General features: G+C 46.3%; 52 protein-coding genes and 1 pseudogene (1 of these 53 running past the window's edge). 24 read left to right on the top strand and 29 right to left on the bottom strand.

Annotated features, from left to right (window positions below; translation table 11 throughout):
* The 7 genes from acsF to QUA90_RS22550 form a co-directional block, all read left to right on the top strand.
* On the top strand, positions 1-155 hold the 3' portion of the coding sequence (gene acsF / locus QUA90_RS22580; protein WP_333447835.1) for a magnesium-protoporphyrin IX monomethyl ester (oxidative) cyclase. Its footprint begins 922 nt before the window's first position; the window shows 155 of its 1,077 coding nt (coding positions 923-1,077); the start codon falls outside the window, past its left edge; the stop codon is at positions 153-155.
* Between the two features lie 11 nt (positions 156-166).
* The gene (locus QUA90_RS22575; RefSeq protein WP_333447833.1) at positions 167-913 is read left to right on the top strand and encodes a heme oxygenase (biliverdin-producing); all 747 of its coding nucleotides are present in this window, start codon (positions 167-169) and stop codon (positions 911-913) included.
* A gap of 86 nt (positions 914-999) precedes the next feature.
* Positions 1,000-2,397, top strand: a complete 1,398-nt coding sequence (gene hemN, locus QUA90_RS22570; RefSeq protein ID WP_333447831.1) for an oxygen-independent coproporphyrinogen III oxidase — start codon at positions 1,000-1,002, stop codon at positions 2,395-2,397.
* A gap of 110 nt (positions 2,398-2,507) precedes the next feature.
* On the top strand, positions 2,508-4,157 hold the full coding sequence (gene hcp, locus QUA90_RS22565; protein ID WP_333447829.1) for a hydroxylamine reductase: 1,650 nt from the start codon (positions 2,508-2,510) through the stop codon (positions 4,155-4,157).
* 281 nt (positions 4,158-4,438) lie between these two features.
* The gene (locus QUA90_RS22560; protein ID WP_333447827.1) at positions 4,439-5,287 is read left to right on the top strand and encodes a fatty acid desaturase; all 849 of its coding nucleotides are present in this window, start codon (positions 4,439-4,441) and stop codon (positions 5,285-5,287) included.
* A 22-nt stretch (positions 5,288-5,309) separates the two neighbouring features.
* Positions 5,310-6,125: a radical SAM protein gene (locus tag QUA90_RS22555; protein WP_333447825.1), complete on the top strand. Its 816-nt coding sequence runs from the start codon at positions 5,310-5,312 to the stop codon at positions 6,123-6,125.
* Positions 6,122-6,757 (top strand): 4Fe-4S single cluster domain-containing protein, encoded by a 636-nt coding sequence (locus tag QUA90_RS22550; RefSeq protein ID WP_333447823.1) that lies wholly within the window; start codon positions 6,122-6,124, stop codon positions 6,755-6,757. The genes QUA90_RS22555 and QUA90_RS22550 overlap by 4 nt, the downstream gene beginning before the upstream one ends.
* Before the next feature lie 11 nt (positions 6,758-6,768).
* On the opposite strand, the gene QUA90_RS22545 is transcribed toward QUA90_RS22550, so the two are convergent.
* The 13 genes from QUA90_RS22545 to nfi form a co-directional block, all read right to left on the bottom strand.
* A complete protein-coding gene (locus QUA90_RS22545) occupies positions 6,769-7,641 on the bottom strand; it encodes an MBL fold metallo-hydrolase (RefSeq protein WP_333447821.1) in 873 nt (290 codons plus the stop codon).
* Between the two features lie 243 nt (positions 7,642-7,884).
* The gene (locus QUA90_RS22540) at positions 7,885-9,123 is read right to left on the bottom strand and encodes an HhoA/HhoB/HtrA family serine endopeptidase (RefSeq protein WP_445300134.1); all 1,239 of its coding nucleotides are present in this window, start codon (positions 9,121-9,123) and stop codon (positions 7,885-7,887) included.
* Positions 9,124-9,225: 102 nt separating this feature from the next.
* Positions 9,226-9,399: a hypothetical protein gene (locus QUA90_RS22535; RefSeq protein WP_333447817.1), complete on the bottom strand. Its 174-nt coding sequence runs from the start codon at positions 9,397-9,399 to the stop codon at positions 9,226-9,228.
* A 299-nt stretch (positions 9,400-9,698) separates the two neighbouring features.
* On the bottom strand, positions 9,699-10,781 hold the full coding sequence (locus tag QUA90_RS22530; protein ID WP_333329717.1) for an AI-2E family transporter: 1,083 nt from the start codon (positions 10,779-10,781) through the stop codon (positions 9,699-9,701).
* Between the two features lie 258 nt (positions 10,782-11,039).
* On the bottom strand, positions 11,040-12,110 hold the full coding sequence (locus tag QUA90_RS22525; RefSeq protein ID WP_333447815.1) for a D-alanine--D-alanine ligase family protein: 1,071 nt from the start codon (positions 12,108-12,110) through the stop codon (positions 11,040-11,042).
* A 539-nt stretch (positions 12,111-12,649) separates the two neighbouring features.
* Positions 12,650-13,993: a tRNA (N6-isopentenyl adenosine(37)-C2)-methylthiotransferase MiaB gene (gene miaB, locus QUA90_RS22520; RefSeq protein WP_333447813.1), complete on the bottom strand. Its 1,344-nt coding sequence runs from the start codon at positions 13,991-13,993 to the stop codon at positions 12,650-12,652.
* Between the two features lie 257 nt (positions 13,994-14,250).
* Positions 14,251-15,384: a DNA cytosine methyltransferase gene (locus tag QUA90_RS22515; protein ID WP_333447811.1), complete on the bottom strand. Its 1,134-nt coding sequence runs from the start codon at positions 15,382-15,384 to the stop codon at positions 14,251-14,253.
* A 71-nt stretch (positions 15,385-15,455) separates the two neighbouring features.
* Positions 15,456-17,147 (bottom strand): ankyrin repeat domain-containing protein, encoded by a 1,692-nt coding sequence (locus QUA90_RS22510; protein WP_333447809.1) that lies wholly within the window; start codon positions 17,145-17,147, stop codon positions 15,456-15,458.
* Between the two features lie 321 nt (positions 17,148-17,468).
* Positions 17,469-17,897: a hypothetical protein gene (locus QUA90_RS22505; protein WP_333135209.1), complete on the bottom strand. Its 429-nt coding sequence runs from the start codon at positions 17,895-17,897 to the stop codon at positions 17,469-17,471.
* A 66-nt stretch (positions 17,898-17,963) separates the two neighbouring features.
* On the bottom strand, positions 17,964-19,967 hold the full coding sequence (locus QUA90_RS22500) for an FHA domain-containing protein (protein WP_333447807.1): 2,004 nt from the start codon (positions 19,965-19,967) through the stop codon (positions 17,964-17,966).
* A gap of 237 nt (positions 19,968-20,204) precedes the next feature.
* Positions 20,205-20,732, bottom strand: a complete 528-nt coding sequence (locus tag QUA90_RS22495) for an FHA domain-containing protein (RefSeq protein ID WP_333387463.1) — start codon at positions 20,730-20,732, stop codon at positions 20,205-20,207.
* A gap of 478 nt (positions 20,733-21,210) precedes the next feature.
* A complete protein-coding gene (locus QUA90_RS22490; RefSeq protein WP_333083789.1) occupies positions 21,211-21,441 on the bottom strand; it encodes a KGG domain-containing protein in 231 nt (76 codons plus the stop codon).
* 458 nt (positions 21,442-21,899) lie between these two features.
* Complete coding sequence (gene nfi / locus QUA90_RS22485; protein ID WP_333387460.1) at positions 21,900-22,547, bottom strand: deoxyribonuclease V; 648 nt, start codon at positions 22,545-22,547, stop codon at positions 21,900-21,902.
* Positions 22,548-23,274: 727 nt separating this feature from the next.
* Here nfi and QUA90_RS22480 point away from each other — a divergent pair.
* From QUA90_RS22480 to QUA90_RS22470, 3 genes are all read left to right on the top strand, one after another.
* The gene (locus tag QUA90_RS22480) at positions 23,275-24,108 is read left to right on the top strand and encodes a prohibitin family protein (protein ID WP_333387457.1); all 834 of its coding nucleotides are present in this window, start codon (positions 23,275-23,277) and stop codon (positions 24,106-24,108) included.
* Positions 24,109-24,381: 273 nt separating this feature from the next.
* Positions 24,382-27,393, top strand: coding sequence for an EAL domain-containing protein (locus QUA90_RS22475; RefSeq protein WP_333447805.1), 3,012 nt, complete (start codon positions 24,382-24,384; stop codon positions 27,391-27,393).
* Positions 27,394-27,526: 133 nt separating this feature from the next.
* Positions 27,527-28,243, top strand: coding sequence for a Uma2 family endonuclease (locus tag QUA90_RS22470; RefSeq protein ID WP_333447803.1), 717 nt, complete (start codon positions 27,527-27,529; stop codon positions 28,241-28,243).
* A gap of 59 nt (positions 28,244-28,302) precedes the next feature.
* On the opposite strand, the gene QUA90_RS22465 is transcribed toward QUA90_RS22470, so the two are convergent.
* Genes QUA90_RS22465 through QUA90_RS22455 form a run of 3 tightly spaced genes read right to left on the bottom strand, consistent with a single transcriptional unit; the run spans position 28,303 to position 32,342 of the window.
* Positions 28,303-29,784: a DUF1802 family protein gene (locus QUA90_RS22465; RefSeq protein ID WP_333447801.1), complete on the bottom strand. Its 1,482-nt coding sequence runs from the start codon at positions 29,782-29,784 to the stop codon at positions 28,303-28,305.
* Between the two features lies 1 nt (position 29,785).
* Positions 29,786-31,606 carry a hypothetical protein gene (locus tag QUA90_RS22460; RefSeq protein WP_333447799.1) on the bottom strand — a complete coding sequence of 607 codons (1,821 nt, stop codon included), beginning with the start codon at positions 31,604-31,606 and terminating at the stop codon, positions 29,786-29,788.
* A 16-nt stretch (positions 31,607-31,622) separates the two neighbouring features.
* Complete coding sequence (locus QUA90_RS22455; protein WP_333447797.1) at positions 31,623-32,342, bottom strand: hypothetical protein; 720 nt, start codon at positions 32,340-32,342, stop codon at positions 31,623-31,625.
* 145 nt (positions 32,343-32,487) lie between these two features.
* Between QUA90_RS22455 and QUA90_RS22450 the strand changes: the two genes are divergently transcribed.
* Both QUA90_RS22450 and QUA90_RS22445 read left to right on the top strand, forming a co-directional pair.
* Positions 32,488-32,628 (top strand): hypothetical protein, encoded by a 141-nt coding sequence (locus QUA90_RS22450; RefSeq protein ID WP_333447796.1) that lies wholly within the window; start codon positions 32,488-32,490, stop codon positions 32,626-32,628.
* A 93-nt stretch (positions 32,629-32,721) separates the two neighbouring features.
* On the top strand, positions 32,722-33,234 hold the full coding sequence (locus QUA90_RS22445; RefSeq protein ID WP_333447794.1) for a rhodanese-like domain-containing protein: 513 nt from the start codon (positions 32,722-32,724) through the stop codon (positions 33,232-33,234).
* A gap of 323 nt (positions 33,235-33,557) precedes the next feature.
* Here QUA90_RS22445 and QUA90_RS22440 read toward each other — a convergent pair whose 3' ends face one another.
* The 5 genes from QUA90_RS22440 to QUA90_RS22420 all read right to left on the bottom strand — a co-directional run bounded on the left by QUA90_RS22440 (position 33,558) and on the right by QUA90_RS22420 (position 38,181).
* Positions 33,558-33,992 (bottom strand): NUDIX domain-containing protein, encoded by a 435-nt coding sequence (locus QUA90_RS22440; protein ID WP_333447792.1) that lies wholly within the window; start codon positions 33,990-33,992, stop codon positions 33,558-33,560.
* A 74-nt stretch (positions 33,993-34,066) separates the two neighbouring features.
* Complete coding sequence (locus QUA90_RS22435) at positions 34,067-34,813, bottom strand: peptidase (RefSeq protein ID WP_333447791.1); 747 nt, start codon at positions 34,811-34,813, stop codon at positions 34,067-34,069.
* Positions 34,814-34,904: 91 nt separating this feature from the next.
* On the bottom strand, positions 34,905-35,144 hold the full coding sequence (gene secG / locus QUA90_RS22430) for a preprotein translocase subunit SecG (protein WP_333057626.1): 240 nt from the start codon (positions 35,142-35,144) through the stop codon (positions 34,905-34,907).
* Between the two features lie 337 nt (positions 35,145-35,481).
* Positions 35,482-37,080, bottom strand: a complete 1,599-nt coding sequence (gene gpmI, locus QUA90_RS22425) for a 2,3-bisphosphoglycerate-independent phosphoglycerate mutase (RefSeq protein WP_333447789.1) — start codon at positions 37,078-37,080, stop codon at positions 35,482-35,484.
* A gap of 429 nt (positions 37,081-37,509) precedes the next feature.
* Positions 37,510-38,181 (bottom strand): retropepsin-like aspartic protease, encoded by a 672-nt coding sequence (locus QUA90_RS22420; RefSeq protein WP_333447787.1) that lies wholly within the window; start codon positions 38,179-38,181, stop codon positions 37,510-37,512.
* 201 nt (positions 38,182-38,382) lie between these two features.
* Here QUA90_RS22420 and QUA90_RS22415 point away from each other — a divergent pair, with 201 nt between their 5' ends.
* The 4 genes from QUA90_RS22415 to QUA90_RS22400 all read left to right on the top strand — a co-directional run bounded on the left by QUA90_RS22415 (position 38,383) and on the right by QUA90_RS22400 (position 42,378).
* The gene (locus QUA90_RS22415) at positions 38,383-39,825 is read left to right on the top strand and encodes a hypothetical protein (RefSeq protein WP_333447785.1); all 1,443 of its coding nucleotides are present in this window, start codon (positions 38,383-38,385) and stop codon (positions 39,823-39,825) included.
* A gap of 183 nt (positions 39,826-40,008) precedes the next feature.
* Positions 40,009-40,761 (top strand): MORN motif-containing protein, encoded by a 753-nt coding sequence (locus QUA90_RS22410; RefSeq protein WP_333329763.1) that lies wholly within the window; start codon positions 40,009-40,011, stop codon positions 40,759-40,761.
* A gap of 105 nt (positions 40,762-40,866) precedes the next feature.
* Positions 40,867-41,580: an MORN motif-containing protein gene (locus QUA90_RS22405; RefSeq protein ID WP_333329766.1), complete on the top strand. Its 714-nt coding sequence runs from the start codon at positions 40,867-40,869 to the stop codon at positions 41,578-41,580.
* Between the two features lie 177 nt (positions 41,581-41,757).
* A complete protein-coding gene (locus QUA90_RS22400) occupies positions 41,758-42,378 on the top strand; it encodes a DUF6391 domain-containing protein (RefSeq protein WP_333329768.1) in 621 nt (206 codons plus the stop codon).
* Between the two features lie 225 nt (positions 42,379-42,603).
* On the opposite strand, the gene QUA90_RS22395 is transcribed toward QUA90_RS22400, so the two are convergent.
* Entirely contained in the window at positions 42,604-43,374 is a 771-nt protein-coding gene (locus QUA90_RS22395) for a Uma2 family endonuclease (protein ID WP_333447783.1), read from the bottom strand.
* Between the two features lie 194 nt (positions 43,375-43,568).
* Here QUA90_RS22395 and cax point away from each other — a divergent pair, with 194 nt between their 5' ends.
* The gene (gene cax / locus QUA90_RS22390) at positions 43,569-44,669 is read left to right on the top strand and encodes a calcium/proton exchanger (protein ID WP_333447781.1); all 1,101 of its coding nucleotides are present in this window, start codon (positions 43,569-43,571) and stop codon (positions 44,667-44,669) included.
* A gap of 253 nt (positions 44,670-44,922) precedes the next feature.
* Here the strand turns inward: cax and QUA90_RS22385 are convergent, their stop codons facing one another.
* Both QUA90_RS22385 and QUA90_RS22380 read right to left on the bottom strand, forming a co-directional pair.
* Positions 44,923-45,567, bottom strand: coding sequence for a hypothetical protein (locus QUA90_RS22385; RefSeq protein ID WP_333329774.1), 645 nt, complete (start codon positions 45,565-45,567; stop codon positions 44,923-44,925).
* Positions 45,568-45,769: 202 nt separating this feature from the next.
* Entirely contained in the window at positions 45,770-47,434 is a 1,665-nt protein-coding gene (locus tag QUA90_RS22380; protein WP_333447779.1) for a DUF655 domain-containing protein, read from the bottom strand.
* 191 nt (positions 47,435-47,625) lie between these two features.
* Between QUA90_RS22380 and QUA90_RS22375 the strand changes: the two genes are divergently transcribed.
* From QUA90_RS22375 to QUA90_RS22360, 4 genes are all read left to right on the top strand, one after another.
* Positions 47,626-48,030 carry a DUF7682 family zinc-binding protein gene (locus QUA90_RS22375; protein WP_333083813.1) on the top strand — a complete coding sequence of 135 codons (405 nt, stop codon included), beginning with the start codon at positions 47,626-47,628 and terminating at the stop codon, positions 48,028-48,030.
* A gap of 276 nt (positions 48,031-48,306) precedes the next feature.
* Positions 48,307-49,497 carry a cysteine desulfurase family protein gene (locus QUA90_RS22370; RefSeq protein ID WP_333447777.1) on the top strand — a complete coding sequence of 397 codons (1,191 nt, stop codon included), beginning with the start codon at positions 48,307-48,309 and terminating at the stop codon, positions 49,495-49,497.
* Between the two features lie 96 nt (positions 49,498-49,593).
* Complete coding sequence (locus QUA90_RS22365; protein ID WP_333387415.1) at positions 49,594-50,373, top strand: Uma2 family endonuclease; 780 nt, start codon at positions 49,594-49,596, stop codon at positions 50,371-50,373.
* 172 nt (positions 50,374-50,545) lie between these two features.
* Entirely contained in the window at positions 50,546-51,202 is a 657-nt protein-coding gene (locus tag QUA90_RS22360; RefSeq protein ID WP_333387412.1) for a hypothetical protein, read from the top strand.
* Positions 51,203-51,273: 71 nt separating this feature from the next.
* On the opposite strand, the gene thiL is transcribed toward QUA90_RS22360, so the two are convergent.
* The 3 genes from thiL to QUA90_RS22345 all read right to left on the bottom strand — a co-directional run bounded on the left by thiL (position 51,274) and on the right by QUA90_RS22345 (position 54,124).
* Entirely contained in the window at positions 51,274-52,269 is a 996-nt protein-coding gene (thiL, locus tag QUA90_RS22355) for a thiamine-phosphate kinase (RefSeq protein ID WP_333447775.1), read from the bottom strand.
* A 173-nt stretch (positions 52,270-52,442) separates the two neighbouring features.
* Entirely contained in the window at positions 52,443-52,757 is a 315-nt protein-coding gene (locus QUA90_RS22350) for a hypothetical protein (RefSeq protein WP_333083817.1), read from the bottom strand.
* Positions 52,758-52,999: 242 nt separating this feature from the next.
* Positions 53,000-54,124, bottom strand: coding sequence for a peptidylprolyl isomerase (locus tag QUA90_RS22345; protein ID WP_333447773.1), 1,125 nt, complete (start codon positions 54,122-54,124; stop codon positions 53,000-53,002).
* Positions 54,125-54,554: 430 nt separating this feature from the next.
* On the opposite strand from QUA90_RS22345, the gene efp reads away from it, so the two are divergent.
* The 3 genes from efp (at position 54,555) to QUA90_RS22330 (ending at position 56,292) form a co-directional block, all read left to right on the top strand.
* Complete coding sequence (gene efp, locus QUA90_RS22340; RefSeq protein ID WP_041622404.1) at positions 54,555-55,112, top strand: elongation factor P; 558 nt, start codon at positions 54,555-54,557, stop codon at positions 55,110-55,112.
* A 199-nt stretch (positions 55,113-55,311) separates the two neighbouring features.
* Positions 55,312-55,869 carry an acetyl-CoA carboxylase biotin carboxyl carrier protein gene (gene accB / locus QUA90_RS22335; protein ID WP_333329797.1) on the top strand — a complete coding sequence of 186 codons (558 nt, stop codon included), beginning with the start codon at positions 55,312-55,314 and terminating at the stop codon, positions 55,867-55,869.
* Between the two features lie 30 nt (positions 55,870-55,899).
* Positions 55,900-56,292: an ArsR/SmtB family transcription factor gene (locus QUA90_RS22330; protein ID WP_006631662.1), complete on the top strand. Its 393-nt coding sequence runs from the start codon at positions 55,900-55,902 to the stop codon at positions 56,290-56,292.
* A 115-nt stretch (positions 56,293-56,407) separates the two neighbouring features.
* Here QUA90_RS22330 and QUA90_RS22325 read toward each other — a convergent pair whose 3' ends face one another.
* Together QUA90_RS22325 and QUA90_RS22320 are read right to left on the bottom strand one after the other, a co-directional pair.
* Positions 56,408-57,163 carry a GerMN domain-containing protein gene (locus QUA90_RS22325; RefSeq protein WP_333329799.1) on the bottom strand — a complete coding sequence of 252 codons (756 nt, stop codon included), beginning with the start codon at positions 57,161-57,163 and terminating at the stop codon, positions 56,408-56,410.
* Between the two features lie 438 nt (positions 57,164-57,601).
* Positions 57,602-57,671: pseudogene (locus tag QUA90_RS22320) on the bottom strand (photosystem II protein D1); the annotation flags it as partial.

The raw sequence follows: 57,671 nt of genomic DNA, 5'->3' as shown, positions 1-57,671 counted from the left end.
ATCAGAAGCTAGCAGAAATCTCAACTAACCAGCGCCCTGTCGCCATCCAATTTTGCCAAAAATTACCCTGGATTGCTGTGATTGTCTGGCAGTTGTTGCGCCTTTATTTACTGCCTTCGATTAATGCTGAATCGTCCAGAACCGCTATTAATTAGGAGATATTGCCATGACTAATCTATCGACACGCCTCCGAGAAGGCACGATGCAATCCCACACCACAGCCGAAAATACAGCATTTATGAAATGCTTTATGAAAGGCATTGTGGAACGGGAACCTTTGCGTAAACTATTTGCCGATTTGTACTTTGTTTACAGCGCCCTAGAAACGGCTTTGCAGAACCATGTCAACCACCCGATTATCGGGACTCTCTATTTCCCTGAGTTAAATCGCACTGAGAATTTGGCTTGCGATCTAGCTTTTTATTACGGTGAAAATTGGCGGGAGGAAATTACAGCTTCTCCAGCGGGTTGTGTGTATCGCGATCGCATTCAAACCCTCTCAGAAACCGATCCAGTCCTGCTGATTGCCCATGCCTACACCCGCTACATGGGTGATTTATCCGGCGGACAAAGCTTGAAAAACGTGATTCGATCGGCGTTGTCTCTGCCGCCGGATCAAGGAACAAATTTCTATGAATTTTCCCAAATCTCGACACCAGAAGCAAGGCGAGTATTTAAGGAACGCTATCGCCAAACCTTTGATGAGTTTCCGGTGGATGCTGACACGATCGAGCGAATTGTCGCCGAAGCAAATACGGCATTTACCCTTAACCAGGATGTAATGCACGAACTCGAAGCCGATGTGAAAGCGGCGATTGGAGAACATACCTTTGATTTGCTGACTCGGCAAGATCGCCCCGGTAGCACAGAAGGCCGCAGCCCTCATGCCAAGCGAGAATCTGTCGCGAAATAACTCGCCCCACGAAAACAAGATCGATCGTATCTCTAAAATATGCCGGGGTTCTGAATCTACAAAACAAAAGAAGGACACATCAGTTAATGAAACAGTTATCACAAACGGTTGAATTTGATGCTGCATTGTTGAATAAATACAACCAGCCTTTACCTCGCTATACCAGCTATCCACCCGCCACAGAATTAAGCACTGATTTTGATCGCAAAGCATTTAAAACTGCGATCGCCGTCGGCAATTACAAACAAACTCCCTTATCGCTTTACTGCCACATCCCCTTTTGCGAAACGCCCTGTTATTTCTGCGGCTGCAATACCATCATTACCCAGCGCAAGGAGGTGGTAGAACCCTATTTAGGCTATCTCGATCGCCAAATTCGCCAAGTTGCCAGTTTGGTGGATGCCGATCGGCTGGTGCATCAGTTGCACTGGGGCGGAGGCACTCCCAACTATCTCGATCGCAGTCAGGTAGAGTTTCTCTGGAACCAGTTAAATCGATATTTTCGGTTCGATGACGCGGCAGAAATATCGATCGAAGTCAATCCTAGCTATATCGATCGCGAATATATTCTATTTTTGCGACAATTAGGATTCAATCGGATTAGCTTTGGTATTCAGGATTTTAATCCCACCGTGCAGGAAGCTATCAATCGGGTGCAGCCCGAAGCGATGTTGTTTGATGTGATGGATTGGATGCGGGAAGCAGGGTTTGAAAGTGTCAATGTGGATTTGATTTACGGCTTACCTTTCCAGACACAAGCAACATTCCAGGAAACGGTACAGAAGACCTTGCAATTAAATCCCGATCGCATTGCCGTCTTTAATTTTGCCTATGTTCCCTGGCTCAAACCGGTTCAGAAACGAATGCCGGAATCTGCTTTGCCGACTGCGGGCGAAAAGCTGAAAATTCTGCAAAGTACGATCGCCCAACTGACGCAAAATGGCTATGTGTTTATTGGTATGGATCACTTTGCTAAGCCCAATGATGAACTAGCGATCGCGCAACAAGCTGGGCAACTACATCGTAATTTTCAGGGTTATACCACTAAGCCCGAATCGGATCTGTTGGGCTTTGGCATGACTTCCATCAGTATGTTGCAGGATGTGTATACCCAAAACCACAAGCGATTGAAAGACTTTTATCAGGCGATCGATAGGAATGAATTGCCGATCGAAAAAGGTGTTATACTTAATCAGAACGATCTGATTAGGCGCACAGTAATCATGGAATTGATGTGTCAATTCCAACTGTCGGTGCAAGATTTGGGAGAAAAATACCATCTCGGCTTCGATCTCGATTTTAATGACTATTTCGCTCAGGTTTTGCCACAACTTGATGCCTTAGAAGCCGATGGGTTAATCAAACGTTGGGGCGATGGCATTGAAGTAACGGCGATCGGCCGCTTGCTAATTCGCAATATTGCATCGGTGTTTGATAGCTATCTCATCCCCCACTCAAGCAAACGGTTTTCCAAGTCCCTATGAATCGTCGTCATATTTGTTAACTCAGATTAGTTAACATAGTTAGGGACGGATAAATACTTTCATAACCGAGTTGTTGCGTAAATTACAACCAATTCAACAAGGAAAAATCAATGTTCTGTGAACAATGCGAACAAACAGCAAGCGGACAAGGATGCCATCAGTTTGGTGCTTGTGGGAAAAGTCCCCAGGTGAATGCTATCCAAGATCTGCTGATTTATTATCTGCGCGGGTTGGCTCCGATTGCCCTCAAAGCAAAAGAGTTAGGCCTTGATACTCATGCAGTGGATGTCTTCACCTGCGAAGCGATCTTTGCCACGATGACGAATGTCAACTTTTCCGAAAAGCGGTTTGTTGAGTATCTCCAGGAAGCGATCGCCCATCGCGCCAATCTCAAGGCTCAAGTGCAGCAAGCAACAGACACTCCACCTACTTGGTCGGAAATTTCCAACTGGGAACCCAACTTTGAGGATAGCCTGGTTGAGCAGGGTGAGCTGATTCCCATCCAGTTCATGAGTCAGTCTGCCTCGAATGTGGATATTTTCTCGCTCAAACTCACGGTGCTATATGGGGTTAAGGGTCTTGCCTCCTACACCTTCCACGCCTACGAAGTGGGACAGGAAGACGAGCGGGTGTATCGTTTCATTTACGAGGCACTTGTCGCCCTCGATAACCAGACCTTGAGCTTGCAGGAGTGGGTGAATCTTGCTCTTGAGGTGGGAGCCATTAATCTGCGATCGATGGAACTATTGGATGCCGGACATACCGGTACCTATGGGCACCCAATTCCCACGCCTGTTCCCCTCAATCCACGGCAAGGGAAGGCGATTCTGGTTTCAGGACATGACATCAAACAACTCGAAGGCTTGCTGAAGCAAACAGCAGACACTGGAATTACTGTTTACACCCACGGCGAACTTCTACCAGCCCACGGCTATCCCAAACTAAAACAGCAGTACCCCCATCTCTACGGTCACTACGGCACTGCTTGGCAGAACCAAACCAAGGATTTTGGCAAGTTCCCCGGTGCGATCGTGATTACGACCAACTGCTTAATGCCAACCCATTCCTATTATGAAGATAAACTCTTTAGCGTTGGCCCCGTCGGCTATCCGGGTCTGATTAACTTGAGTGCGATCGACAATGACACACCCGATTTTACTCCAGTTATTGAGAAAGCACTGGCACTTCCCGGCTTTACTGAAGATGCACCACCCAGGGAAGTCACAGTTGGTTTTGCCCACAATACAGTCCTAGGTGTGGCAGATAAAATCATTGAGGCTGTGAAACAGCGTAAAATCCGCCATTTCTTCCTGGTAGGGGGCTGTGATGGAGCCAAACCCGATCGCAACTACTACACCGAGTTCGTAGAAAAAGTACCTGATGATTGTGTCGTGCTCACCCTAGCTTGCGGCAAGTTTCGGTTCTTCGATCGACAAATGGGCGACATTGACGGACTACCCCGCCTGATGGATGTTGGTCAGTGCAACGATGCCTACTCCGCGATTCAGATTGCTGTAGCCCTAGCCAATGCCTTTGAGGTAGGTGTCAACGATATACCCCTTTCCATGATTCTGTCCTGGTATGAACAAAAGGCAGTAGCCGTCTTGCTAACTCTCTTGCATTTGGGGATTAAAAACATTCGTCTAGGGCCGACATTGCCGGCGTTTATTTCTCCCAATGTATTCAAGCTTCTGTCGGAAAAATATAACTTGCAGGCCATTACCACCCCTGATGCCGATCTGGCAGCTTGCTTGAGCTGAGTGGGAGTTTTGGGTAAATAAGTCGCTCCGGCGATCGCACAATGCCTACCCATGACAGGCGAGTGGATCAATCCTGGGATTGATTTACAGTTTAACCAAATGGGCGCATTTATTTGACTGGTATAGCAATCCTCGCATCATTTGTGAATTTCTTACTCCCTCCCTTGATAAGGGGAGGGTTGGGGTGGGGTAAAAAGTTTACGACTCCTGCAAGGATTGCTATAACAGCGATTGCTTTTTCTCATGTTTATTCCCAAACTTTTTGTTTTGTGAGGTAATTAATGACCGCTAAACTGTTGCCAACAACTCCCACTCGAGTTCCGCTGGATTGGACTGCGGTCTTCTTTTTCACGACTATTCATGCCCTCGCGCTCTTAGCCCCCTGGTGCTTCTCCTGGTCTGCCTTGGGTATGACCCTATTTTTGCATTGGTTATTTGGCAGTATTGGCATTTGTTTGGGCTATCACCGCCTATTGAGCCATCGCAGTTTTCAGGTTCCTAAAGGGCTGGAATATGCGATCACCCTGATCGGTACCTTTGCTCTACAAGGAGGGCCAATTTTCTGGGTGGCGGGTCATCGGCTACACCACGCCTATACCGAGGATGTCGATAAAGATCCTTACTCTGCCCGTCGGGGGTTCTGGTGGAGCCATATGCTGTGGATTTTCTACCCCCATTCAGAATTCTTTGATTATGAACAGTACCAGCGGTTTGCCCCCGATCTGACACGCGATCGATTTTATTGCTGGCTGAATCGAAACTTTTTGCTGCTGCAAATCCCCTTGGGGCTACTGCTGTATGCACTGGGGGGATGGTCATTTGTGATCTGGGGTATGTTTGTCCGAGCCGTTTTACTCTGGCATAGCACCTGGTTTATTAACTCGGTCACTCACCTGTGGGGATACCGTACCTTTGACACAAACGACAACTCCCGCAATCTTTGGTGGGCGGCTATTCTCACCTATGGCGAAGGTTGGCACAATAACCACCACGCCCATCCTAACGTTGCCAAAGCAGGCTGGCGCTGGTGGGAGTACGATCCGACCTGGTGGGCAATTTGGCTGTTAAAGAAATTGGGTGTCGCCCGAAAAGTGGTGATGCCACCTGCTCAAAATGGTACACCTTCATAAAATTGGAGAGCGACATGAAGCCATGTCTACTGTCACTAAACCCTTCACTTCTGTTTACGGCCCCGTGCAATCCTGGCGCTTTGGGCGATCGCTAGGAATTGATCCGATCGGGCCTGATTCTACTTGCTCATTTAACTGTGTGTATTGCCAGTTAGGTGAGATTGAGTACCAGAGTTGCAACCGCCAGATTTTTGTCCCGACTCAGAAAATTCAACAGGATCTGCAATCCTTCCCTGTCAGCGATGTGAACACCATCACCCTCAGCGGTAGCGGTGAGCCAACTCTGGCGCTGAATTTAGGCGAAATTCTGGTTATGGCGAAGGAGATGACCGGGAAGCCCGTTGGGGTATTGACCAACGGCAGTTTGCTGGGCGATCGCGCGGTGTGTGAGGAACTGGCGATCGCCGATTGGGTAGCTGTCAAAGTTGATGCCATTGCTGCTGAATCATTCTGTCGCATCAATCGCCCCATGCCAACCATCCACCTCCAGGACATTTGGGCCGGTCTCCTCGAATTTCGCCAACTCTATTCAGGACACCTGGCAATTCAGACGATGCTACTAACCGAGTGGAACGAACAGGATCGGGCAGAGTACATCCGCCGGATGCAAGCATTACTGCCGGACGAAATCCAACTCAACACGCCGACGCGACTTTGCCCCCTGACGCATCAGCTAGAAGCACGAGGGAATGATCCGCCCAATGCCTGTTTATATCCGACAAGGCAACTCAAGCAAGTCAAGGCTGAAGTGCTACAGGTTTTTGCCGATCGCATTGAACGTGTGATAGGAATTCCAGTGCGTTACCCATCATTAAAACCAGAGGCAGAGAAGCGATGAAACCTCAGAAAACCAACCCATATTTTCAGCTTTTAGACATTCCCCCTGGCTATCTCAACATCATGGGATATGTAGACGAGTCGGAAGTGAATGGGCCCGGTTGTCGAGCCGTGATCTGGGTGCAAGGATGCCTGCGGGAGTGTCCAGGCTGCTTTAATCCGGCTTCTTGGTTTTTTGAGATTAATCAATTAATTGCGGTTGATGTTCTTGCCCAGCAGATTCTCAGCAATCCTCGCAATCAGGGTGTCACTTTTTCGGGCGGAGAACCTTTTTGGCAAGCTCCCGCCTTGGCAGATTTGGCACGCCAAGTGAAAGCAGCAGGATTAAATGTCATGTCGTTTACTGGCTTCACGTTAGAACAATTGCGATCGGAACAGAGGCCGGCTGGTGTTGAGGACTTGCTGGAACAACTCGATATTTTAATCGATGGTGCCTATGTGCAGTCTTTGGCAGTCCACTCACCCGATTCTCTCGTTTCTTCCAGCAACCAGCGCGTACATCTTTTCAATCCTGCTTTTGAGGATCAACTCACTTGGGCGAGCGATCAGATGGAGATTCATATTCTCAAAGATGGCAGTCGGATTTTCACAGGCTACCGGGGTCAAATGAATCTGGCTGAGTCGGAGTTATGAAGCCGATCGCATTAAGCATCAAGCATCCAAGCAACACACTTTTGCATTTGCTCGCTCATGGTTTGTCGATCGGCATTATACCTGCGGCCGTGTCCCGGCAACACCCATTCAAACGAGTAATTAGCCAAATTCTGCATTGATTTGATTTGTTCCGGCCAAGAATACCAACAGACATCGTGAAACCCAACTAGCTGCTGCAAACTTTCCGACCAAGCAAGATGATCGCCGGTGAACAAAAACTTGTTATTGTAAAGCAAAACTGTGTGACCTTTCGTGTGACCTGGCACCGATATAATCAACAAATCGTCTGCTAGTTGATACGGTTCGCTGGGCGACAATTGAATTTCTACACGGCAAGTATCAGCGTTAATTTCGTCATAATGAATGATGCGATCGCACCCAAAATGGTCGCGGTATTGTTGATGATCTGCCACATCATCGCGGTGAGTCAAGTACATATAGCGAATGCCGCCCATTGCTTCTATGTTTTTGACTAGCGGCGGCACAAAACGAGGAGAATCAACTAAAATGTTTCCTTCGGGGCGGACAATTAAATAGCTGGCTGCGGCGTAGGATTTCTCTGAGTGGTAGCCGCAGTGATAGACATTTTCTGCTACGAGTGCGGGCAACAGTTGCTGGGCTTCTTTGATCCTTTTGGGTTTTTCTACAGTGCCGATCGAACTTGTGGGGCAAGACAAAAGAGCCGCGAGCGATCGTATTTCTTCAGTTTCATTAGTTGGCTGGTGGTAAACCGCAGACTGTTCTCCCGCTTGACCAAATACTTCAGGTGCCATCCACCGACAAGTATCACAGTCAATGCAGGTACTGTCTACATAAAAGTTACCATTAATATTTTCATTACGCCTCCGATTAATGTTAGCCATTTTTCTACCTCTTAATAAACAATATAAATTATGGTAACTTAGTATAATTACTACGACATCCCGACGGGGGATTAAACCCCGTCTCACAGCACAATCCGGTTACAACTCACTTCTTGCACCATTCTCAAGAACGGGCAAGATGCCCGTTCCACAAGAGATTAATTTTCTTGTGGAACAGGCAAGATGCCTGTTCCTAAAAGGATTATTGACAATGGTGCAATATCTCAGTTTCAATCAACAATTCTACTGCTGCTGATCCGCTGGAAAAGCACCCGCTTTCACCGCCACAGTAACAGGTTGTCCGCCGCGGCTCAATTCAAGCTGTAGATCGCTGCCCACTGTACTTTTCTCCACAATTTGTTGTACGCTGCCAGCATCAGTTACTTCTGTACCGTTGATTTTCTTGATCACATCGGCAAGACGAACTCCAGCTTGTGCCGCCGGAGAATTTCTAGCAACTCCCAAAACTAACACGCCTTTATCTTCAGTCAGCCTCAATTTCGTGTTGGGATTTTGATTAAATTCTCTCTTGATTTCGGGAGTAATGCTCAACATCCGAACGCCGAGATAAGGATGTTCGGCTTTTCCTGTTGTTACTAATTGGTCGGCAATTTGTTGTGCTCGATCGATCGGAATAGCAAAACCCAATCCTTGAGCGCCTTGAATAATCGCCGTATTCATGCCGATAACTTGACCGCGCTGATTCAGCAGCGGGCCACCAGAATTGCCGGGATTGATCGCAGCGTCGGTTTGAATAAAGCTGACGCGCTTGTCAGGAACACCGACATCGGCGCTAGAACGGCCTGTAGCGCTAATAATGCCCACAGTGACAGTATTGTCCAAACCGAGGGGGTTGCCGATCGCGATCGCCCATTCTCCCGGCTCTAATTCTTCAGATTTGCCCAAACTCACCACAGGCAAATTGTTAGCTTCAATTTTAACAACAGCCACATCAGTAACTGTATCGACGCCTAAAACTTTGCCGACAAATTCGCGGCCATCCTTCAGTTTTACCGTCACCGTATCCGCGCGGTCAACGACGTGAGCGTTAGTCAAAATGCGACCGTCGGAACCAAAAATAAAACCCGAACCAGAACCCCGTTCTACTCGATTTCCCGGTGCAATCGGAGATTCGGAACCGAAGAAGCGGCGGAATTGCTCAGGTATCTCATCTGGAACTTGGTTCGTCACGGTGCGAGAAGAATTAATCCGCACTACCGCCGGGCCGACTTCCTGCACAACTTTAGTAACAAAATTAGAGTCTTGAGAGGGCAGTATATTTGCAGGCAATGCTGAGATTGGCGCTGTACTTGAAGGTTCAGCTTGAATGGCGTTAGAACTTCCAGGAACTTGAGAAGTTAGGGCGTTGCAGCCAACAGTTGCGGTGGAGCCGAGTAAAATAAGGGATAAAAAAGCCAGTTTTTTCGGTAAAGCAAAACGGCGAGAAGTCACAGTGGTAGCAGGCATATTTTTGGTTGACATAGTATTGATTTGATGGCAGTTAGAGCGAGAGTTATAATTATGGTTTTGCATTTTTAGCACCTACTGTAATTAAGTTAGAAGTAAAGGAGCTTTAATTTTAATTCAAGCATTTGTAATGTCTGTTTGACTGGTGGGGTTTACCCTACCAGGTGGGGTAGAAACCGGACAGTCGTAAGCAAAGTGTTGATTCCAGCTTTTGAGTGCGATCGAGCTGAGTCGGCACTGGTGAATTGCTGTGTGAGTGCGATAATATAAACTACGGTAGCCAGCTCGCATATTCCGCATTTCCCGTGAAAATTTCACAGGATTGATATCCGAAGTCAACAACAACCCTGGACTCCAAAAACCCAGGTTTCTACGCCAAATATTCGTTGTGAGCGATCGACGTTAAGGTAGAAACCGGGTTTTTAATACCGCCTGCGTCCATGCCATTAGCTAAAGCAGGCGGAAAGCCTAAACCTAAAGCAGGAAGTAAAAAAAACTGTAAACCCTCAAGCTAAAATATCAACTAAACCAACTTAAAATAGCCGACCAAAACTCTGTTAAAATTTGAGATAAAAACGGAGTTTGCAATATTATTGCTCCATAGGTTCAATGGAACTAACCGAATCGATTTCCCTCGACTTGTTCCTCGAAATTTCCAAAACATCAACAGTATTCTTAATAAAACCAGCCATCGGCACAGCCACTAACAAACCTGCTACTCCTGCCACCTTAACCCCCACCAGCAGCGCCACTAAAATCCACACAGGATTGAGGCCGATAAAACCGCCTAATAACCGAGGAGCAACCCCGCTTTCAATTATTTGCTCAATTACTGTAGCGACAGCTAAAACTGTGATGCCGAGCCAAAAATTGTTTAAGGTGATCAGCAAACTGACAATGCAAATACTGAAAGGTGCCCCGAAGGGAATCATAGTCATTGCACCCACTCCCAAACCGAACAGAAGTCCGAAGGGAACTCGCAAAATTAAAAAAGCAACAGTAATAGACAATCCCATCAATCCCGCCAAAGTTGCTTGGCCGACGAAGTAGTTGTGGAAGCTTCGCGCTAGCAACTCTCGCAATTGAAGGCTCTGCTTGGAGGGAAACCATTTAAACAATCCTTCCCATACGCGATCGCCGTGCAAGAGCAAGTAAAATGTCACGACTATTGTGAGGAGGAAATTCAACAGGCTGTCTGCAGCACCCAAGCCAAATTTGAGAATTTCGCCAGTGAGAGACTGCAATTGAGATGAAAGTCGATCGCTCAATTGGGTAGTCAAACCGCTGACATCAATGCGGAGATTGCGATTTTCTGCCCAATTGTGGAATGCTTCAATCTGTTCTGTGCCAGAAACTATCCAAGTCGGCAGTCTGGTGGCGAGTTCAGTGATTTGGTTTAGCAGAATCGGGGCCAGAGTTACACCTAAAACTACCAATACCAGTAAAGTCAAAAACAATACCGACAAAACTGCTCGATCGCGCTTCAAGCCGTATCTGTGCAGAAAGCGCACTGGATAATCTAGCAAAAAAGACAGCACTGTAGCCACTACCAAAACTGTAATCAGGGCGCGAAAATATTCAAAGACTAGGAGGGCTAACCAGCAGTTGAGTACCGCTAGGGGAAATACCAGTCCGTAAGTCCACCACTGCGGCAGTTGAGTGAAACGTCTCATCTAAGTTAACCGAGTTAAAATTTGAGATGCAAGATGTGAGATTGACGCTGCTATTCGCCGTTCTCCGTTAACCATTTTATAGTGCATTTATTTATACCCGACTGCTGAAAATTCCCAGTTGCTCTGCCAGGGGAAATTGGGTTGCTGGCAGGCACTGCCTGCCACAACCATGTTATATCGTTTCCGCTGGTATGGATATATCACCTGCGAAAAAAATATTTTTTGCTGTTGACCGGGCAGCGGTTGGCAGCTCGTGATTCAACCTTTTTCCCCGTGCCGTTCGAGAGCTAATTGAATTAAACGGTCTACTAATTCGGGGAAAGAAATGCCGTCCGCGGCCCACATTTGCGGATACATACTGGTAGCTGTAAAGCCGGGAAAAGTGTTGATTTCGTTAATCAAAACTTCTCCGGTTGATTCAATGTAGAAAAAGTCTACTCGCGCTAAACCTGCCGCGTCTATAGCCAAAAATGCTTGTACTGCCATTTCTTGGATTTGCGAGATGATCGCACCGCTGACTTTTGCTGGGATTGAGCAGTCGGCTTGTCCCTGGGTATATTTAGTTTCATAGTCGTAGAAATCGCTTTGAAAAGTAATTTCTCCCACGGTTGAAGCTTGGGGATTATCGTTACCTAAAACTGCACATTCTAATTCTCTAGCAACCACACCCGCTTCGACAATTATCCGCCTGTCGTAGCTGGCGGCGCTGTCGAGAGCAGCTTCTAATTCAGCGCGCGATCGAGCTTTAGAAATTCCCACAGATGAACCCAAATTGGCTGGTTTGACAAAGCAAGGATAACCCAAAGTTGTTTCAATTTTATCGCACAGTTTGGGGAAAACGCAAGGATTAGACCAGATTTCGGAACGGTTGACAGCGATGTATTTTACCTGCGGCAAACCAGCCTGAGCAAAAGCCATTTTCATCGCAATTTTATCCATGCCTAGCGCCGAACCTAAAACCCCGGAACCGACAAAAGGAACTTGCATTAATTTCAGCAATCCTTGCACCGTACCGTCTTCACCGTTGGGCCCGTGCAAAACAGGGAACCAAACATCTACAGCATTAAAATTAGGAAACTGTCCAGCGGGAGAGTCGTTTTGTGCTGTTTGTTCTTCTATTTCCAGAGGTTTTCCGGTGGCTAAGACTTCTTGAGGTAATGTTCCCGACAGCCAGCGGCCGTTTTTTTGGATGTAAAAGGGCCGAACTTCGTATTTAGAGGCATTTTCCTCCGCAGCCAGGGCGCCGGCGATCGCCCGCGCCGAACTAATTGAGACTTCGTGTTCGCCCGATCGCCCCCCGAACAATAGCCCGATCCGCATCGTTGTCATTTTTCACTACTCCTAGGACTTTTCGACAAATATACACGCAGTTAGCGCCGCTAACGCAGAAACCAACCGCCTTAAAACTACTTATCTCCTCTGTTCCACTCTTCCTCAGTGTCCTCTGCGATCTCTGCGGTTAAAATCCCCCCTCCCGCCTGTCAAAAGCCTGAATACACCCCCGGTCATTTTCAGTTAAACCGTTGCCACAATTCACAGCAAACAGCCACCTTTAATCTAAAATTGCATCATTTCCATCCGCATTCGATTCAGGTTTCTTGCCCTGAATTGAAACAGTTTATTTCCTCGATCGTCTTTCCGCGCACTTAGATATTCCCGGAGTCAGAAGAAACGCTCAATACTCCAGTCATGCTTATTTTTATAAAGAGTTATTGGCAGCAAAATGCGAATGAGTTTCTGCATAATTTGCTGCTGATATTAAATTACATCTTCCCAGGAATCTAGTTGCGATTTGACACCATAAAATTTATGTTTTGAGTTTAGCAACATTATTTTTGGTAATTCAACTCAAAACCCAAAACTCAAAACTATTCCACCATTTCTCCCGTCAAACTAAAAGCCCGAATATCTGTAATTTTAACCCGCACAATTTTACCCGCCAATTCTGCAATATCGCCCTTAAAAAATGTGAGACGATTGCCGCGAGTGCGCCCCATCACCTGAGTTGAATCTTTAAGATTCTGGACTTCCACCAAAACCTCTTCAGTGCGTCCGAAATAGCGCTGCGATCGTTCCATCGCCGTTGTTGTGACTACATGATTGATTCGTTGCAGGCGATCGGCTTTCACCTCCTCACTCAACTGATCTTCCCACAAAGCCGCCGGCGTCCCAGGGCGAGGCGAATAAGCCGCAGTATTCACCAAATCGAAACCAACGTCTTCGATTAACTTCAAAGTCTTCTCAAACTGCGCTTCCGTCTCCCCAGGAAAACCGACAATCGCATCCGCAGTAATCGAAGCATCCGGCATATAACGGCGAATTGTATCAATAATCCGGCGGTATTTTTCCTGAGTATAACCCCGCGACATCGCTTTCAAAATATCATTATCTCCCGACTGAAAAGGAATGTGAAAATGTTCGCAAACCTGCGGTAATTCAGCACAAGCCTTAATCAATCTTTCCGTAAAATAGCGCGGGTGGCTAGTAGCAAATCTGAGGCGATCGACACCAGGCACATCCTGCACAAAATAAAGCAAATCCGTCAAAGTATGCTGGTTGCTGCCGTCCGGTTTTGTCCCCGGCAAATCGCGCCCGTAAGCATCAATATTTTGCCCCAACAAAGTTACTTCCTTGTAACCTTGACGGCCCAAATCCTCCATTTCCGCGCGAATAGCCTCCGGCATCCGCGACTGTTCAACCCCGCGAACATTCGGGACAACACAATAAGTGCAGCGTTCATTGCAGCCGTAAATTACATTCACCCAAGCAGTAACCTTGCTGTCGCGGCGCGGCTTAGTAATATCCTCCATAATCTCAACAGCTTCAGTCGCCACGACTTGATTGCCCTCAAAAACTTGTTCCAGCAAATCTTCAAGTCGGTTAGCGTGTTGCGGCCCCATTACTAAGTCTAATTCCGGCACTCTCCGCAGCAGCGCTTCACCTTCCTGCTGCGCGACGCATCCAGCTACAATTAAAGTTAAACCCGGTTCTTGGCGTTTGCGATGAGCTTGCCTTCCTAGGTTAGAATAAACTCTTTGTTCGGCATTATCGCGAATTGTGCAAGTATTGTAGAGAATCAAGCTAGCTTCGTTCGGGTCTTCCGAGAACTCAAAGCCCATATTTTCGAGAATGCCGGCCATCCGTTCCGAGTCGGCTTTATTCATCTGGCATCCGAAAGTAGTGATGTGATAGCGGCGGGGTTTAACGGTCATGGCGAATTGCAGGCAAATAAAAAATATAGGTTTTCAACCTTAAACAACTATTATATAACAAGTCCCAACCATTTGTGAATTTTTATTTTTATTAGTTCATTTAAACAACCCCGTTCACCAATCTCTAGCGTGTGTGAGGCGCGACGATTAACTGTTACGGGGGGCTAGAAACCCGGTTTCTACGAGTTTTGGGATTAGTCACGACAAATCTAGCAAGAAACCGGGTTTCTGAGATAGTTTTGCGCTTATTTATCTATTTATTTTGTCTGTAAAAACTGTAAAATTGTTTTGGCAATACCTTGTGCAGCCAAATAAGGAACCCCATTGCCAACAGTTTTAAACATATTAGTTAATGTCATCTTAGCCGGCAGTGCAAAATCTTTGGGCAGTGACTGAATAGCCAGTGTTTCTGCAACAGAAAGCCGGCGGAGTTTGTAAGGGTGCAAGTGAACTTCGTTATTGCCGTAACAAGCTGTTGGCGAATAACGCCATCGGTGCAATCGCTTGAAAGATTTTTTTGAATCATCTCCTTCATCAACGGAAGCAAACCGCTTAAGGCCTGCTTTGGGCTGGAAATAGTGTTTGGCATTGGGATGGTTGAGAACGTCATTTTTTTGGAACCAAAATTCTACCGTTAAATCTTGGGGAATGCCATCAGAACAAGGCACGAAACCATCCTCTGCAAAGGCTGTTCTATCAGGCCAAGGATGAGAAAAAATTTCTGAGTTTGGATATAATACTTGACTTTGCCAAGGAAATAAACTTTCGTCTAACATTTGGATTTTTTCTTCTAGGGAAATGCCCAGATTTTTGACAAGGTTTTTTCTAAGTCCAATCAAAATAATTCTCTCCCTATCTTGCGGGACACCGTATTCTATCGCATTAATTAAACGTTCGGCAAAAACGTATCCCGAATCCGCCAACTGGTTTTTTAGTGCGTCATAAAAAGCCTTATGTTTTTTGGTTCTCCACAAACCTTTGACATTTTCAAATAAAAAGAAATCCGGCTGCTGCTGGCAAATCAATTCAATGTAGGAAGCTGAAAGTTTGCCTTTATCTCCTTCCCCACCTCGGTTTTTGCCACCAATAGAAAAGTCAGGACAAGGCGGCCCCGCGATAAACCCCACAATATCGTGATGCTTGCGGGCATCTTGCATCAATTCCCGCAGGCGAAAAGCTGGTTCTCCCCCTACAAGTCGAGTTACATCTGCTTCTTCTCCTTCGCAATATCCGTATTCGGGTAGCGGCAAATTCAGGCACTGCCGAGAATAGCGGTATGCTTGCATGAAAGGTGGGAAAATTTCATTGACATACGCTACATTAAAGCCGCTCGACTCAAAACCCAGATCGAGCAAGCCAGAACCAGAAAAAAATGAGAATATACAGGGCATTGGGCATTGGGCATTGGGCATTGGGCATTGGGCATTGGGAAAGAGAAAAGATTAACTTAATAGAACTCCTTTTATTCCTGCGTATTCACTTGACTCCAAATTAAAGTTGTTAAATCCAAAATATAATCGATTGAGTTGTCAACGTAATTTTCGGAAACTTTGCCACCAGTAATTAATATTTTTGATTGGTCTTTGTAATGCGCCTTGTGACGACAAATCCACTTAGGCTTATCTCCAGTAGTTTCCAGCTTTTCTATTTTGAAAGTGCCATGATGCAGTCGATAAACTGGCGTTTCATTATAGTTTCTGTCATTAGGATAGCCTAAATTACCAATAATGTAGATATACTCTCCAACTAAGGTTGCAGAATGAAAATCAGTAGGAGGGAAAACCTCTTTGGGATAGCCTAAAATCTTAAATTTTCCATGTCCGTCGTAAACAACCACATCGTTATAGATACCAAAGTTTGGATCGGAGTAATCTTCGTGTTCGCCAGCAATTTCAATGATTCTTCCATCTGGCAATTCTGTAATTGTTCTCCCAAATCTTTTATAGCACCATACAGGTGGATTGTAGGTATCCTGATTCCTAAACATGAATTCCGTAGCCCCAGCCTCACTACCACTCACAATCATTGCCTTCCAAAAGTCCACTTCCATTACTTCTGGATTAGTTTTCCCAAATCGACGCTCTCTGCCAGACAAATACTGTTCTAGCGTTACTTCTAGATCGTAATTACCCACTCCAGTGAGATATGGCCTCATATCATCGCTGATATCGCTTATATCTTCCCCCACATCAACAAGTATTCGGACAATTTGTAGATTAGTGGCCGAGTTAATAGCCTTATTAGAGCAATGATTGATTCGACTAGGATTTGCTCCATTCTCTAATAGAATACGCACGCAATCAGTCGCGCCACATTCTGCCGCTAAAATTAAAGGAGTGTTATTAAAATCATCAGTAGCTTCGATATCAAATCCCTGGTCAATCAACCATTCTAAAACTTCGGTTTGATCGTTTTCGATGGGATACATCAATGGAGTATTGCCACAGTGTCCACGATCGCTGCGATCTGCTCCTGCTAACAATAATAATTTGGCTGTTTCAAGCTTACCGACTTCCAAACTCAACAGCCAAGGAGTTTGACTCCAGCAGTCGCGCGCAGAAAGATCGGGATTTTGAGCGAGTAATACCTTTACATTTTCGACATCCTCACAGGCGATCGCTTGCATTAGTCCTGTCCATTGCAGGTCACTAGCATCCGCACCTGCCTCTAGCAATAATTTGACAGCATCAAAACGTCTCATTCTTGAGGCGACCCTCAGGGCGGACTCGCTGTAGATATTGACATTGTTAAGTTCTGCACCTCTTTCGATCAGCAAACTTAAAATTGATAATAATTCTCGATCTGTTGAGATAGCGCATCCATTTATGGCATCGATTAAAACATGATTGCCATTTGGTCTTTGATAGTTTATGTTGGCTCCAGCATCCAAAATCAGTCGAACTTTATCGAGACTCCCTGACTGCACGGCTAAGCTGAGTACATTATTTTTATGCTCTCCACAAATCACTTCAATATCAGCTCCATTGTCTAAAAGAAACTTAACCATATCGATCGCTGCATTTGAGCTAGAGATCGCGCACATCAAGGGTGTCATTGAGTAAAATTGATCTGTACTATCAATATCGACTCCACTAGCAATTTGCCGTGCTACACCTGCAATATCTCCTTGTTCGGCATAAATATGAATTTGCATTGCTTTGAGTTAAATTTACTAATCAAATATTCCTAACATTTGTACCGCATTTTGGAATAGTTTTAAGTTTCCCTTCCATTAGTTTCTCCAGCGAGTGGTGACTTCTCCATTATACACCCATCAGCTAATGCTGCTTTTGATTAGCATCGGTGCGGGTGTTGTGGTGTGGTTTCTGGTTTTTTCGAGCGCCAATTTCAAGAGAGTGTTTGCTAAATTCCAGAGAGGAAGATAATCAGGAAAGCCCAAGGGATAGTTTTGGCAAGGTGCTTGATGTGGATTATAAGATAGATTTGCCCGCTGGGTCCCTGAACGCAACTATTGTTACCACCATTGACCGCCTCGAAAACGCCAGTAGGGAAATAAAATCCGCATTAGTGTTTGCGATGCCAGATAAATCGCCAACCATACTAAACTGTAATGTAGGGCAAATGCTCCCAAATCAAACTCTGGCTTGGGTATTCCGGGCAAACCAACTATTTCTATCAAAAATAACACAAAAATTGCTTCCCAAATCCCGGCGAGCAATTGAAATGCGCCGGGCCAATCTCGATCCCAGCGGTACTGCTGGATGTAGATATATAAGGCATCCCAGCCGATGCCAAAAATCGCTACATACCCTAAAATCCAGAAAAAGATCGAGCCTGATTTACCAGCGATTAAACCTAGAAAAAATGGCAGTGTTACTAAAACGCCTACCGTTGCAAATAATAATATTCGAGTTTGCCATCGGCCAAATAAGGTGGGAGTCATTCGATTTTGGATTTTGGATTTTAGATTTTGGATTTTAGATTGAATGCGAAACGGTTTTGTTTCTAATCAATCTGGAGATTTATTTAAAATCCATTTCAACCACTGCACAAACGATCGCCAAACGCTCAATTTCCGCACACCAGCAACTCGGTTGGCGGCCAGACTTTCAACGGAACGCAAGGCGGCGTATTGCAAACCCAAAAAGCTGTCTACGGGCGCGTAATGCCCTCCCAAAGTAATCGCGCCGGCTGCGTATACCCGGCCTTCTGTATTGCTAGCAGAAGAATTCCGCAATTCGGGCACTTCAAAATCGTTGTTAACACTCAGCCGGCCCAAACCGTTGAGGGGAAGATTATATTGAGCTACCAAATCGTTTAACAGGGGACTGGTTTTTACCTTAGCGTCCAAACCCGTAGCATCAATAATAAAATCAGCTTCTAACTTAATTTGCCCTTTAAGTTCCTTCTCCTGAATGTACGTCACCGTGCGGTTTTGACTGTCGCGCTCGACTCGCTCGACTTCACCGAAGGTAATTTGATACCATCCTTGACTTAAACCTTCTTTGACAATCCGCCGCCAGTCGCTGCGCTGGGCTGTAGTAGTTCCGCCCCAGTCTGTGAGCAACTGCGGGCGAAATTCGGGGGCGGCTTTTTCCAAAATTACTCGCAGTTCCCCGCCCCAGCAAGCTTTTGGCCAGTTGAAAGGTTGAAATTCGTAGTGATTTTCCACTCTTCGCTGAGCGAGTTTAAATTTGTTTCCTTGAGGTTTGGGCGATCGCATCAAATGCAATACTTGAATATTGCGGTTCCGCTGTCGCGCTTCGTAAATTCGCTGCACCACCCGCGAAGCCACAATTCCCCGGCCTCTAATTAACACGCTGCCGCCACTGGCCTCCAATTTTTCGTAAACGCCGTCGTGCTTTTCGTAAGCGTTGACAACCGAGTCAAAATCCTGGGTTTTTTCGCGATAAGCTTGCAAGTCCGGCAGAAATTGAATGGCAGGATAGCCGGTAGCTAAGTGTACGTATTGGGCGATTAAAAAAGCGTGGTCGCGGTGATCCGCATTCGATCGAGAATAAGCGATCGCGTACCTGCCGTCATCTGTTTTGCGAATTCCCCGCACTCTACCGTAGCGAAACATCTGATTCCACCCAATTCGATCGACTTCCCTGTCAATAGAATCAAACACATTCCCCGCGCGAGGCGTATAAGTTTCGGCAAAAGTCGGTTCAGCAAACACCTGCCACATCAACTTCAACGACATCCCCAAACGCCCTTTGAGCAATTCCTGCCAAGCTTCCCGCAAAGCATAGGGAGGCCAGCCCCAAATGTTGTCTGGACAAGAGTCAGAATTCGATCGTAGGCGTTCCCGCAGCGGAATTTGAGAATTCAGGCACAAACGCAGATAGCGGGCGTAAGGCTGGTTTTCCATGCCCAAAACCGCAATTTGATCGATTTTCACGCCGCAAATTCTGAGCAAATCCACCCAAATAAAGCTGCCCAAACCGCCGCCAACGGCAGCCCAATCAACTTCTGTCACAGGGAGTCCCATAGATTGGAGCGATCGCATTGACACTTGAGAAGCGTGCAAAAATGCGATCGGCGGAAATTCTCCCCTACTACTTGTTTGAGAAACCTGCGACATTATTTGCGGCCCCAACGCGGGGTCTGGCCCATTGGTCTGCGGGTTAAAGAAAATGTGAGAATTGACCGACGGCGTTTCTAGGGAATTAACAGCAAAAGAAATGCCGATCGCGTAGGGCCCAACTTGCAGCATATCCCCGTTTGCCAGCACGCACCGGGTTTGGCGAATGCCGTTAACAAAAGTACCGTTGCGGCTACCCGTGTCAGTAAGTAAAATACTGTTACCTTCGCTGCCAATCACTGCATGAAAGCGAGAAACTTGACTGCTGCTGAGGGCAATTCGAGAAACTCGTTTCCCGTTGATAGTGGCGGGCATAGCTTCAAAAATTCGTCCCAAAGCGATGGGTAAGTCGAGTATGGGGGATCGACAATCCCCCGTAGGTGTATCTGTCCAAGTCAGTCGCAGGCGCAAGGGTTGAGAATTCATGATTATTTTTTAAACATCAGCCATCGGCTTTGAGCTTTCTGCAAAAAAAAGATTTTTGAAGTTGAGAGTGTTTAGCGGATAGCCCCATTTTCCCTTTTTCTCATATGTGGCACCATTGTCAATTAGCCTTTTATGAACAGGCTTTTCGGCCTGTTCCACAAGAAAATTCACTCTTTGTGGAACAGGTCGAAAAGCCTGTTAAGCGAGAATGGTGCAAGATGTGAGTTTTTCAAACTTTCACGGAGAGATCATCACACTCGCCGCCGCCGCCAAAGAAGTACCGCACCACGGACACCCCGCATTCAACTGTGCGTAAGGCGCAATTCGGCTGCATTTGGGACACTGCAAACCATATTTTGAAGGTCCCGTCGGCTGAAAGTTACCAGGTGCGGGAGGCCCCAGCAAAACTGTCTGGGGCGCGGCTACCTGCACCTCCGTGACATTTACCACCTCGATTTGCACTTGCCCTAAATGGATGTGGCTTCCCAATTTCAATTTTGCTTCGCCTTGGGCGAGAATTTTCCCATCTACCAGGGGCGGATTGCTTTCGCGCAAATTCCGCACTGCATACTCCTGCAATTCCTGATTAAACAATATTTCAACGTGCAGCCCCGATACGCTGGGATGCGAAAATACTAGATCGCACTTCGCCGGATCGCGCCCTAGCCTCACGGTTCCCGGATTTTTGCTCGGCTGTCCGTTTTGAATTGTTCGAGTTTGACGCACCCCAGCTTCTGTCCATGCTAAAGTTAGCTGGTTTGTCATGATTGTATAGTTTGCTCAAAAATATAATAAAAAAATATTAGCTGATTTATTTTGAGGACGGAGTTCCTCACCAAAAAACTTAATTAGAATTATTGACGCCGACTCGATCGCACTTCTAAAAATATTATGTGCACCTATACAAAAAAGCCCTGACTTCGGGGTTTTTAGTGCTCCTATTGGCTTTTTTTGAGAGACTTAATGGCGCTTGTCAGCTTTTGTTTCCCGCAAAATTATGGACCGCAGTGCAGCTTCGTTAAAAAATTGCTGTTCAAGATTTGCCAGCGATTGCTAAAAACTAATTCCTGGGGGGTTTTCACCTTGGCGAGGCTGTTGTGCGCTAGTGACGATTTTTGGAGGTTGGGCGATCGAACTACCTCGGTAACTTCGATCGCCCCCCTCCTCAAACGTTTACTGTCCTAGTGGTATCTCTCACGCTGCAACTATGCAATCTTTCATTACAGGGCCAGCCTTGAGAGACTTAAGCTTCGCTCTTGCGGCTTTTCCGACCGCCTTCGCGACCAATTTGAGCCATATGTTCACGATTTCTGCTGACAGCTTCGCCACCTTTTTGACCAGCTTGTCTGGCTTCTTCAGAGGTGAATTCGTGTGCAGTTCCTTTCTCGTGTGCAGCTTTTCCGCCTTTGCTAGCAATTGCGCGCTGTTTTTCTGCATCCATAGAAGCGAATCCGCGTTTGCTTTTCTCAGCCATGACTGTCTCCTTGTTTTTTTCTGATTTTTTAGCTCGATCGCGCCTTCGCCTCCCACTGTCGTGGTTACTCCCAGTCAGTGGTGAGATATCCGACGGTAAATTATGAAACCTCATCAGACGAATCTAAGCTTTTGGTTTAACTCGCAGAATGAATATTTCATAACTTACAAATGTGAACTAAAAATAGTTCACGCCCGGGCACTATAGTTAGAGCCGCCAATTTTTTAAGCTGGTTACTGTCTTTCAATCATTCTATAAACCCCCCAACTTTTATACCTCTTTCTCAGGTATAGTCATTCTTTAGTTCGCTGGAAGGATGGAACCGAAAGCTGATTGGCAGTAGACTCAGAGGATTTTTCGACTTAACCGCGCCCCCTCAAAAATTAAAAGTCCAAAGACGGATGCTTTTTTGGTCTTTTTACTTTTTTTTTGAGGCATTCCGCGCTTGCCACTGATCCCTATGTTAGTTGGTCTGCCGATCGAGTTGTTTCTGGTAAGCGATATTTTGGGGCGCAGCGCAGCACGTACTCGATCGCACTTATCAAGTTTACCTTATGACCTATCGAAACATACATCGGTTTTACCCCTGTTTGCGTCCTTAGCGCTGCGCCTACCGTTGATCCCTCTAGCTGCAAGGGTTGCCAACTGCCCCGGTCGAGTCCGACTTCTGAATGTTCTCCAATAAATCGATTTTTGGCAACTCCGATCGTGGGAATCCCGGTCAACACCCCCAAATGGCACGCAAGACCGAATCTGCGGGGATGGGCTAGTCCTTGACCGTCGCACAATATCAAGTCTGGCCTCAAACTGATATTTTCTAAAGCTTCGAGAACTGCAGGCACTTCTCGAAAAGACAGGAAACCCGGAATATAAGGAAAAGTTGTAGGACTGCGAACCACAGCTTGCTGCTGCAATTGCAAGTCTGGAAAGCTCAGAACTGTTACAGCGGCCCGCGATACGTCGTTTGCACTGTCGTAGCCGACATCTACACCGGCGACGTACCGAACTGTGTCCAGTTGATTTTCGGTAATTACCTCTGACCGAAGCTGTTCTTGAATGGCGATCGCCTCTTCAATTGTCTGCGGCCAAGGGTGTCGCTGCAACATTTTGATTTTTCTTCAACCGTTCTCATCTAAGCTTAACTTATTTTCGGGCATTTTTAAACTCAGATTTTTATCGTTTTTCGCTACAAATTCCCAACTTGCCCAAGGAGTCTTTTTTTCTACTCAGGAGGGTTGAGGAAGTCGGGCAGATGCCAATTCTACAAATAGAGTCTGTAGGTCGGAGAGTGAAATTCTATCTTTCGTGGCTTGCAGCAACCCGCAAAGGTTTTTGTGGCACGCACCTGCCATTTACCATTAAAATTTACCCAAAAATTAGCTGTTCAATTCTGATTTTTTCGCTTTCTAGAAAGCTTTCTCTTTCCGATCGCCATTTGATCGCTTGTCAAAGAGCGATCGAGCTATCTATCTACTTCTGCTTTATCTAAAAAAATCCACTTTGTCAAGATAATTGAAACATTTATTCATCAATAATCTCACCCAGCTATAGCAATCCTAAATCATTTGTGAATTTCTTACTCCCTCCCCGAACCCGCGGGGAGGGTTGGGGTAGGGTCAAAATTTACGACTCCTGCAAGGATTGCTATACAAGTCCCATTTTTCATACCCGCTCATCGAGCTAAGAGGTTCCCACACCCTCACAACTATATGACTTTTATGAAAAAAAATAAAATAATTTATGAGGTGTTGCACCATTAACATGAAGTTATAATTTTAGATAATATCGAATATAAAACTAACATCAAGTAACACAACATAGGTGAATCAACATATGAAAACCGTGCAAAGTGTTCAGTACAACCTAGCTCTCTACTTAGTCGGTGGCATCGTCTTCATCATCGCTGCCTTAATTTTAAGACCTTTTGCCCTCGTCGGCGCAGGAGAACGGGGCGTCATGATGCGCTTCGGGAAAGTTCAAGACGTGATTTTAGATGAAGGCATCCACCCGATTTTACCGATCGTCACCTCTGTAAAAACTATCAGTGTGCGCGTACAAAAAACTGATTTGAAAGCAGATGCAGCATCCAAAGATTTGCAAAGCATTACTACAGATTTGGCAGTCAACTGGAATGTTGACCCCGCCAAAGTTAATCAAGTTTTTCAACAAGTGGGAGACGAAGAACAAATTGTTACCAGCATTCTGAGTCCGGCAATTTCGGAAGTTCTCAAAGCAGCAACTTCTAAAAAAACCGCAGAAGAAATTATCACTAAGCGCACGGAACTCAAAACAGAAATCGACAACAGCCTCAAAAAACGTTTGGAACCTTACGGCGTCATCGTCAGAGATGTTTCGTTAATAAATTTTGGCTTTTCTCCAGAATTTAGCAAAGCCATTGAATCCAAACAAATAGCCGAACAAGAAGCTAAACAAGCAGAATTTACAGTTCAAAAAGCAACCCAAGATGCTCAAGCTGAAATTAACCGTGCTAAAGGTAAAGCTGAAGCTCAACGCTTGCAGCGGCAAACTTTAACAGCCGAAATTTTGCAGCAGCAAGCAATTGAAAAATGGAACGGCCAGTTTCCGACAGTAATGGGAGGAGGCGGAACTTTGCCATTAATTAATATTGCGCCGCCGACTTCTCAAGCTGCAACTCCTGCTAAATAAGCTGCTGCAGATCATGATTGCCAGGGCGTGGGGAGAAGGGGAGAGGGGGAGAGAGTCTGAGGGGGAGAAGAATGGAGGGTTTGTCACAGCAGAAGTGAAGATGTGCTTTTTTAAATGCCGAACAGCAAGGGTACAAAATACAACTAACCACTAAGTAAGGTGAAATCCCGCTTACTTAAATGTGGAGATACAATTTGCGTTGCGCGAGTCCTGAAAAACGTTAGAGTAAGAAACAACTCGGAAATTGTAAAGGTTTGCTTGAAAGTTCGGCTGATGGGAGATCGGGAGAACCAGTCAATTTCTAATTTAGGTGAAGTGGGGGATGTCGGCGATCGCCATACTGCATCAGAAGCCCTGTGGCTACGCGATCGAGCTTTGGCAGCTACTAGCAGTGGCATTGTCATTGCTGACGCTAATGCACCAGATTGTCCCATAATTTATTGCAATCCGGCCTTTGAACGGATGACGGGTTACTGCGCCAGTGAAATCTTGGGGCGCAATTGCCGATTTTTGCAAGGCCCGGATACCGATCGAACTACCGTAGCTAAGATCCGCGACGCCTTGCGCCAAGGTCGAGAAATCCAGACAACAATCAAAAATTACCGCAAAGACGGCAGTCCTTTTTGGAGCAAATTGTCGCTGTCTCCGGTGCGAGACGACAACGCTCATTTAACTCACTTTGTAGGAGTTCAGTCCGACTTGTCGGAACCCATATCTGAAGTGCAGCAAGCATTGCAGCAAGCTAACGACCAACTGCAAACGATTTTGGAAGCTGTTCCGGGAACAGTATCTTGGATTAGCTCGGATTTGCGCTATTTGGGGGTTAACCAGCACTTAGCGAAACTGCATGGTTTGCGGCCGTCGGCTTTTGTCGGTCAAGATATTGGTTTTCTGGGCGCGAGCTCGGATTTTAACTCTTTTGTGGTGGAGTTTTTTGCCGGTGACGCTACGGAAGCGGTTAAAGAACTCAACGTTAAGGTACAAACCGACGCGGGACAGTCGGAGGAATACTATTTGATTGTGGCTCAAAAGTACGATCAGGGCAAAGCAGCTTGTCTGGTAGGGATTGACATTACCGAGCGCAAGCGGGCAGAAGAAGCTCTGGTGCTGACTCGCAAGGCGGTGGAAAGTTCGAGTGACGCGATCGGCATCAGCGATGCGAACGGCACTCACATTTATCAAAATCAAGCGTTTTCTCAGCTATTTGAATGGGACACCGCAGAGGAATGTAAACTAGCCGGAGGTATATCGGCCGTTTTTGCTGACCCCGCAGTCGCCAGGGAGGTACTCGACACGATCGCCCAAGGTTATTCTTGGTTTGGTGAAATTACCAACCGCACTAAAAGCGGTGAAACTTTGCAAGTTTTGCTGCGGGCAGATGCTATTAAAGACCGCACAGGGAAAATTGTCGGTCTGATTTACATGAATACCGATATTACCGACCAGAAGCGCACGGAACAAGAGCTGCGGCAAAGCGAGAAGCGCTTTCGATCGTTGATTGAAAATGCTAGAGACATTATTGTGATTCTCGACGAGAAAGGCTTTTGCCGCTATGTCTCTCCTTCCCTAGAGCGGATTTTGGGCTACCCGACGGCGGAAGTCCTCGGCAGATCAATATTTGACTTGATTCACCCTGACGAATTGCTGATTGTCGATCAAGTGTTCAAATGTGTCATGCAAATGCCGAAAGTTAGCCAGGGAATGGCGGAATACCGAGTGAAACACAAGGACGGTTCCTGGTGCGTGTTGGAAGCGGTGGCGACGAATTTGCTCAACGAACCTTCGGTGCGGGGAATTGTCGTCAACTGTCACGATGTGACTGAGCGCAAGATGGCTGAAGAACAACTGTTGCACGATGCTTTGCACGATGCGCTGACAGAGTTGCCGAACCGTGCTTTGTTGACTGACAGGTTGGGGCAAGCTTTTGCCCGCGCCCAACGGCATCCGAGCTATCAGTTTGCGGTGCTGTTTCTCGATTTGGACAGGTTTAAGGTGATTAATGACAGTCAGGGACACCGCACGGGCGATCGACTGTTGGTGGCTGTGGCTCGCCGTCTCTTGACTTGTTTGCGCCCAGGGGATACGGTGGCTCGTCTGGGGGGAGATGAGTTTGTGATTTTGCTGGAAGAAATTCACGGTGTTGATGAGGCGATCGCCCAAGCAAAAGCAATTCTCAAAACGATCGAACGACCGCTTTATTTGGAAGGTAATAAAGTTTTAATTACTGCTAGCATTGGCATTGCTTTGAGTACCGACAAGTATCAGTGGCCGGGTGATATTTTGCGCGATGCTGATATTGCGATGTACCGGGCAAAAGCTCTCGGTAAAGCTCGCTACGAAGTTTTTACCAGTGCGATGCACACTCAGGCTGTGGCTTTGATGCACTTGGAACACGATTTGCGGGAGTCGGTTGAAGAACTAAATTTGAAATATTCGATAGTGGATTTCGCCTGTGGGACGACGGCAGAAAACTCGTCCATGAGTGAAATCGATCGCAGATTGGAGCGTCCGAAGTCGCAATTGCCTACTTTAAAATTGGAATGTCCTTTTACTGTTTATTATCAGCCGATCGTTTGTTTGAAAACTGGCTCTGTTATCGGATTTGAGTCTTTGGTGCGCTGGCTGCACCCAGAACGGGGTTTAGTTTCCCCTATGGAATTTATTGCGATGGCGGAGGAAACAGGGTTAATTATGCCTCTGGGTTTGTGGGTTTTGAACGAAAGCTGTCGCCAAATTATTCAGTGGCAGAGTTTGAATTTCCCACAGGTAAATTCACCGCTGACTGTAGCAGTAAATCTTTCCGGGAGGCAGTTTGCGGAACCGGAGTCGATCGAGCAAATTAAACAAGTTTTGCAGGAAACGGGTGTTGACACTCGCTGTTTGAAGTTGGAGATTACTGAGAGTGTGGTGATGGAAGATGGGGAAGCGGCGGCGGCGATGCTTTCGCAGTTGAGAGACTTGGGTATCGGGCTGTGTATTGATGATTTCGGCACTGGTTATTCGTCTCTGAGTTATTTGCACAAGTTCCCGATTAATATTTTGAAGGTCGATCGCTCTTTTGTCAGTCGCATCGGGGAAATGGGCGAAAATTTGGAAATTGTGCGGGCGATCGTGATGCTGGCCCGCAGTTTGGGGATGGAGGTAGTGGCAGAAGGGGTCGAAACCGCCGTCCAATTGGCTCAAATGCGGGCGATCGGCTGCGAGTACGGTCAGGGGTACTTTTTCTCTAAACCTCTCGACAGTGAGGCAGCTACAGCCTTGTTGAGGCGATCGCCCAAATGGTGAACTGAACCAAATATTTAACCGGATCAAATTGCTTGATTGTCAATAAGGGCGATCGATCTTTTCGTACTCAATGCCTTGGGTGTTAAAATCAAAATTTAGTATAATAGCAAACTATAGAGATAGGAAAAAATATATGTCTCAATCTGTTGTGCCAGCAGTCGAAGAAAAACAGCTCGATACTTCGCCGACATTAACTTTTGAAGAGTACAGAGTTTATCAAAGCAATGACGATGTACAATATGAATTGTACAAAGGCAAATTAATACCGATGGCAACGGCTAGCGCATTACATACAAGCATCTGCGAATTTTGGGTTTATAAATTGCAGCGTTACCTAGCTGAACACAATCTCGATTTAGTCGTCAAAACTTCTGTAGGAGTCAGAACCGAAGAGGCGACATCTCGGATTCCCGATGTAGTTGTTTGCACAGAAAGTTTGTGGGAACAAGCTCTTGCCAGACCCGGTTCTGGCATCTTAGACTTGAGCGAAACACCTTTATTTGTAGTAGAAGTAGTGAGCCAAGATCGGCGAGCAGATTATGTACTTAAACGAACAGAATACGAACAGGCTAACGTGCCGGAATATGTGATTGTTGATCCGACACAAAACAGACAGCGGGTGCGAGTTATGGCATTTCCCGAAGGTGATGACGTTTATACACAGGTAGATTACTTGCCGGGTGAGGAAATGGTATCTGTAGTATTTCCCAATCTGAGATTATCAGTCAATGAAATTTTAGATCCGCCATTGGTAGAAGGGTTAATTAAGGCAGAACAAGCTCAATTGCAGAAAGCTGAAAGGTTGGCGGCGAGGTTGCGGGAATTGGGCGTAGATCCTGATGCTGTGTAGGAAATTGGATGAAGTACGTGAAGCGAAGTTATCCCGCAGGGAATCGCCCTTGATGTATCTCAATCATCTAGCGGCAAATCGCACAGGAAATAAAAGCGATCGCGCCCTAAATCTTCGCCTTTAATTCGCCCTAAGAAACCCGTTAAAGGTGAGGAAAGTTCTATTAAAATTTGGTGCATTTCTTCATATTTTAAAGGTTGGGGCGACATAGAAAAGGCATAAGCACCGTGAAGCTGATTAAATTCAACACTTGTTGATTTTGTTCTTTCCAAAAAGTCTTTGACTAGCTGAACTATGTGCGATCGCACTTTAAGCTTTTCCCGCACATCGTCAATATAGCGATTAACCTTAGCATCGGCTTCCTCACCAAACGGCTGTTGTTCCAAACAAGGTTTTAACTGTAATAAATCGATCGAACCTGGTTGCTTAGCTTTCAATTCAACCAGCTTTTGCAATGTTTCCGGGCGGATTACGTTCATGTGGTTTGTGATAGCAGTTTGTTTAGCGTGTCTATTTAGCTGACCAGCCGCCATAATTATCTTAATACAGCAGTTGTATTGTTCCTGAAGATGCTTATGGCCTAATTTTATAAGTTGCGCTGGCGTTCCATCAGCTACGGTTTCACTTTTGGTAGCTTTGCATTCTCCCACAACCTGATAGGGAGTTTCACAGTAGAAATCTAATCCGCCAGCACCGCCTGTTGATTCTGGATTGAGGCTAGCTTCTGGTTTATTGTTAGAATTGGCAAATCCTAGCTTGATAAAACTTTTGCGGACTAACTTTTCAAATGTATTACCATCGCTAGAGTTTCCGATTTGTGCGATCGTTTTGATCCAATCTAAATCAGGATCGGGTTTGGCTGTTGGTGAATTTTCCGACCAACCTAGAAATATTTTGATATCATCGTTGAGCTGATTGGCAGCTAAGTTGCTACTACCAATTTGCTCAACTTGCAACTGCAAAGCTTCTAAATATTTATAAGGATAGACTTCTCCCGCCACCAGGAGAGCTTTACGCTTATAAAAACTAGCTTCAGAAATCACCGGAGTATCAATCTCGCTATTCATTGCCATCACATCGTCGCGCTGCGGCCAATAAAAGGCTCCTGACTCTGTTTGCACATTGACTACGCAAGGATTAGACAGGCGATAAACTCGTAAAATCAATAGCTTGAGAACTTGGTATTTTTCAAAAATATGTTCCAAAGCTTCCAATGTCCAAACCGTTGACTGTGCAATTTTCTCTAAAAGGTATTTTTGCTGTGAATTGATCCGCCAATGATATTCACAACGCGCCCATACTTTAAGCTGGATAGGATATGTTTGAATTTCAGAAAATGCACTTTCAGCCTTCGTCAAATATTGAGGCTGATAGTATTGATCGACGCTAAGATTATCAGGAAGGTGTTGACTCGGATAGAGCCAGAGTACCTCACCTTCTCTGATATTTTGCCTGAATGGTACAGCAATTAGCCTGCCTAATGTTAGCAGTTCAACATCACTAGCTGGTAATTGAATACCCTTAATGATTTCACAATTCATATTAAGCAGGAGCACTTAGAATTTCACAAAGCAATGGATTTTCAGCAGCCAGGTTTAATTCTTTCACAAATTCAATTACCTCCTGCTTAGTAAACCCGTAGTTCTCAGCTTCTTCATAAATTTGATGAAGTGCTGCTAAAGGCTTTATCTCATCCTTTTTGAGAACAACAACTTCACCTCCTTGTTCCTGTACAAGTTTCTCTTCAAGCTGTTTGCCTTTCTTCCAACTTAGAGGAACAGGTGTTGAGCGGACTAAGCAACCACGAGTAATGTTATGTTTGGTATATTTTAACAGTCGTTCCATTGCTGCGTTGAATGTCCTGCCAGTCAGAGTTTCTGAAACTCTGACTCCAATTCTTACTGTTTTTTGTTGAACTGCATCGTAGCCATCAATAATCAAATGTAGATCGTGACCTGCCTGATTAATATGTGTAACCGAAGTAATTATTACATTTTCTGTTCCACATTTAGGAATCATTGCCATTGTAGAGGCAATAATAGCAGCTAATTGGTCATCGTTTTGCTCTGGGACTGAAACTCGATTCAATAGTTCATTATAAGCATCCCGAAACTCTTGCTGTTTATTGTCGTTCTGGTCTATCGTTGAAGTACCTGGATCTACAATTTCCACTGAATCAAATTGTTCAGCACACCATTTCATCAAGTCTCGCACACCAGCAGCTTTACTTGCAATCCCTCTGATTTCATTAGCCTCAAAAGGATATAAATTAGGGTAATCATCAGAATTTAGATTATTTTGGCTATGAAACCAAGCTAGCCTCAATTTAACCAGCTCTAACATCTGATCAGAAGTAGGTGGGTTTGTAGCTACAGACCTTTGTCCTACACGATCGGGTATGCCACTTCCCATTTGTTCAATTTCCTTCCATGTGTCGCTAATAACGCAACAGAGGAGAAGTACATTGCTACATTGAAAGTAAATTCTATCTATGCAGCTAGCTACTATTTGAGCAGCGCTATCTCCGCAGTCATTACCGACACTAACTTGGTCTAGTTGATCGAAACAAATCAATACTGGTCGTGATGAAACTCCAGCAAGCTTACATATCTGCTCTATGAACCAAATAGACTTTGCATCTTGTTCTTGCTGCGAAAACTCTGGTAAACCCCTTTGCTTGGTTTCAGGATGATCTATACCTTGAATCCAAGCCATACCAACTTGAGCGATTGGAGCCGATTTAAATATGAGAAATAAAACGGCTTTCAAAAAATTAAAGTCAAGGTCATGTTGAGATTCTAAGATTGCTTCGATTACCTCATCAATAAATTCATATCTTTGAGGTTGGTTGAGATTTTGAATGAGGTATTTCCTTAATTCTTCAGGATGATTGCATTTTTCAAGATAGGGCTGGTATTTTTCTTCAAATTCTGTTCCCTTAAGAGTCGCAATCATAGACGCAGCAAGTTGCTGCCATTGCGTTACTCCTCTGACATCTTGGTGCTTAAAGCTGAGTGAAAGATGGAACCGCACATGGGAGTCAATTCGACTAGCGTTAGTAAATTGAGGAATGTAGGCAAATACAGAGCCACCGTCGCGCTCAATAGTTTTCCATATCCGGTGGATTGTATGACTTTTGCCTGTGCCTCTATCACCTCTGACTGCAATCCCGATTTTATCAGAATACTTTTGGCGGACTTCAGAAATTGCTCTATAGATTGTTTGGTCAACCTGCTGATTGAGGTCATCGAGATTAGTTACAACTTCACCCCAAACCTCATTCGCGCTTACGATGGGTTTCAATTTGAAAGGATTGGGCTGTTGCTTCCGTGCTTCTTCAAACAGTGTATACGGATCTGTCATGGTTTTCGGCTCAATCTCAAGATGGTTTGCTAGCAAAAAATAAAAGACCTCTTACGTCGTCGCTGATCGAGTCTCGTTTTTGTTCATCAGTTGCTCCACGAGCCTCTCCACTTTGGAGATAAAATAAACGATCGGCCTGCATCTGCATAATCAAGTCTTTGAAATTCTCCCGGCTAACCTGTTCCCCTAGCTCACGGCGCAGATGCCAGATGGGGACAAGTCCCCTGTAGTTGTAGCCTTTGTCCAATTTTTCAAATAAGGCAAGGGCTTGGGACTTAAAATCGTCATAGGATGCGATCGTCCCTACATCCGCCTTCCCCTTCTCAACAGCAACACTTGCCGCACCATCCTGATGCCGAATCCACTTCAACAAAGAATTTCCCAGCCGAGTACCAATTTGAGAACCATCAAACTCAAACAAAGAATCCTTACTTTTGAGCCCCTGCGCTAAAACTTCTTTCCCTTTCGCCGTCAATTCCACCAGCGTCACCCGATTTACTAGCGAATACTCGATCGCCCCAGTCGCCTGCAACTCACCGAGCACTCCCAGATATCTCTGACTCGTCTCATTAGTCCGCACAATCCGCTTAGTCAACTCCCCCTTTTTCACCTTCATCTTCCCGCCGCTCAAATCCCACAAATTCAGCAGTACCCGAACTTTAGCCTTCGCATCCCACACCGCTTGCTCTTCCGGTGTCAAAGGTTTAGGCATCGCAATTTCATCTTTCTCAGACATATCTATACCTTTAAATACTTGTTTTTACTTTTAAATTTTACCAGAAACCTTGCTGGCAAACATTTAAACTTTTCCGCAAAAATCCGCGCCAGGCTACGCACAACTTATGCAAATTTAATTTAAAAATAATAGGCATTGACTAAAATTGAATTCTTTGATAAAATACCAACTCGAACAAGCGATCGCCGTTCATATTCTCCGCAGTAAATGCGATCGAAAACATTTTAAGCACAGCCCGCTACCTCCTAGCAACCTCAACAAATGTAGCGATCCCAACCGCAGCTAACAACCAGCAAACCAGCGTAACTGCGACTTTAGTTCAATGCCAGATTCAGCCTTTAGAAAGACGAATTCAACTTAGGCATCTTGTTACATTGCAATGGCAATCAAAACATTCAACAACACTTTACCGATGAAAAATATTCCTGACCAAATTTCCGACATCAAAGAAAAACTTCCAGATTTGACTCCCACCCCTCCCGGTTTAAAAGCTCAAGCATCTAGCCACGACCTCAAAGCCCGTTTAGATTGGGGCGAACCCGGACTCACAATCATCGACGCTCGTGATTTTGAAAGCTTCACCAAAAGCCACATTACTGGCGCGGTAATGATGCCAATGGACGAATTAGTCGCACGAGCACAATCTAGTTTAGAACCCATCCGCGACATCTACATCTACGGCGAAAACGACCAACAAACCGCCGAAGCTGCCAATCTTCTCCGCGCAGCCGGCTTTCAAAAAGTAGCCGAACTAAAAGGCGGAATTCCTGCTTGGAAAGCCATTGACGGCCCCATCGACGGCGCTGCCGAACACGATACTCCTGGCCCCGACGCCTACAACGTTTTTTCTCGCTTGCAACACCACGCCGAAGCCCAGAAAATCAACAAATAACCTCAGATTGGCGGCAGGAGTCGCCCATAAAATCTGACACTTAAAAAACCCGGTATCGCAAAAGTTACCGGGTTTTTCTATCAGAACTTATACCCCAATACGCTTGGGTTAAAACTGTTTATTCCCCGGAGATCCCCCTAAATCCCCCTTAAGAAAGGGGACGCAAGAGTAACTTCTTGTCCCCCCCTTAGTAGGGGCGGTGCCCCCGTGCCCGCCCTTGGCTAGGGGCGATCGGGCTTAACTGAACCATATTGACTTATACCAAATCCTGCCTCAATTTTCTTAGTCTCTTACAGAGTGAATTCCTTTGTATAGCCTCGGTTTCAACCGCCGACTCTTAACTTCCTGCCATCCAAATATGCCTTAACTTCCGCAAACATTAAGCGGTTTGCATCAAAAGTAATCTGCTTAACAGCTTCCTCAAAAGAAAGCCAAGCAGAATTTTGAACTTCCTCCTCTTGCAAAACAACTTCCATCGACTTGACAAAACCTAAAAAATAAGTCACAGTCTTTTCAATCGGCTCCCCATCCTTAACAAAAGAATAGTGTTCCGTAAAACTCGGCTCATCCAGCATTTCAAAATCCGATATACCAGTTTCCTCCTCAAATTCCCGCCTAGCCGTTTCCGCTGGAGATTCCCCCGGATTCGCGTGACCTTTCGGAAAAGCCCAATGTCCCGCTTGATGTTGAATCAACAAAAACAAAGCATCAGCTTCCTTTCCAAAAATCGGCACAATCCCAAAACATTCATCTTTCATTTTCCTGATATTTCCTATTAACTATTAGGTTTTGTTAGTCCGCGTAAGCGAACTTAATTTGTGTAGATGCGATTTCAATCGCCGAGTCTCTGAAATTCCCACCCCAAGCGAGTCTGCTGTGCATAAACCCGCTTCAAAGTATTAACATCCCTCGCTGAAATAGGCGGAGGATTTCTCACCTGAGAAAAATAAAGCACATCAGTTTCCATCAAACTGTGGCCCCAAATTCCCAAAGCGTGACCCAACTCGTGCCGCGCCGTCGCCGGAATATACTTCCCCACTTGATTCGGATTCAAATAAACCGAAAACCGATGAGATAAAACAGTTTTATCCCCATCCCGACGGGCGTACAATTCATAGGTAGCCTCTCCAGAGCGCGATCGCAAAATCCCTTGACGCAAAGGCGGAGCCCGACGTAAAATCCTAATATCAGCCCCCTCCGAACTATCCACCACTTCCAAAGGCAAATAAACCCCCCATTCCCGCACCACATCCAACACAGCCGCCACCCATTCTCCAGACTTATTAGCATCAACAGGACGCTCAACATAAACCTGAATTGGAAACTTCGACCACAACAAATGACCGAAATTCGGTGGCTTAACCTGGTCAAAATAATCACCGCTATCCGTGGAATCTTGCCAATTCGCTAGCGTTGGTGGCAAAGGGTGAACCTGTGGATTCGGCAAACTATTCGGGAGAGAAGAAAGACTTGCAGCCGGAGTATTAACCTGAGTAAAAATTATCAGGCTAAAACAACATACAGCCAATCCCAAGCCAGCCAGCAATCGAGATTTTACCGTAACTTTCCACAACCGCATTTTTACAATCGAAAATAGACGAAAATAAACGCAGATGAACTTGATATTATCTGCGTCTCTCTGCGTTCATCTGCGGTTAAAAATCCAAATCTTATAACTTAGGCGCCAACCAACCAGCACTCAAAATCACAGTCAAACCCATAAAAACAATAGACAGACCCCAAGTAATCCGGTTCAGACTCGTTTCTGCACTCTTGGCGCTGGTAAACAATTGAGCTTGTCCGCCAATCCCGCCAATACCATCGCCTTTAGGACTGTGCAGCAACACAAAAATCACAAGTCCTAAAGCAGACAAAGACCAGATAACTTGTAACACAGCAACAATATTCATAATCGGGGGGAATTGGTAATTAGTAATCGGTAATTTATTATGATATCAAATTTGGTCGATCGCCCGCAAACTCGCTTAGGGGCACGGCAGTACCCATTGTTGTCAAATTAAGCTGTTAGTCCGCCAGTCCGCCAGGGAATGAATTCCCTGTCTAATAGCTAAAGTCTTCGCTATGAGGACTCATGAGTTTAAAAATTTTTCTTCTCAGTCCTCTTGAGAGGACTTTCGCTATGAGGCAGGGGTTTCAACCCCTGTCGGACTATGGCTTATACCTTAAATAGACAACAATGGACACGACGCCGTGTCCCCACCTTTAGCGAGATTTCGCCCACCCCTACTACAATCGGACTCGCACCGGAGTGCGATTGGCACGAACTTCAAACTCAGGCGATCGAATCATAGAGCGTCCCGTCATCTCCGGGGGCTGAGGCAACCTCAACAGCTCCAGAATCGTCGGCGCAATATCCGCCAAACAACCGTCCGCCCTCAGAGGAACATCCGTTCCGTGACCCGGAATCTTCCGACCTTCACCCTCTACCAGAATAAACGGCACGGGGTTAGTAGTGTGAGCCGTCCAGGGATTCCCGTCCTCGTCAAACATCTGCTCAGCATTTCCGTGGTCAGCAATAATAATTGCCGTTCCCCCAGCTTTACTAATGGCGCTCACCAGCCGCCCCAAACATTTATCCACAGTTTCGATCGCAACTATCGTCGCATCCATCATCCCCGTATGACCAACCATATCCGGGTTAGCGTAGTTAATCACCATAAACGAATAGATGCCTCTTTCCAAAGCCGTCACCACCCCATCCGTCACCAAGTCCGCCGACATCTGGGGCGCCTCATCGTAAGTCCCCACCATCGGGCTCTGCACCAACTCCCGGTGTTCCCCGATAAAAGGCTCTTCCAGACCCCCATTAAAAAAATAAGTCACATGAGCGTACTTTTCAGTTTCCGCTGTCCGCAACTGCTGCAAACCGTGCTTAGAAATCACCTCGCCCAGAATATTGTTCAAATTCTGCGGTTCAAAAGCCACCATTACCGAGAGTTTCGGGTCGTACTGAGTAAAAGTCGCAAATGCCAGCGGCTCAATTAACTGCCGTTCAAACCCCTTAAAATCGGGAGATACAAAAGCCTGAGTCAATTCTCTAGCCCTGTCTGGGCGAAAATTAAAGAAAATTACCCCATCCCCGGATGCCACCGCCCCGCGCGCAATTCGAGTCGGAACTGCAAACTCGTCGGTCACTCCTTCACCATAAGAGGCCTGCAACACATCAACAGCCGATCGACCGTCAGGAGCACCCTCAGTCGTCATCACCTCGTAAGCGCGCTGCACCCGATCCCAGCGCTTGTCCCTGTCCATCGCGTAGTAGCGGCCGCTGATGGTCGCAATCCGACCGACCCCGACCTCTGCGATATAACTTTCAATCTTGCCTAGAGCTTCGACACCCTCTTTCGGAGTAGTATCACGACCGTCTGTAATCGCGTGAATGCAGACATCAGAAATACCCTGTGCCTTTGCTAATTGCAGCAAACCCTTAATATGACTGAGATGGGAATGAACCCCACCTTCAGAACAAAGACCAGTCAGGTGCAACTTGCCGCCCGTGGCGCGGACTTTCTCGCAAAGCTCAACCAGCGCCCGGTTGTCGAGCAAAGAACCATCTTCCACGGCATCCGAGATCCGCACCAACTCTTGAGGAACGACGCGGCCTGCGCCCAGATTCAAGTGACCAACCTCTGAGTTACCCATTTGCCCGTCAGGCAGCCCTACCGCCCGACCCGATGTTTTAATCAGAGTTCTGGGATAAGCAGCCCAGAGACTGTCCATCACGGGTGTTTTCGCAGCGGCGATCGCATTTCCGTCTTTTTCTTCACGATAACCCCAGCCGTCTAGAATAATCAGCACTACAGGAGATACAGACGCTTGTGCCATGTGAATACCTTATTTACAATAATTAATTTCTCGATCGTCATGATTGCCGATTTTGCGGAACATCTGCCGCTAATCAGTTTACATATTTTCTAAGCTCCGGCTGAACAATGCCAACCAAAATTCCCTCAGCCACAGCATTTTGGGAACTTATTTCGACCGGCTTGGCGAATTGTTTAATTGATTGCCTTGGCTTGTACTGTGAATCGTTGTCGCAGACTGTTACCGATCTCACCAACAGCAGCCGTGCTTTTGTGGCCGGATTTCACGGATAGTTTAACCGTCGGTGGCTGTTGAAACACTAGAAACCATACCACACTTGGTTACATTTTGCTACCGCCTCAACCAATAATTTTAAAAGCCTTGACCGGGCTGCGAATAACTTTATAGGACACGAGTTAAGCAAAAATCGGTTTCCGACTCCGCTCACTTTCAGCGAACATAAAATTCTACAACATCTTTTTTAATTTTGACATCGTAATTGCCAAAGAAATCGTGACCGAGCAGACCTATTGGCATTTGTTTGGCGATCGCCACTTCGACATTTTGGATCGCAGCACCCCCAACCCGAATCGATCGCACTACGCCGATCGGGAACTCGACAACGCTACCGTCAGCGATCCCCGCTCTGATTGTACGCACCGGCCTCACTCCCAGTGCAGTAGCCATCCGCTGAGAAATCAAAGTGCCACTCGCCCCGGTATCCACAATCATTTCAAAAGTCTGGTTGCCGTTAAATACCACATCAATCACCGGTGTCCCGCCTGCGCGGCGCTTGATTTTAGCTTGAAATACCTGTGAATTCCCCGGTGGCTTCGCCCGTTGATTTGCTGGGGGTTTTGCACCACCATTTGATGGGTTCCAAAACTGAGAGTACAATTTGCCAGTTGTCAATCCCGATCCCGTGATAGTGCGATTCCCTTCGGGATAGCTGCGCCGCGCGTGCTGCTGGGAACTCACATCCGGCACCAATGTCATCACCTGGGTTTCTGGCTGATGTGAACCAGAATACACCTCGCCACCCCCCACCGATCCCACACCCACCAAAACGGTCGCAAAAACAAAGCCCGATCGCCAAATCCGCTTGAGAATCACTTTTGCCATGATCTAAATACCTTGATTGATTCAATATTTCCCACAACGACCGCCATTGATATCCTAACTTGCTCCAGAAAACCCAGCGGCCGAAGAGTCCGATCAGATCATCAGGAAAACTTGGCAATTTTCAAGCGATCACATAACATCGAAACACAGATAAACTAATAAACGGCAACAGGCTGTAATTGCATAGCCTTGTTGGATATCTTGAAATTAAGCATTTGGGGGCGATCGGCAATGCACAAACTTTTATATTTTGCGACTATAGGACTACTAGCTTTCTCGATCGGAGGATGCGGTGGCGACGAGGCCAGCAACACAGCCAGCCCCAGCCCCAGCCCCAGTGCAGCCTCTCCATCTCCGACCGCCTCTGCCAGCCCCACCCCAGCAGCTCAGGCTTTCCCGTCCCCAGTAGTAGCCGCCCAGCCTCCAGGGTTAATTCGATCAACCAACCCAGACGAACGGGCCAGACAGGCTCAAACAAATATCGGCGACAACAAGGACAGGAATCCAACGCTTCCGCTTCAGCCCGTGCCCCAAGGCCCTGTGACAGCCAATCCTTCTCAGTTAGACCCCTTTGGGCCGCTGCCGCCGATCGTATTACAAATCCCTCCAGGAGCCAACGGAGCGGGTGGGACTACCTCAGAACTCCCCAAACTGCCACAGCGACAAGTTGCCGTGCTACCCGAACTTCCCGAGTTATTGGCTCCCCCCCCACTTAACAGGCCTAATCAGACGGTTATCCCCATGTCACGCACGGATCGTCGAGGACGCACTCAGCAACTACGAGATGGATCGGGAAATTTACTTCCCGAAGGTGATGGGGCGCAAATTGACTCGCGTCCCATAGTTCCAGGGCCAACTGCTCCTCGGTTAGGTGGCGGTGGCGGTGGCAGAAATGGTTCCTTACCCGGAGGCAGCACCGGGGGACAAATTGGCTTGCCGCCCATAGTTCCGGGGCTAGATGCTCCTCAGTTAGGTCGTAATCGTACATCCCCCCCTGGACTCGAACCCATTGCAGCGAGACCCATAGGAGTGCCGGATCTGCCGGAACTGCCAGTAGACAAGCGCCCCCCCCAATGGAGAGACCCCAATGCCAGGGTAAGAAGAGGTCCTGGCACCCGTCCCCCTGGAACTACTGGGCCAATAGCAAGTAGACCCCAAGATGCGCGGAATCCGCAGCGTCGCCCTCCAGCACCCCCGCGCCCGCCCCAGCCAATAGCAGCGAGACCCATAGGAGTGCCGGATCTGCCGGAACTGCCAGTAGACAAGCGCCCCCCCCAGTGGGTAGACCCAAATCCCCCGCCTCCTCCCGTCATCCCAGTAGTTCCGCCACCGCCTTCTACTGACCTCGCTACAGGCACTGAAGTCAGTGGCGTGGTAAAAGTCGGGAACGAGACGCAAGTGATTGTCAAAGTACCGAATGAACCAACCAGCCGATATGTCAAAGTCGGGCAGCGGCTGTCTAACGGGCAAGTGTTGGTGAAGCGGGTCGATCTCAAGCAAGGAGCAGATCCGATCGTGATTCTGGAGGAAAACGGCGTTGAGGTAGCCAAAGGTGTGGGCGAAAAACCCGCCAGTCGCCAACCACAACCAGCCAATGCAGTTATTAGCCGTCTCCCAAATCCGAATAGCTCAACGCGACGCTGAAAATTGACAGTAAAGCAGGAAAAATGCTAAAGGCAAAAACTCTAATTTTTGCCTTTTTGCATTTAGGGCAGATCTCAAACCTGAAGGTAAAATTAGTACAGGGATTAAAAAATAGACGACTTTTCAGCGAGTATTAGCTTCTAGAAAATCCCTATTAGTAATTGAAGTTAAAGGAGATTGATCATGCTCGGTTCAATTCAAAAATTAGGGATGGTGATATTAGTTGCTTCTTCTATCGGCAGCGCTACTAATCTCTTCAATCCCCAGCCATCAATGGCTCAAGCAACACCTGATCCAAAACCAGAAGAAGAAAAACGCTCTCCCTTCTGCCAAGGCAGCCTTCCTACGGGAAGAGTGAAATGCAATTACGAGACAGGCGATAACTACGAGGGAAACTTCGTTAACGGCCTCCCCGACGGCAGCGGAGTTTACGTCTACGCTAATGGCGATCGCTACGAAGGACAATTTCGGAGGGGAGTGCCCAATGGTAGAGGGACATTCATTTTTAAAGATGATGGCCGCTACATAGGCGTGTTCCAAGACGGCACGATGAGATCTGGGACGGTGGTTTTCCCCAACGGTGAGCGCTACGTGGGAGACTTCGGAGTCGTCCAGAACCTTCAGACTAAAGTTATTAGCAGCCAACCAGCAGGGCGGGGTCAATTTTTTTATACTAATGGCGATCGCTATGAAGGACAATTCTTTGCAGGTTCCCCCTTTGGCCCAGGGGTATTAGTACGCAAAGACGGCACTCGCTGTTCTGGCAGGTTTTTTAATCAAGAACTTGATGCTACTGTCACCTGCACTTTCCCCAACGGGACGCGCTATGAAGGAGAATTGCGAAAGGGAGTGCCTCACGGTGTCGGGACGATGATCGATGCTAGCGGTAGGCGCTTTCCGGGGGTATTTCGCAATGGCAAGCCCGGAGTTTCGTAAAGGATAAATGATTGAGGTTTTCAGCTAACTTTTGACAACAAATGGGATAAAAGACAAAGGACAGAAGAAGATAATATCTAACAGCGCATAGGAGCAAGTTGATTGATGATTTCCCGTTCTTGGACCAGTGGAATCGCTTTATTAGTTGCATCAGTGTTGGGAATTGGTAGTTACGCGACTTATCCTTTGCCCTCAATGGCGCAAGGAACAGAAGCTAGAACCGGCCGGTGCGTGCCAGCTATCGCTACAGGTAGAGTTAGGTGCGATTATGACAGCGGTGATAGCTACATCGGACAGTTCGTTAACGGTTTGCCCAGTGGCACTGGGGTATACATATATTCCAACGGCGATCGCTATGAGGGGCAGTTCCGTCTGGGCAAACCAAATGGTCGAGGACAATTTATATTTAAGGACGACGCCCGCGTCGAGGGCATATTCCGAGATGGCAAAGTTAGTTCCGGCACAGCTATTTTTACTAATGGCGATCGGTATGTGGGGTCGTTTTCTCTTGATCAAAAAGTAGGCGTGCCCACGGGACAAGGCCAATTCATTTTTGCTAATGGCGATCGCTTTGTGGGTCAATTTTTAGGAGGCAAGCCTTTAGGTACAGGAGCGTTCACCCGCGCTGACGGCAGTCGGTGTTCGGGACAGTTCTATACTCAAGAACTTGATGGCAGGGGTAACTGTTCGTTCTCCAACGGTATCCGCTATGAGGGAGAGTTACGCAAGGGATTGCCTCACGGTAAAGGCACAATTATCGATACCAGAGGCCGGCGAATTCCGGGAGTATTCCGCGACGGCCAGCGGCAAGAGCAATAAACTGGGAATAAGTGCGATCTATTAGTAAGGGCAGGTTGAGGGCTAATAATTTTTGCACAAAACCTGCCATTGCTAGGTTTTAAAGTCAAAACTATTGATAATTTATGACCGGCTTTTTCTCAACCGAATTGCTAATGTTAAATATCCACTTAATGGAGTTAATGGAGGCGTTTTGATATGACAACTACTGCTTCTGCTTCCGGCCGCACCGGCCAGTTTCCCTTCGACTTTGCCCCGCAGCGCACTCAAGATGCTGATTTGTTGCGACAACTCAATTTTGTGCCCGGTTTGAAGGAAGTCTTGACTTTGCGCCAAGTTCATGCTTTGGAACACGCTACTGTTTGGGTACTGGGCCAATCGTTTGGTGCGACCACAGCAAGAACCGATAATGAGTTATTGGGCGGGATGTCCACAGACCAAGGGTTTTATCTTTATGGCCACGTTAACATTGCACAGTTGCGTCAGGCAGTGCGCGAGGCTTTGCAGCGGATTGCCAGCGGAGAGTGGGATTTAGCTGTACATCCCCGCTGTGGCACGAATTTGTCGGTGGCAATGCTGCTAACGGCAGGACTTGCTGTTGGCATCAATTTAGCCCTGCCTCGCGGGCCCATTCTGCAACTTTTAGGTTTGGGTGCAGCGGCGGCGGCGGCGGCTCAGTTAGCCCCTGATGTGGGAGCTCTGGCTCAGCGATACGTCACCACTGCTATTCCGTTTAATTTGAGTGTTGTTGATATTACTGTAAGTCACGACTTCTGGGGACGCGAAGCTCATTTTGTGCGGGTGCGTTGGGTTGAATAGTTGCACAGTATCAAGCCCGATCGATAGATCTAGCTCATCTGCGTTAATCTGTGTTTATCTGCCTGTATCTGCGGTTAAAAAAAGAGAATTTATTAACCGCAGATGACAATAAATTGAAGCTAATGCAAGCAGAGGTCGAGCAGAGATATCTGAATAATTATGATGCAGGGCTGCTTTGATATAACTAATAACCATTAACTCATGAATTCTGGGTCATCTAAGCTCCTAAATGCGATCGGGATCTACTCCTAATTCTAGCAACATCGCCGCCAATCTTTCAGCCCGTTGGCCCTGCTCATCAGCCCGTTGGCGCTCCACCGCAGCTTGCTGCTCAAGTTCCTGGAACCGAGCTTGTTCTGCTTTAATCAACCCTTCAACTAATGGCGGAGACAGTATTTCATTCACTGATAATGTTAGATTGGGAAATACTACAGACACCATTTGTTGCCCCGCCCTAAAATCAGTCTGGGTATAGATGTCTTCACCTTCAGGAAAGGCTAAAACTCGCACCAATTCTTTGTGAGGTGTAGGGTCAACAATGACATATTCAGGTACGTTAGCTAGTTCGTACTCAGCTCGTTTAATCACATAATCGGCGCGCCGATTTTGACTCACTACCTCTATGACTAACAGCGGCTTTTCCTCAAAATCGAGGATACCAGAACTTGGTCTAGCAGCAGCTTGTTCCAAAAGACTTTGAGTGCAAACAACTACATCAGGAATCCGAGAGGTATCTTCTTCTGTTCTTACTCCCAGACCTGTTTTTGCTACTAAGTCAAGATTGTGTTCAGCTAGGTAACGCTGCAATTTGTAAACTAAATATTCGCAAATTTTGATATGTAAAACTGTGGCGGTTGGCATCGGAATTAATTTGCCTTTGTACAGTTCATATTGTAAATCGGAATCAGTTTGATAAAATCGGTATTCTTCAAAAGTCAAGGTGGATGAAGTATCAATTTGCTTTGATTCAACAACTGGCACTACAGATTGAGACATATCTTTTCACCGATGTCGATATAATTCTATTATATTCAATCTGCCTCGAACTGCGTGCATTTGCGGTTAAAAATTCCCAATTATCGATCGCACTCGCCACCAGAATTGTCAGAGAATAGTTGAATAGTGTAAAATCGACTTTGCGATCGCCCCGGTAACTAGACCTCACCCTTCATTACACCATCCGAGTTCCTATGTCAATCAAAAAAATTCTTTCCATAGCGCTGTTAATTTTCATCCCCATTTCCATCGCCGCTGAGTATTTGCATTGGGGTTCCCTCGCAGTTTTCCTCACATCCGCTTTAGGCATTATACCTCTGGCTATTTGGTTGAGCACAGCAACAGAAGAAGTGGCGATCGTTACAGGCCCCTCCATAGGCGGCTTATTAAATGCAGTCTTCGGCAATGCTACGGAATTAATTATTGCAATAGTTGCCCTAAAAGCTGGCTTAATTGACATTGTGAAAGCCAGCATAACCGGTACAATTATCAGCAACTTGCTTTTAGTCATGGGATTTTCCATGCTGTTAGGAGGAATCCGCTACAAAGAACAGGAATTTAAGCCAATAATCGCGCGGGTGAACGGTTCCACAATGACTCTAGCAGTGATTGCCATCCTGCTGCCGACAATGGTAATTTACACCTCCAATGGAGTCGAACCCGCAGCCATTCAGAATCTTTCCTTAATAACTGCGATCGTCCTAATCGCAGTTTACGCTCTAACTCTGCTATTTTCATTAAAAACCCACAGCTATCTTTACGATGTTAGCTTACTAGAACTAGAGTCAGAAAATTCTCAAAATACCAAAGAGGAATCTACTACGCACAAACCGAATTTGTGGTTGTGGATAGGAGTGCTAGTTGCCTCAACTGTTGCTGTTGCTTTTGAATCAGAAATTTTCGTGGGTGTTGTCGAAGAAACTACCAAAGGATTGGGATTGACGCCACTGTTTACAGGGGTAATTCTGTTGCCGATTGTTGGCGGCGCGGCCGAGTATGTAACTGCGGTGGGAGTTGCCATGAAAAACAATATGGATTTGTCAGTTTCTGTCGCAATGGGTTCGAGTTTGCTAGTTGCTTTGCTGGTAGCGCCGGTGTTGGTAATTATCGGATTAATAATTCATCAGCCGATGGATTTAAACTTCAATCCGTTTGAAGTAGTTGCAGTTGCCATTGCCGTGACAATTGCTAATCTAATTAGTCTTGACGGGCGATCGAATTGGCTCGAAGGAGTGTTGCTTTTAGCAACATACATCGTGTTAGGAGCCGCATTTTACTTTCACCCCATTACTTGATTTCTCGTGGAACAGGCATCTTGCCTGTTCCACAAAAACTCAATTTTCTTAACTGGTTCCTAGGCTGTGCCTGGGAACCGATGTAAGCGAGGCTCTGCCTCGTTTGCTTCCATGAAAATTGGAGGCAGAGCCTCCGGATCTGCGTTACCAGGCTCTGCCTGGTAACGAGTAATAACTTATCTTGTTTCTGGTTTGTTATTCCTCTTTGTCTTCTGGCCTTAATTAAATAAAAAATTTTTTGGACAGAAAGTAGTTAGGGACAGCGACATTGTTGAACAGGAAAACACTCTTGTCTGCAACTTCTTTTTCTGCCTTTACGATCGCGACAATCAGAAGTATCCCGACATTCTACCTGATCTTGACAAATTTGCTGACGGGGAAAAGTACCTAAGTTTTGTATAGAAACTTCAGCCGTAAGCGCACCCTGTTCTATAACTTGGTCATTTTCTTTAATTTCATAGAGAAACTTATTTTCTCCCTCTAAAACCGAAAAAGTTCTTGTTTTGTGACTGTTACCCAACTTAAATCCAAAATCCTCGGAGAACTCACCTTTATTGTAACCTCGGTCTGTGTAAGGATAGGGGTTAGTTTCCATGCCATCAGTCACATTTTTAATCATTACCCTTCTGTTAGGGCCGGGAGGAGTCTTGCTGGAGACAAATCGAGCGCTTTGCGAATCAGGGGAGAAGACAGTACCGGCACACGGGCCTACATATTCAGTGCGCTTAAATTGAATTAAATTAATATTAAAAGCGTTTTCGTTTTTGACCCTAAATTGTGCTTCGCTACTCTGCTGGGCGCTAACTGTGAAAGCTGCTAGCGTCAAAAAAATTGCCCCCAGAAAAATAGCTAGAAATTTGATTTGTGGCCTCCCCGTAACAAATCTGGCGTGTTCCATCTCTCTCTACCTCTCAGGTGAATAGATAGCATTTTGTTTAGAAGTTATTTTAACTTGAGAGCTGATGTGTTGTCAAAGTAGATCCAATAGGTTTCTAGTGAGGACTTGAGTCTTTGATCCTGAGTTGCGAAAGGGAAAACTGAACTCCTGAGTGCGTGCGAACTTTGTGGAGTCAGGAATGAAGTCCTGAGTACGAACTTAACTACCAAGTTACTCGATCGCGCCATCTCTCTAAAATCTTGTCCCCAACTCCCTGTACCCGTGCCACATCCTCCAAAGAAGTGAAAGGTTGCTGTTGCCGCGCTGCAATAATTCTCTCGGCTAACTTCGGGCCAACCCCAGGCAAGGTTTCTAATTCTTCCTGAGTCGCTGCATTCAAATTAACTAACTTTTTTCCCGCAGCAATTTGAGGTTTAGCACTCGGCAATTTTGATGCTGCTTGTAGTGAATCGCATTCTTTTTTCTTAGCATCAATTCTCTGTTTGATTCGGGCGGGAATTCCCAAAATTGCACCTTTGTAAAGCCGATCGAACTCCCGCTCAAAATGGGCTGCAACTACGGGACTCTCGATCGCCAGCAGCGTCTCGTCATTCCCGTGATTTGCCGCCTCACTCCAGTTGTGAGAACCTGTAAGCACCGTTTTGCCGTCCACAACGCCGAATTTGTGGTGCAGGCGATCGCCCATTGGTAACAGCGGGACTCCCACCGTAGTCAGCGGCTTTCTCCAAGGGCGATTGTCAGTTTCTAACCCGCAATCTTGCATCAAAGTCGCCCCCATCATATCCAACCCTTCACTGTAAGAGCGATAAATAAAATTAGAGTCAATTAAAGCTCGCACCGCAACTCCCCGGCTAGCTTCAATTTCCAAAGTATTTGACAACCGCTGAGCCGAAAATACAAACAATGCCAAATCGACCGACTTTTTCGCACTACCCAAAGTTCGATTTATCAAACTGTTAACGCTTTTTTCCCAAGGCAAAGTCTGGGAAGTCGGCGAAAATTGCACCGCAACTGTCGAATTCCCTACTCTTACTTTTTGCACTTGACGAAACGGCTTTTTGATACCAAACTTGCTGTCCGGTTTTCCTCCGGGCCCGTCGCCCCACATGATGTTAAATTCTTGAGTAAACAGTTGCGCTAATTGAGCATTTTCTATTTTCAGTAAATTGTTCGCATTGCCGCGACTTGCGGCTGTCTTGAAATCGCCATGTATATCGCTTGTGGTAAAATTAGCAGAAGTGACGATTACGGTTTTGCCATCAATTACCACAAATTTGTGGTGCATCAAACCGCTGCCTTTACTGCCGTCAGCAGTATCATCAATTACAGGAATACCCGCATCCTTGACACTTACCAAAGCATCATTTTGCTTGATTTCCTCGACCGTTAATTTACCGTCTTTATTGGTATCGGCAAGTTGCACAAATTCGGTATAACGATCGCGCTCTCTTTCCGGTAATTTCGCTAACTCCTGAGCTGTAAAATCGCTCCAAGGGCGACTATAGATATGTTCGACAATTAATCTCACTTTAATTCCCGATCGCTGTCGATCGGCCAAAACCTTCGCAATACCTGGCAATCGAAACTCCTGAACCGCTACATCTACCGTCGATCCAGCACTGGCGATCGCCACAGCGATCAAATTTTCTAAATCATCTCCAGGTCTAGTTTGCTGGCGGTAAGGCTCTGTATAACTCGAAGCGATCGACTGATTGAAGTATACTTGCAACAAGGGGTCTTGAGGCAATGGAGCCAGACTGAGAGGTAAATTCTGCACGTCTTGCTTTGTTTGTCCGCAGCCCGCCAGATTGATCGCCACCAGCCCAGCAAAACACAAACCGAGTAAATGATAATACAATACAGTCACAAAATTTTAAAAAAAATAGAGGTTATTAGCCGAACCAAAGTTCAAAGTTATTGGATCAAGTAAAGTTACAACCTATTAAATTTATGCAAGGGAATAGATTTTGCGTCTTGTAGAACTGCCTCGATGCCGGAAGCATCACTGGTAGGGTAGCAGCATTCAGGGGCGTGGGTCAAACCCGATACCGCTGCTTTATGGCTAAAAGAAAAAGAATTTTTCCGTGCGGTCACAAAGGATATGGTAAAGCGTGCCATCGCTGCACGCAAGAGTTGGTGGCGCAGCAGCATTACGTTGAAGTGCTGACACAAAAACAAACCAAAAAACAAGAGAGGGAAGCATCATTTGCTAGAGATATCATCGATCTCAGAGGTCTGCCAGACCACGTAGTTACTAAAGCCCGCGCAATTATAGCAGCTTTGGGCGAAAATAAGAATTACAGAGATTTCGGCGGCAAACGCCTGCGTCACAACCGTTTGATAATCAGTATTCCTGTAACTCGCAACTACAGAATGCTTTGTGAAGATTGCGGCACTTTCTTAATTCCCCAAAAAGTTTTGTCGCACGAAGATTACAACGTCTGTAAACCCGGAAGTCATTAGTCAGTTGACAGTTGACAGTTGACAGTTGACAGTTGGCAGTTGACAGTTGACAGCTTGCAAGAGAGAAGGGTTGGGAGTTGACAGTTGACTGTTGGGAGTTGGGATTTGACAGTTGTGAGTTGGCTTTGCCGTTATTAGTTGGCAATTGGCGGTTGCGATCAGTCATAATTTAACAATCATGAGTCATGAGTCAATAATCATTTATGCCTTTAGGATAAGTGCCTTATTCATTAGGTAGTCAATCATTCATTATTAGTTCGTCATTTAATTAAAGCCATGCAAATTTATCTCGACTATAGTGCTACAACGCCGACACGCCCAGAAGCGATTCAAGCCATGCAAAAAGCTCTCACTCAGCAGTGGGGAAATCCTTCCAGCTTGCACGAGTGGGGACAAAGGGCGGCGACAGCTTTAGAATTAGCAAGAATGCAGGTTGCTAGCTTGATTAACGCGCTACCGGAATCGATAATTTTTACCAGTGGCGGAACTGAAGCGGATAATTTGGCAATTCTGGGAATTGCCGGTCTTTATACAAAGCCACAGCATATTATTATCTCCAGCGTAGAGCACTCCGCTGTAGCAGAACCGGCGCGACAACTCGAACAGTTGGGATGGGAGGTAACGCGCCTACCAGTGGATAAATTTGGGCGCATTCACCCTTTGGATTTGCAAGAGTCGCTGCGATCAAATACAGTGTTAATTTCAATCATTTACGGACAAAGTGAAGTTGGCACGCTGCAACCAATTGAGGCATTAGGACAAATTGCGCGCGATCGCAATATCATGTTTCATACCGATGCAGTTCAAGTTGCCGGCAAGCTGCAAGTTGACGTGCAGAAACTGCCCGTAGACTTGCTTTCGGTTTCCAGTCACAAACTTTACGGGCCACAAGGTGCAGGCGCGCTTTACGTGCGTCCGGGAGTAGAATTAGTGCCAATGTTGGGGGGCGGTGGCCAAGAATTGAAAATGCGTTCCGGGACACAAGCGCTGCCGGCAATTGTCGGTTTTGGGGTAGCGGCGGAGTTAGCTTTGCAGGAAATAGATGTGGAAACGCCGAGGTTAATTGCATTGCGCGATCGACTTTTTGACCGATTATCCCACGTACCCAGTTTAGTACCAACTGGCGATCGATATTTCCGACTCCCACACCACGTAAGTTTTTGCATAATCTCCCCTTCCTCCCGCCCTTACCAAAAGAGAGATACAGGGCGAATCACAGGCAAAACTCTGGTGCGGCAGCTAAATTTAGCAGGAATTGGCATTAGTTCCGGTTCTGCTTGTAGCAGCGGCAAACTAACTCCCAGTCCGATATTATTAGCAATGGGATATGACGAAATCGGCGCCGTTGGTGGAATCCGCTTGACTCTCGGACTAGAAACCACAGAAGCTGATATTGATTGGACAGTAATTGCGATCGAGCAAATTTTGGATAGATTAATGCCAAAGGTAGCATTATCTAGGCGTTAGGAATGATTCCGATCTTGAAAACACGTTTCCCACAAAAAAGCCGCTTGATATCATTTACAATAAAATAAAATCACCATCTATTTTGGGGAAAAAGCAATGGTTACAAAACTGCAATCTCCCGACAAACAAAATATCATCTACCCCGACGATAACGGCGAACCAATGTCAGATAATACCGAGCAGTTTCGATTAATCGTTTGGATTAAAGAAAATTCTGAACTATTGTTTGCGAATGACCCGAATGTTTTTGTCGCCGGTGACTTACTTTGGTATCCCGTTGAAGGAAATAATAAACTTTGCCAAGCACCAGATGTGATGGTAGTTTTTGGTAGACCAAAAGGTTATCGTGGTTCCTATCAACAGTGGAATGAAGATAATATTGGGCCACAAGTTGTGTTTGAAATTTGGTCGCCGGGAAATCGGCCCGCTCCGATGATTCAAAAGTTCAAATTTTACGAACGTTATGGTGTGGAAGAATACTATTTGTACGACCCACAAACATTAGAGTTGACTGGATGGCAACGTCAAGAGGAACAATTAGAAGCGATCGAACAAATAGACGGTTGGATCAGTCCCAGACTGGGCGTCCGGTTTCAATTATCTGAAACGGGACTCGAAATGTTTGGGCCGTCTGGAGAAGCGTTTATGAGTTTTGTGGAACTCGCTCAATTGCGACGACAGGCCCAAGCGCGGGCTATTGAGGCAGAGCAACAAGCTCAGCAAGCAGAGCAACTGCGACAACAAGCAGAGCAACAAGCTCAGCAAGCAGAGCGACGCGCCAGTGAGACAGAAACTTTGCTGCAACAAGAACGATCGCGATCGCAAGCTTTAGAATCAAGACTGCGAGAAATGGGAATCGATCTAAATCAATTGTAATAGATGATTCGGCGATTGAAACCGCCGAGTCCATTCTTTCTACGCACAACCAAAGAAACCGGGTTTTTTCCAGAATCTTCGCCTGTAACCAAATATTCTCGCAAAAACCCGGTTTCTGGCCACCCACCAAGCATGATAAAATAAATCCCGGTGTTATTCACAACTCCCCACAATGGACGAAACCCGCGCCCAAGCCTATCTGCAATTAATTCACACTCTGCTGAATGCCCCCAAAGGAGACGAACCGCAAATATTACAGGATAACTCAGAATTACTCGATCGCGGATTTCTGGAAACTTGCGAGTTAGTAGCATCAACCTTAGCAGAGCAAGGAGGGGAAAATGGCGCTAAATTCCTCCGACATCTAGCCCGTTACCTAGCGCAACTCATCGATATGAACGATGACGTAAATAGCAACAACTCGAAGAGTGAAAAATTCCAAGAGTATGCAAATTTTTTCCTAGAATTATTGCAAGCAGAACAAGATAGCAACGGGGATATAGCAGTAATTTACCCCATGCTGGAAGAGCGACAACATCTCCTTAATGCCACTTTTGCAGAGACTTTACAGCAAGTGGCGCAGAAGTTAATTGCCGGCGAAAACTCAGAAACAATTAGCTCAATTATCGGTCTTCTTGAAAATTTGAGTATTCATATTAGTGACTTTCCCAGTGGGAAGAGAGCGAATAATATTGAAATTGCCATTACTGGTTATCAAATAGTTTTAAGTAATCGGGAACCAGGTAGCGAAAAATGGACGCAAACTCAAAATAATCTGGCTACTGCCTACAATAACAGAATCAACGGTTCGCTGGCGGAAAATCTGTAACGGGCAAAAACTAGGCGCTTAAAACCGCGTCTATACAAACCAAGTCAGCCTATGCGGACAAGCGAGATAATTCAGAAGTGTTGAAATCCTCGATCGAGCTTTAATACAGTATCAGGATAAATGCCGCTGCTATCAGTCAACCAAATATCGGTGCTATCCGTAGCGGTTCCCACAATCGCGGCTCCATTTCCTATTTTTTCTACCAATAAGTGAGCGCTTGTTATTGGCAAAAACAGCACTAACTCGAAGTCTTCGCCGCCATATAATGCCCAATCTAAAGGTTTTTCGGTTGATACGATTTTGCTGCAAATATCGGGAATTGGTATTTTTGTGCGATCGACCTTTGCGCCAACACCGCTAGCCCGAGAAATTTGAATAATCGCATCTGCTAAACCGTCGCTACTGTCCATCCCGGCGATGGAAAATTCACTTTCGAAACCTAATATTTCCCAAACCACCGGCAAAACATCCAGCCTCGGTTTAGGGCGCTGGTGAGCGAGAATTAAAGAAGCCCGATCGACCTTTCCCAGATTTTGCCCAAATTCAGGATTTAACAGCAATTCTAATCCCGCGCGCGATGCTCCGTGAACCCCAGTAGCCACAATCGCCCAGCCCGATCGCGCATTTGACCGACTAATGGTACGATCGCACTCAACCTGTCCAAAAGCAGTAATCGCCACCGTCACCACGGGCGATCGCACAACATCGCCACCGACGATCGGCGTATGATATTCTTGCAAGCAAGCCGTCATCCCCCGATAAAACTCTTCAACCCACTCCACAGCCGTATCCGCCGCCACAGCGAGGGCTACAGTCACCGCCAGAGGTGTTGCTCCCATCGCAGCCAGATCCGACAAATTTGCCGCTGCGGCGCGCCATCCTGCGTAATAAGGCCCTGTAGTGCGATCACTGAAATGCACTCCATCCACCAACATATCTGTAGTGATAGCCAGAGATTGGTTGGGAGTTGTAGGTATGACAGCGCAATCATCACCAACTATCTCTGCGGGGCAGAATTTTTGCAATATTCTTAAAAGACCTTGTTCACCGATATCTTTAATCAGCATTAAAAAGGATTTTTTAGTGAGAAGCGGGCGGGCAAGATGCCCATCCCACAATAAACTCAATGTATTATGGAACAGGTATCTTACCTGTAGCACGTTATTGGTGCGTAATTCCTGAACCAATGACAACTGTCAACTGTCAACTGTCAACTGTCAACTGTCAACTGTCAACTGTATTACCATTCCTTACCCGAACTCGGTGGTAAGCGCAACCTAGGAAACCTATAAAAAGTATCTCCTTCATCATCTACCTCTAAAACCGCCGAAAAAATCTTAACTTGCCGAGTTAAATACTGCTGAGCAACTTCAGCCTCAACCCTAGCATTAGCCGCCAGTTGAATCAGCGCAATTTGACTATTTTGAGTTTCCAACAACTGATAAAAAGCCTCATCCAACCGCTGCTTTTGCTTGTTTTCATTCACATTTTTTACAATCAACAAGCCTGCGAATCCGCCCAAACCCATTACCAATAAAAATTGTAAAATAGCCATATTCTCGATTGAATTCCTATTTTCAATAACGAAACTATAAAAATTATCTCTTCTTCCAGCCTGATTCCGGCGGGCTTTGTCTGTGTCAAATTGATTTCAATCGCCGTCATCTGTATTTAGAAAAGATTTCAATGCCTGTCACTATTGATTTTTTCAGCCCGCGCAGGCGGGCTTTGTTTCTGTAAAAGCGATTTCAATCGCCGTCACTTTGGTGTAAAAGCGATTTCAATCGCCGTCATTAATTAAACTTGAGGTCGCACCAAATTTTCGATTCCTTTAACTACCTTAGCAGATACAATCTTGTCTCCCTGCTTCAGTTGCTCCAAAACTTCTTTTCCTTCAATCATGTAACCAAAAACAGCATAGCGGCCGTCCAACAGATTCAGGCCAGCGGGCGTGAGTTCAGGTTCAAACAAGAAAAAGAAAAACTGAGAAGAAGCGCTATCAGGGTCAGTTTCTGTACGGGCCATAGCCACAGTACCGAAAGCAGAAAAAGGCAAAACAGGTTCGTCGCGATAACGCCCCGCATCTTCTAGAGTAATCCCGTAAATAGGTTCTTTTTCGTCCCTCACGAGCACTTCTAGCGGTACATTGCGGTATTTGCCAGTAGCTGGGTCAATAAAACCAACATCCTTGCCTTCGGGGTCTCCCGTTTGCAAAACGTAGGATTCTTCCGATCGAATAAACGGCAAACCGTCATAAAAACCTCGATCGACTAAATCCACAAAGTTACCAGCCGTAACCGGGGCGCTGTAGCCGTCAACCACAACAGTAATTTCCCCTTTTTCAGTTTGTACAGCCACAGTAGCGCGGCCTTTCAGTTGAGGCAGATTAGCATACTTGGCAGGCACTTCAAACGGAAACTTTGTCACCATCAACTCTTCGATTTCGCCTACCGAACCTAGGATTGTGGCTTTCAAGTCAATCACTTTGTCCCTGTCTTTAGCCTCAACAGCCTTTTCCAGTTGAGCAACTTTCTCCTTGACTCCTGCAACTAGCGCCTCCGCTTCCGGCTTTTTGGCGTCGGGAATACTCTCTAAAAGGTCAGATTCCCGAAGGTTGAGAATCCTGGAAGCCTTGCTGACATCGCTGCTAATAGGTCCCCAACGTTTAGACCGTATGTGGTTGCCAATGTCTTCGAGACTAATTTGCAACTCTCGTACAGTCTGATTGTCAATAGGTAAAGCGAAGCGCAGCAGCGCCCGCCCGTCCGTAATCGCATTCCCTGCAGGCATACTGCTGCTGGGGCGTTTCGCATGGGAGACTGCACTGAAACTCAGGGAGAGAGTGAACAGCAAGAGTGCTAAAGCGACGGTTTTGACCCAGCGCTTGCACGTATCGATCGAGAAATTAGGCCAATGCAACATAACTTTAACTTTTATTGCCTCTCTTATCTTCCCACAGCGCTGCCCGCCCTCTAAGCTGCTACCCATCTAAAGTGCCTGTTGGTTTGGCCCGGGAGGAGTTGCCCACTAACAACAGTCAACAGTCAACTGACAACAGCCCACTGCCCACTGCCATTAACATTTCAGTAAAGCACTTGCTCCCTTTGAACGGTAAAATAAAATGCCAATTGCTTTTTGATGCCGTCAGCTAGACTGCGGCTTTAACCTGAGCCGCTCAAAAACGGATACAATCCCCAGACTCCTGTCGTGGAGAGATCAAAATTTTAGACCAAGGTTCAATCTCCCAAATTCATCTGTGGAGTAAATCTAAAATCTAAAATCTAAAATCTAAAATCGACTGACTTTAGTTCCCCCGTGCCTCAAGGCGACGGGATTGCCCGCAAAAATTTATATGATCTCCAGTAACGACTTTCGACCAGGTGTTTCAATTGAATGGAATAACGGCGTGTGGCGGGTTATCGAATTCCTCCACGTCAAGCCAGGAAAAGGCTCGGCTTTCGTGCGGACAAAATTAAAAAACGTCCAAACCGGAAACGTAGTAGAACAAACCTTCCGGGCGGGCGAGACTATGCCTCAAGCCAACCTGGAAAAGAGTGTGATGCAGCATACCTATAAAGAGGGCGACGATTTCGTCTTTATGGATATGGAAACTTACGAGGAAAGTCGCCTCAATGCTAAGCAAATAGGCGATCGAGTCAAGTACCTCAGTGAAGGGATGGAAGTCAGCATCCTCCGCTGGAACGACCAAATCATGGAAGTGGAACTGCCCAACTCTGTTGTCTTGGAAGTGCTGCAAACCGATCCCGGAGTCAAAGGAGATACTGCCACCGGTGGCAGCAAACCCGCGATCGTCTCCACCGGAGCTCAGGTTATGGTGCCTCTATTTATTTCCATTGGAGAACGGATTCGGATTGATACTCGTGAAGACAAGTACCTCGGCCGAGAATAGAAACGAGGGAATAAAAGGGAGTTTTTAGTTTTTAGTTCTGAGTTATGAGTTAAAGAATTCCCAATTCAATACTCATCGCTCACAGCTTAAAAACTATCCCTTTTTCCTCCAAAGTCGTTGATGCTCCTAGCTTCGCCTGATTCTGAATTTTCAATTTTCAATTCTCAATTTTCAATTCTCAATTACCCTTGAATCTGCTGTGCAACTAGACTTAAACCAGCTTTGTGACCTGCTAACTGTATTAGACAAAACTGGCATTTCGGAACTCACCTTAAAAAGTGGGGATATCGAACTGACAGTACGCAAAGGCATTCTGGCAAGTTCACCAGGCACCTCTGCTGCGCTCCCTGCTGCTGTGGCGAGTGTCGCTCCGAGCCTGTTGGGCGCTGTTGCTAGCCCCACCTTAGCGTCACCTCCTGCTGTTGACCAAAATTTAGCAGCGGATCTGGCTGCACCTGTACCCGTCGCCCCTGTCGCCGTACCTGCTGCCGTACCTGCTTCTGTCGATACGAAATGGGTGCCAATTATCTCGCCGATGGTAGGAACCTTTTATCGCGCTGCTGCTCCTGATGAGCCACCTTTTGTCAATGTGGGCGATCGCATCAAGGTCGGCCAGACAGTCTGTATTATCGAAGCGATGAAGCTGATGAACGAGATCGATGCTGATGAAGTCTCCGGTCAAGTGATGGAAATTTTAGTTCAAAATGGCGAACCTGTCGAATACGGTCAAGTGTTGATGCGAATTAATCCGGATTGAAGGATTACTTTATTGTTATGGACAGAATAAATGCTAATATTTCCCGATCACTTCTCTCCGGTGAGTTTGATGAAGTCATCCCAGCCTGTCCCGCAAGAGGTCGTGCAACAAGTTGCTGAGTATTTCAGTATTTTGAGCGAACCTATGCGTTTACGAATTTTGAACTTGCTTCGCGACGGCGAAAAATGCGTGCAAGAATTGGTGGAAGCTACTCAAACGAGTCAAGCCAATGTTTCTAAGCACCTAAAACTCATGCTCCAAGCTGGTATCCTCACTCGCCGGAGTGAAGGGACTTCAGCTTATTATAAGGTGCAAGACGAGTTAATTTTTGAGCTGTGTAATATGGTGTGCGATCGGCTTGCCAGCCGGATCGAACAGCAAGCCCTACACTTTCGGGCATTTAGCCTAACTACGAAGCACTGAAAATTAGTTGCCAGTCCTCAATCCTCAATCCTCAGTCATGAGTCATCAGTTATCAATTCCTATTCTCGGCCTTCAGACCGATGACTAATCACTTGTAACTAATGACTCATCATTACTAAAGGGGAAAATTTTTGTCAAAACTTTGGCGTGTACTCGGCTGAGCCACCTCCAAACCTTCGCCACCCAAAAGTTCTAAAGGCTTGCCTTCCACCGAAATCCAAACCTTGGTATTCGGTTGTAAACTCGTAGCCGTATAGATAACTTGCCCTAACCGGCCAGTCATCGAATTGCTCCCTCCCCCCGAAGTAAATTCGGCCGACAAATCGACATAAACTCCGTCATTCTTAACACTCAAACCCCTGAGTTTTGTCCCATTAGGAATTTCGCTAGAAACAGTTCCATCCTTCGGCCCAGCCAACAAACTGTTAAAAGCAGCTTGTAAAGCTGCATCAGGCTTGTCAGCTTGTTTGACAGCTACTTTCGTAGGAACTCCCTCAAATTTGCCACTGGCATCTTTAACCCAGTAGACTTGCACTGTCTGGACATCAGTCTGCGGCAAAGGCTTTGGCTGCGGCGATTTTGGGATCAGAGCGTTAGGCGTCTGAACCTGCGGCGTCTGAACCTGTGGCGTCTGAACCTGTGGCACTTGTACAGGATTTGGAGGGGGTACGGGGATAACTACAGCAGGAGATTCCGCTGGACTTGGGGACAGCGGCGGAGCGGTAGTCTGAGCAGAAGACGGCGTATCTGCGGGGGTTGGCGAACGGTTCGCAGTCCACCAGGCAATGCCCCCTCCCGTCAGTAAAGCCAACCCGCAAACACCGGCAATGACGGCTGTGGAGACGCGGCGTACTTCTTGTCCATCTTTCATAATACAAATCCTCTTTAGAAATAGAGCGCTTGGGACGGTGAGGAGCGACTCCCGATCAGCTACATTTGTCTATGGTTAGATTCTGGAATTGACACAATTGCATTGCTGCTAGCGAACACTTTATAGCAAGCCCAACATATTCTGAATCCGACTATTGGAATCCTAGACCATAATATAAGATTTCGCCCGTGGAGTATGTCACAGTATCTCGATCGGCCTAGTGGCTATATTCTATAGTAATCATAAAAAATTAAAGAATAAAGGAAGAAAAAATAAGTAAAAAGCAAGAAGAAATGTCACGGATGGATGTAACGGAGGTAAGGGGGGTAACGGATTTAAGGGATTTAACGGATAGAAACAGTTCTAGGAAAATATTTTTCCCCAAACAAAAAGCGCCCCTATTACTAGGAGCGCTTTTTGTCAATCGATAGCTAAAACTTAGCCATTGATAGAAGGAGCAACCAAAGCTACAGGAGTGACTTCACTTGCAGCCAAGTCAAGCGGGAAG

It is taken from the genome of Microcoleus sp. D3_18_C4 (assembly GCF_036702355.1).
Classification (GTDB): Bacteria; Cyanobacteriota; Cyanobacteriia; order Cyanobacteriales; family Microcoleaceae; genus Microcoleus.
The sequence above is the reverse complement of the archived record's forward strand: the minus strand, read 5'-3'. Positions and strand labels throughout refer to the sequence as shown.

Bases quoted from the DNA above. Each gene is read 5' to 3' on its own strand.
- QUA90_RS22575 (WP_333447833.1), top strand. From the start codon at position 167: ATGACTAATCTATCGACACGCCTCCGAGAAGGCACGATGCAATCCCAC.
- hemN (WP_333447831.1), top strand. From the start codon at position 1,000: ATGAAACAGTTATCACAAACGGTTGAATTTGATGCTGCATTGTTGAAT.
- hcp (WP_333447829.1), top strand. From the start codon at position 2,508: ATGTTCTGTGAACAATGCGAACAAACAGCAAGCGGACAAGGATGCCAT.
- QUA90_RS22560 (WP_333447827.1), top strand. From the start codon at position 4,439: ATGACCGCTAAACTGTTGCCAACAACTCCCACTCGAGTTCCGCTGGAT.
- QUA90_RS22555 (WP_333447825.1), top strand. From the start codon at position 5,310: ATGTCTACTGTCACTAAACCCTTCACTTCTGTTTACGGCCCCGTGCAA.
- QUA90_RS22550 (WP_333447823.1), top strand. From the start codon at position 6,122: ATGAAACCTCAGAAAACCAACCCATATTTTCAGCTTTTAGACATTCCC.
- QUA90_RS22545 (WP_333447821.1), bottom strand. From the start codon at position 7,641: ATGGCTAACATTAATCGGAGGCGTAATGAAAATATTAATGGTAACTTT.
- QUA90_RS22540 (WP_445300134.1), bottom strand. From the start codon at position 9,123: ATGTCAACCAAAAATATGCCTGCTACCACTGTGACTTCTCGCCGTTTT.
- QUA90_RS22535 (WP_333447817.1), bottom strand. From the start codon at position 9,399: ATGCGAGCTGGCTACCGTAGTTTATATTATCGCACTCACACAGCAATT.
- QUA90_RS22530 (WP_333329717.1), bottom strand. From the start codon at position 10,781: ATGAGACGTTTCACTCAACTGCCGCAGTGGTGGACTTACGGACTGGTA.
- QUA90_RS22525 (WP_333447815.1), bottom strand. From the start codon at position 12,110: ATGACAACGATGCGGATCGGGCTATTGTTCGGGGGGCGATCGGGCGAA.
- miaB (WP_333447813.1), bottom strand. From the start codon at position 13,993: ATGACCGTTAAACCCCGCCGCTATCACATCACTACTTTCGGATGCCAG.
- QUA90_RS22515 (WP_333447811.1), bottom strand. From the start codon at position 15,384: ATGCCCTGTATATTCTCATTTTTTTCTGGTTCTGGCTTGCTCGATCTG.
- QUA90_RS22510 (WP_333447809.1), bottom strand. From the start codon at position 17,147: ATGCAAATTCATATTTATGCCGAACAAGGAGATATTGCAGGTGTAGCA.
- QUA90_RS22505 (WP_333135209.1), bottom strand. From the start codon at position 17,897: ATGACTCCCACCTTATTTGGCCGATGGCAAACTCGAATATTATTATTT.
- QUA90_RS22500 (WP_333447807.1), bottom strand. From the start codon at position 19,967: ATGAATTCTCAACCCTTGCGCCTGCGACTGACTTGGACAGATACACCT.
- QUA90_RS22495 (WP_333387463.1), bottom strand. From the start codon at position 20,732: ATGACAAACCAGCTAACTTTAGCATGGACAGAAGCTGGGGTGCGTCAA.
- QUA90_RS22490 (WP_333083789.1), bottom strand. From the start codon at position 21,441: ATGGCTGAGAAAAGCAAACGCGGATTCGCTTCTATGGATGCAGAAAAA.
- nfi (WP_333387460.1), bottom strand. From the start codon at position 22,547: ATGTTGCAGCGACACCCTTGGCCGCAGACAATTGAAGAGGCGATCGCC.
- QUA90_RS22480 (WP_333387457.1), top strand. From the start codon at position 23,275: ATGAAAACCGTGCAAAGTGTTCAGTACAACCTAGCTCTCTACTTAGTC.
- QUA90_RS22475 (WP_333447805.1), top strand. From the start codon at position 24,382: ATGGGAGATCGGGAGAACCAGTCAATTTCTAATTTAGGTGAAGTGGGG.
- QUA90_RS22470 (WP_333447803.1), top strand. From the start codon at position 27,527: ATGTCTCAATCTGTTGTGCCAGCAGTCGAAGAAAAACAGCTCGATACT.
- QUA90_RS22465 (WP_333447801.1), bottom strand. From the start codon at position 29,784: ATGAATTGTGAAATCATTAAGGGTATTCAATTACCAGCTAGTGATGTT.
- QUA90_RS22460 (WP_333447799.1), bottom strand. From the start codon at position 31,606: ATGACAGATCCGTATACACTGTTTGAAGAAGCACGGAAGCAACAGCCC.
- QUA90_RS22455 (WP_333447797.1), bottom strand. From the start codon at position 32,342: ATGTCTGAGAAAGATGAAATTGCGATGCCTAAACCTTTGACACCGGAA.
- QUA90_RS22445 (WP_333447794.1), top strand. From the start codon at position 32,722: ATGGCAATCAAAACATTCAACAACACTTTACCGATGAAAAATATTCCT.
- QUA90_RS22440 (WP_333447792.1), bottom strand. From the start codon at position 33,992: ATGAAAGATGAATGTTTTGGGATTGTGCCGATTTTTGGAAAGGAAGCT.
- QUA90_RS22435 (WP_333447791.1), bottom strand. From the start codon at position 34,813: ATGCGGTTGTGGAAAGTTACGGTAAAATCTCGATTGCTGGCTGGCTTG.
- secG (WP_333057626.1), bottom strand. From the start codon at position 35,144: ATGAATATTGTTGCTGTGTTACAAGTTATCTGGTCTTTGTCTGCTTTA.
- gpmI (WP_333447789.1), bottom strand. From the start codon at position 37,080: ATGGCACAAGCGTCTGTATCTCCTGTAGTGCTGATTATTCTAGACGGC.
- QUA90_RS22420 (WP_333447787.1), bottom strand. From the start codon at position 38,181: ATGGCAAAAGTGATTCTCAAGCGGATTTGGCGATCGGGCTTTGTTTTT.
- QUA90_RS22410 (WP_333329763.1), top strand. From the start codon at position 40,009: ATGCTCGGTTCAATTCAAAAATTAGGGATGGTGATATTAGTTGCTTCT.
- QUA90_RS22405 (WP_333329766.1), top strand. From the start codon at position 40,867: ATGATTTCCCGTTCTTGGACCAGTGGAATCGCTTTATTAGTTGCATCA.
- QUA90_RS22400 (WP_333329768.1), top strand. From the start codon at position 41,758: ATGACAACTACTGCTTCTGCTTCCGGCCGCACCGGCCAGTTTCCCTTC.
- QUA90_RS22395 (WP_333447783.1), bottom strand. From the start codon at position 43,374: ATGTCTCAATCTGTAGTGCCAGTTGTTGAATCAAAGCAAATTGATACT.
- cax (WP_333447781.1), top strand. From the start codon at position 43,569: ATGTCAATCAAAAAAATTCTTTCCATAGCGCTGTTAATTTTCATCCCC.
- QUA90_RS22385 (WP_333329774.1), bottom strand. From the start codon at position 45,567: ATGGAACACGCCAGATTTGTTACGGGGAGGCCACAAATCAAATTTCTA.
- QUA90_RS22375 (WP_333083813.1), top strand. From the start codon at position 47,626: ATGGCTAAAAGAAAAAGAATTTTTCCGTGCGGTCACAAAGGATATGGT.
- QUA90_RS22370 (WP_333447777.1), top strand. From the start codon at position 48,307: ATGCAAATTTATCTCGACTATAGTGCTACAACGCCGACACGCCCAGAA.
- QUA90_RS22365 (WP_333387415.1), top strand. From the start codon at position 49,594: ATGGTTACAAAACTGCAATCTCCCGACAAACAAAATATCATCTACCCC.
- QUA90_RS22360 (WP_333387412.1), top strand. From the start codon at position 50,546: ATGGACGAAACCCGCGCCCAAGCCTATCTGCAATTAATTCACACTCTG.
- thiL (WP_333447775.1), bottom strand. From the start codon at position 52,269: ATGCTGATTAAAGATATCGGTGAACAAGGTCTTTTAAGAATATTGCAA.
- QUA90_RS22350 (WP_333083817.1), bottom strand. From the start codon at position 52,757: ATGGCTATTTTACAATTTTTATTGGTAATGGGTTTGGGCGGATTCGCA.
- QUA90_RS22345 (WP_333447773.1), bottom strand. From the start codon at position 54,124: ATGTTGCATTGGCCTAATTTCTCGATCGATACGTGCAAGCGCTGGGTC.
- efp (WP_041622404.1), top strand. From the start codon at position 54,555: ATGATCTCCAGTAACGACTTTCGACCAGGTGTTTCAATTGAATGGAAT.
- QUA90_RS22330 (WP_006631662.1), top strand. From the start codon at position 55,900: ATGCTAATATTTCCCGATCACTTCTCTCCGGTGAGTTTGATGAAGTCA.
- QUA90_RS22325 (WP_333329799.1), bottom strand. From the start codon at position 57,163: ATGAAAGATGGACAAGAAGTACGCCGCGTCTCCACAGCCGTCATTGCC.